This is a genomic window from Pseudoalteromonas sp. SWYJ118, assembly GCF_015864505.1.
GTDB classification, from domain to species: Bacteria; Pseudomonadota; Gammaproteobacteria; order Enterobacterales; family Alteromonadaceae; genus Pseudoalteromonas; species Pseudoalteromonas arctica.
Genome location: NZ_JADYXC010000003.1, coordinates 288,357 through 346,027, shown reverse-complemented (window position 1 = coordinate 346,027; position 57,671 = coordinate 288,357). Strand labels below are relative to the sequence as shown.

Annotated in this window: 54 protein-coding genes (1 of these 54 only partly in view); 27 read left to right on the top strand and 27 right to left on the bottom strand. The window is 39.3% G+C overall.

Annotated features, from left to right (window positions below):
• Nucleotides 1-142: 142 nt before the first annotated feature.
• Nucleotides 143-1,033, top strand: coding sequence for a tetratricopeptide repeat protein (locus tag I6F48_RS05925; RefSeq protein ID WP_007583526.1), 891 nt, complete (start codon nt 143-145; stop codon nt 1,031-1,033).
• A 437-nt stretch (nt 1,034-1,470) separates the two neighbouring features.
• Here the strand turns inward: I6F48_RS05925 and I6F48_RS05920 are convergent, their stop codons facing one another.
• The 3 genes from I6F48_RS05920 to I6F48_RS05910 form a co-directional block, all read right to left on the bottom strand.
• Nucleotides 1,471-1,689 (bottom strand): hypothetical protein, encoded by a 219-nt coding sequence (locus I6F48_RS05920; protein ID WP_197119035.1) that lies wholly within the window; start codon nt 1,687-1,689, stop codon nt 1,471-1,473.
• Between the two features lie 652 nt (nt 1,690-2,341).
• The gene (gene deoD / locus I6F48_RS05915; protein WP_002959109.1) at nt 2,342-3,046 is read right to left on the bottom strand and encodes a purine-nucleoside phosphorylase; all 705 of its coding nucleotides are present in this window, start codon (nt 3,044-3,046) and stop codon (nt 2,342-2,344) included.
• Entirely contained in the window at nt 3,046-4,278 is a 1,233-nt protein-coding gene (locus I6F48_RS05910; RefSeq protein WP_010555228.1) for a phosphopentomutase, read from the bottom strand. The genes deoD and I6F48_RS05910 overlap by 1 nt, the downstream gene beginning before the upstream one ends.
• 192 nt (nt 4,279-4,470) lie before the next feature.
• On the opposite strand from I6F48_RS05910, the gene udk reads away from it, so the two are divergent.
• The 3 genes from udk to I6F48_RS05895 all read left to right on the top strand — a co-directional run bounded on the left by udk (nt 4,471) and on the right by I6F48_RS05895 (nt 7,364).
• Complete coding sequence (gene udk / locus I6F48_RS05905) at nt 4,471-5,103, top strand: uridine kinase (RefSeq protein WP_007583533.1); 633 nt, start codon at nt 4,471-4,473, stop codon at nt 5,101-5,103.
• Between the two features lie 17 nt (nt 5,104-5,120).
• On the top strand, nt 5,121-6,347 hold the full coding sequence (locus tag I6F48_RS05900) for a NupC/NupG family nucleoside CNT transporter (RefSeq protein ID WP_007583535.1): 1,227 nt from the start codon (nt 5,121-5,123) through the stop codon (nt 6,345-6,347).
• A gap of 306 nt (nt 6,348-6,653) precedes the next feature.
• A complete protein-coding gene (locus tag I6F48_RS05895) occupies nt 6,654-7,364 on the top strand; it encodes a substrate-binding periplasmic protein (protein WP_197119034.1) in 711 nt (236 codons plus the stop codon).
• A gap of 839 nt (nt 7,365-8,203) precedes the next feature.
• On the opposite strand, the gene I6F48_RS05890 is transcribed toward I6F48_RS05895, so the two are convergent.
• The 11 genes from I6F48_RS05890 to I6F48_RS05840 form a co-directional block, all read right to left on the bottom strand.
• Complete coding sequence (locus tag I6F48_RS05890; RefSeq protein WP_002959120.1) at nt 8,204-8,413, bottom strand: cold-shock protein; 210 nt, start codon at nt 8,411-8,413, stop codon at nt 8,204-8,206.
• 235 nt (nt 8,414-8,648) lie between these two features.
• Entirely contained in the window at nt 8,649-9,365 is a 717-nt protein-coding gene (locus I6F48_RS05885) for a hypothetical protein (RefSeq protein ID WP_197119033.1), read from the bottom strand.
• Nucleotides 9,362-10,102 (bottom strand): iron transporter, encoded by a 741-nt coding sequence (locus tag I6F48_RS05880; RefSeq protein WP_166421345.1) that lies wholly within the window; start codon nt 10,100-10,102, stop codon nt 9,362-9,364. Before I6F48_RS05880 ends, I6F48_RS05885 begins: the two co-directional genes overlap by 4 nt.
• Complete coding sequence (locus tag I6F48_RS05875) at nt 10,089-10,442, bottom strand: cupredoxin domain-containing protein (RefSeq protein WP_197119032.1); 354 nt, start codon at nt 10,440-10,442, stop codon at nt 10,089-10,091. The genes I6F48_RS05880 and I6F48_RS05875 overlap by 14 nt, the downstream gene beginning before the upstream one ends.
• Complete coding sequence (locus I6F48_RS05870; RefSeq protein ID WP_197119031.1) at nt 10,435-11,748, bottom strand: ATP-binding protein; 1,314 nt, start codon at nt 11,746-11,748, stop codon at nt 10,435-10,437. Before I6F48_RS05870 ends, I6F48_RS05875 begins: the two co-directional genes overlap by 8 nt.
• Before the next feature lie 26 nt (nt 11,749-11,774).
• Nucleotides 11,775-12,434, bottom strand: coding sequence for a response regulator (locus tag I6F48_RS05865; RefSeq protein ID WP_024592427.1), 660 nt, complete (start codon nt 12,432-12,434; stop codon nt 11,775-11,777).
• Nucleotides 12,435-12,441: 7 nt separating this feature from the next.
• A complete protein-coding gene (locus tag I6F48_RS05860) occupies nt 12,442-13,089 on the bottom strand; it encodes a hypothetical protein (RefSeq protein ID WP_165740510.1) in 648 nt (215 codons plus the stop codon).
• Between the two features lie 23 nt (nt 13,090-13,112).
• Nucleotides 13,113-13,883 carry an SDR family oxidoreductase gene (locus tag I6F48_RS05855; RefSeq protein WP_165740509.1) on the bottom strand — a complete coding sequence of 257 codons (771 nt, stop codon included), beginning with the start codon at nt 13,881-13,883 and terminating at the stop codon, nt 13,113-13,115.
• On the bottom strand, nt 13,880-14,569 hold the full coding sequence (locus I6F48_RS05850; protein WP_165740508.1) for a TenA family transcriptional regulator: 690 nt from the start codon (nt 14,567-14,569) through the stop codon (nt 13,880-13,882). Before I6F48_RS05850 ends, I6F48_RS05855 begins: the two co-directional genes overlap by 4 nt.
• Nucleotides 14,562-16,031 carry an AMP-binding protein gene (locus tag I6F48_RS05845; RefSeq protein ID WP_165728807.1) on the bottom strand — a complete coding sequence of 490 codons (1,470 nt, stop codon included), beginning with the start codon at nt 16,029-16,031 and terminating at the stop codon, nt 14,562-14,564. The genes I6F48_RS05850 and I6F48_RS05845 overlap by 8 nt, the downstream gene beginning before the upstream one ends.
• Nucleotides 16,028-16,681 (bottom strand): thermostable hemolysin, encoded by a 654-nt coding sequence (locus I6F48_RS05840; protein WP_033026818.1) that lies wholly within the window; start codon nt 16,679-16,681, stop codon nt 16,028-16,030. The genes I6F48_RS05845 and I6F48_RS05840 overlap by 4 nt, the downstream gene beginning before the upstream one ends.
• A gap of 635 nt (nt 16,682-17,316) precedes the next feature.
• Here I6F48_RS05840 and I6F48_RS05835 point away from each other — a divergent pair.
• From I6F48_RS05835 to I6F48_RS05815, 5 genes are all read left to right on the top strand, one after another.
• The gene (locus tag I6F48_RS05835) at nt 17,317-17,940 is read left to right on the top strand and encodes a fused MFS/spermidine synthase (protein WP_007583564.1); all 624 of its coding nucleotides are present in this window, start codon (nt 17,317-17,319) and stop codon (nt 17,938-17,940) included.
• Nucleotides 17,933-18,817, top strand: a complete 885-nt coding sequence (locus tag I6F48_RS05830; protein WP_024592422.1) for a spermidine synthase — start codon at nt 17,933-17,935, stop codon at nt 18,815-18,817. The genes I6F48_RS05835 and I6F48_RS05830 overlap by 8 nt, the downstream gene beginning before the upstream one ends.
• A gap of 134 nt (nt 18,818-18,951) precedes the next feature.
• Nucleotides 18,952-19,419 (top strand): MarR family transcriptional regulator, encoded by a 468-nt coding sequence (locus I6F48_RS05825; RefSeq protein WP_007583567.1) that lies wholly within the window; start codon nt 18,952-18,954, stop codon nt 19,417-19,419.
• A gap of 8 nt (nt 19,420-19,427) precedes the next feature.
• Entirely contained in the window at nt 19,428-20,492 is a 1,065-nt protein-coding gene (locus tag I6F48_RS05820; RefSeq protein ID WP_121953524.1) for an HlyD family secretion protein, read from the top strand.
• Between the two features lie 10 nt (nt 20,493-20,502).
• The gene (locus I6F48_RS05815; protein WP_165740505.1) at nt 20,503-21,552 is read left to right on the top strand and encodes a DUF2955 domain-containing protein; all 1,050 of its coding nucleotides are present in this window, start codon (nt 20,503-20,505) and stop codon (nt 21,550-21,552) included.
• A 137-nt stretch (nt 21,553-21,689) separates the two neighbouring features.
• Here I6F48_RS05815 and I6F48_RS05810 read toward each other — a convergent pair whose 3' ends face one another.
• Nucleotides 21,690-22,847, bottom strand: a complete 1,158-nt coding sequence (locus I6F48_RS05810; protein ID WP_197119030.1) for a benzoate/H(+) symporter BenE family transporter — start codon at nt 22,845-22,847, stop codon at nt 21,690-21,692.
• A 379-nt stretch (nt 22,848-23,226) separates the two neighbouring features.
• Here I6F48_RS05810 and I6F48_RS05805 point away from each other — a divergent pair, with 379 nt between their 5' ends.
• Complete coding sequence (locus tag I6F48_RS05805) at nt 23,227-23,931, top strand: hypothetical protein (protein WP_165740796.1); 705 nt, start codon at nt 23,227-23,229, stop codon at nt 23,929-23,931.
• A 126-nt stretch (nt 23,932-24,057) separates the two neighbouring features.
• Entirely contained in the window at nt 24,058-24,801 is a 744-nt protein-coding gene (locus tag I6F48_RS05800; RefSeq protein WP_007583576.1) for a zinc-dependent metalloprotease family protein, read from the top strand.
• Nucleotides 24,802-24,892: 91 nt separating this feature from the next.
• On the opposite strand, the gene I6F48_RS05795 is transcribed toward I6F48_RS05800, so the two are convergent.
• A complete protein-coding gene (locus tag I6F48_RS05795; RefSeq protein ID WP_165728810.1) occupies nt 24,893-26,113 on the bottom strand; it encodes an alkaline phosphatase family protein in 1,221 nt (406 codons plus the stop codon).
• A 163-nt stretch (nt 26,114-26,276) separates the two neighbouring features.
• On the opposite strand from I6F48_RS05795, the gene dgt reads away from it, so the two are divergent.
• Together dgt and I6F48_RS05785 are read left to right on the top strand one after the other, a co-directional pair.
• Nucleotides 26,277-27,743: a dGTPase gene (dgt, locus tag I6F48_RS05790; RefSeq protein WP_007583580.1), complete on the top strand. Its 1,467-nt coding sequence runs from the start codon at nt 26,277-26,279 to the stop codon at nt 27,741-27,743.
• Nucleotides 27,744-27,815: 72 nt separating this feature from the next.
• Nucleotides 27,816-29,483 carry a cell surface protein gene (locus I6F48_RS05785; RefSeq protein WP_165740797.1) on the top strand — a complete coding sequence of 556 codons (1,668 nt, stop codon included), beginning with the start codon at nt 27,816-27,818 and terminating at the stop codon, nt 29,481-29,483.
• Between the two features lie 318 nt (nt 29,484-29,801).
• Here the strand turns inward: I6F48_RS05785 and I6F48_RS05780 are convergent, their stop codons facing one another.
• The 3 genes from I6F48_RS05780 to I6F48_RS05770 form a co-directional block, all read right to left on the bottom strand.
• Nucleotides 29,802-30,680, bottom strand: coding sequence for a bile acid:sodium symporter family protein (locus I6F48_RS05780; protein WP_101216036.1), 879 nt, complete (start codon nt 30,678-30,680; stop codon nt 29,802-29,804).
• Between the two features lie 257 nt (nt 30,681-30,937).
• A complete protein-coding gene (locus I6F48_RS05775; protein ID WP_165740798.1) occupies nt 30,938-31,519 on the bottom strand; it encodes a uracil-DNA glycosylase family protein in 582 nt (193 codons plus the stop codon).
• Between the two features lie 150 nt (nt 31,520-31,669).
• Nucleotides 31,670-32,026, bottom strand: coding sequence for a VOC family protein (locus tag I6F48_RS05770; protein WP_165740799.1), 357 nt, complete (start codon nt 32,024-32,026; stop codon nt 31,670-31,672).
• Nucleotides 32,027-32,369: 343 nt separating this feature from the next.
• Here I6F48_RS05770 and I6F48_RS05765 point away from each other — a divergent pair, with 343 nt between their 5' ends.
• Genes I6F48_RS05765 through I6F48_RS05755 form a run of 3 tightly spaced genes read left to right on the top strand, consistent with a single transcriptional unit; the run spans nt 32,370 to nt 34,641 of the window.
• Nucleotides 32,370-32,711 (top strand): hypothetical protein, encoded by a 342-nt coding sequence (locus tag I6F48_RS05765; RefSeq protein ID WP_165728812.1) that lies wholly within the window; start codon nt 32,370-32,372, stop codon nt 32,709-32,711.
• The gene (locus tag I6F48_RS05760) at nt 32,708-34,309 is read left to right on the top strand and encodes a PepSY-associated TM helix domain-containing protein (protein WP_165740800.1); all 1,602 of its coding nucleotides are present in this window, start codon (nt 32,708-32,710) and stop codon (nt 34,307-34,309) included. Before I6F48_RS05765 ends, I6F48_RS05760 begins: the two co-directional genes overlap by 4 nt.
• On the top strand, nt 34,306-34,641 hold the full coding sequence (locus tag I6F48_RS05755; protein ID WP_165728814.1) for a DUF3325 domain-containing protein: 336 nt from the start codon (nt 34,306-34,308) through the stop codon (nt 34,639-34,641). Before I6F48_RS05760 ends, I6F48_RS05755 begins: the two co-directional genes overlap by 4 nt.
• 535 nt (nt 34,642-35,176) lie before the next feature.
• Here the strand turns inward: I6F48_RS05755 and I6F48_RS05750 are convergent.
• Nucleotides 35,177-35,707 carry a lipocalin family protein gene (locus tag I6F48_RS05750; protein ID WP_197119029.1) on the bottom strand — a complete coding sequence of 177 codons (531 nt, stop codon included), beginning with the start codon at nt 35,705-35,707 and terminating at the stop codon, nt 35,177-35,179.
• Between the two features lie 130 nt (nt 35,708-35,837).
• Here I6F48_RS05750 and I6F48_RS05745 point away from each other — a divergent pair, with 130 nt between their 5' ends.
• The 4 genes from I6F48_RS05745 to I6F48_RS05730 all read left to right on the top strand — a co-directional run bounded on the left by I6F48_RS05745 (nt 35,838) and on the right by I6F48_RS05730 (nt 38,303).
• The gene (locus I6F48_RS05745; protein WP_165727905.1) at nt 35,838-36,293 is read left to right on the top strand and encodes a YaiI/YqxD family protein; all 456 of its coding nucleotides are present in this window, start codon (nt 35,838-35,840) and stop codon (nt 36,291-36,293) included.
• Nucleotide 36,294: 1 nt separating this feature from the next.
• Complete coding sequence (locus tag I6F48_RS05740; protein ID WP_197119028.1) at nt 36,295-36,855, top strand: DUF6942 family protein; 561 nt, start codon at nt 36,295-36,297, stop codon at nt 36,853-36,855.
• Between the two features lie 98 nt (nt 36,856-36,953).
• A complete protein-coding gene (locus I6F48_RS05735; RefSeq protein ID WP_231615183.1) occupies nt 36,954-37,511 on the top strand; it encodes a sugar O-acetyltransferase in 558 nt (185 codons plus the stop codon).
• A gap of 399 nt (nt 37,512-37,910) precedes the next feature.
• Nucleotides 37,911-38,303, top strand: coding sequence for an ACT domain-containing protein (locus tag I6F48_RS05730; RefSeq protein ID WP_197119027.1), 393 nt, complete (start codon nt 37,911-37,913; stop codon nt 38,301-38,303).
• Between the two features lie 147 nt (nt 38,304-38,450).
• On the opposite strand, the gene I6F48_RS05725 is transcribed toward I6F48_RS05730, so the two are convergent.
• Entirely contained in the window at nt 38,451-39,332 is an 882-nt protein-coding gene (locus tag I6F48_RS05725; protein WP_165741055.1) for a LysR family transcriptional regulator, read from the bottom strand.
• Nucleotides 39,333-39,483: 151 nt separating this feature from the next.
• On the opposite strand from I6F48_RS05725, the gene I6F48_RS05720 reads away from it, so the two are divergent.
• Nucleotides 39,484-40,089 carry a short chain dehydrogenase gene (locus tag I6F48_RS05720; protein WP_165727910.1) on the top strand — a complete coding sequence of 202 codons (606 nt, stop codon included), beginning with the start codon at nt 39,484-39,486 and terminating at the stop codon, nt 40,087-40,089.
• A gap of 99 nt (nt 40,090-40,188) precedes the next feature.
• Nucleotides 40,189-40,359 carry a hypothetical protein gene (locus tag I6F48_RS05715; RefSeq protein WP_165741056.1) on the top strand — a complete coding sequence of 57 codons (171 nt, stop codon included), beginning with the start codon at nt 40,189-40,191 and terminating at the stop codon, nt 40,357-40,359.
• Between the two features lie 9 nt (nt 40,360-40,368).
• Here the strand turns inward: I6F48_RS05715 and I6F48_RS05710 are convergent, their stop codons facing one another.
• From I6F48_RS05710 to I6F48_RS05695, 4 genes are all read right to left on the bottom strand, one after another.
• A complete protein-coding gene (locus I6F48_RS05710; RefSeq protein WP_165741057.1) occupies nt 40,369-41,025 on the bottom strand; it encodes a class I SAM-dependent methyltransferase in 657 nt (218 codons plus the stop codon).
• Nucleotides 41,026-41,043: 18 nt separating this feature from the next.
• Complete coding sequence (locus tag I6F48_RS05705) at nt 41,044-44,694, bottom strand: AAA family ATPase (RefSeq protein ID WP_197119026.1); 3,651 nt, start codon at nt 44,692-44,694, stop codon at nt 41,044-41,046.
• Nucleotides 44,691-45,938: an exonuclease SbcCD subunit D C-terminal domain-containing protein gene (locus I6F48_RS05700; RefSeq protein WP_197119025.1), complete on the bottom strand. Its 1,248-nt coding sequence runs from the start codon at nt 45,936-45,938 to the stop codon at nt 44,691-44,693. The genes I6F48_RS05705 and I6F48_RS05700 overlap by 4 nt, the downstream gene beginning before the upstream one ends.
• Before the next feature lie 78 nt (nt 45,939-46,016).
• The gene (locus I6F48_RS05695) at nt 46,017-46,253 is read right to left on the bottom strand and encodes a hypothetical protein (RefSeq protein WP_002959190.1); all 237 of its coding nucleotides are present in this window, start codon (nt 46,251-46,253) and stop codon (nt 46,017-46,019) included.
• Between the two features lie 579 nt (nt 46,254-46,832).
• Between I6F48_RS05695 and I6F48_RS05690 the strand changes: the two genes are divergently transcribed.
• The 4 genes from I6F48_RS05690 (at nt 46,833) to I6F48_RS05675 (ending at nt 51,585) form a co-directional block, all read left to right on the top strand.
• Entirely contained in the window at nt 46,833-49,280 is a 2,448-nt protein-coding gene (locus I6F48_RS05690) for a M1 family metallopeptidase (RefSeq protein ID WP_024592705.1), read from the top strand.
• Nucleotides 49,280-49,774 carry a DUF6702 family protein gene (locus I6F48_RS05685; protein ID WP_165741442.1) on the top strand — a complete coding sequence of 165 codons (495 nt, stop codon included), beginning with the start codon at nt 49,280-49,282 and terminating at the stop codon, nt 49,772-49,774. Before I6F48_RS05690 ends, I6F48_RS05685 begins: the two co-directional genes overlap by 1 nt.
• A 322-nt stretch (nt 49,775-50,096) precedes the next feature.
• A complete protein-coding gene (locus I6F48_RS05680; protein ID WP_165741440.1) occupies nt 50,097-50,714 on the top strand; it encodes an HAD family hydrolase in 618 nt (205 codons plus the stop codon).
• 145 nt (nt 50,715-50,859) lie between these two features.
• Nucleotides 50,860-51,585 carry a YebC/PmpR family DNA-binding transcriptional regulator gene (locus tag I6F48_RS05675; RefSeq protein ID WP_197119024.1) on the top strand — a complete coding sequence of 242 codons (726 nt, stop codon included), beginning with the start codon at nt 50,860-50,862 and terminating at the stop codon, nt 51,583-51,585.
• Between the two features lie 199 nt (nt 51,586-51,784).
• On the opposite strand, the gene I6F48_RS05670 is transcribed toward I6F48_RS05675, so the two are convergent.
• Nucleotides 51,785-53,974, bottom strand: a complete 2,190-nt coding sequence (locus tag I6F48_RS05670; protein ID WP_165741548.1) for a malate synthase G — start codon at nt 53,972-53,974, stop codon at nt 51,785-51,787.
• A gap of 241 nt (nt 53,975-54,215) precedes the next feature.
• On the opposite strand from I6F48_RS05670, the gene I6F48_RS05665 reads away from it, so the two are divergent.
• Nucleotides 54,216-55,817 (top strand): isocitrate lyase, encoded by a 1,602-nt coding sequence (locus I6F48_RS05665; protein WP_165741547.1) that lies wholly within the window; start codon nt 54,216-54,218, stop codon nt 55,815-55,817.
• An 816-nt stretch (nt 55,818-56,633) separates the two neighbouring features.
• Here I6F48_RS05665 and I6F48_RS05660 read toward each other — a convergent pair.
• A protein-coding gene (locus I6F48_RS05660; protein WP_197119023.1) for a S9 family peptidase crosses the window boundary here: on the bottom strand, nt 56,634-57,671 show its 3' portion. It continues 987 nt past the right edge of the window; 1,038 of the gene's 2,025 nt are visible here — the last part of the coding sequence; the start codon falls outside the window, past its right edge — the gene reads right to left on this strand; its stop codon occupies nt 56,634-56,636.

Here is a 57,671-nt window from a genome sequence, read left to right as displayed (position 1 = left end):
GCTCACTAGGCTAAAAAATTCTTACAACTATTACTCCTATCTAAATTAGGTCAATTTTAATCCTGAAAAGTCAACGCGCCCTAGTGCCATTCAGCCCTGCATGTTAAAGTTATTACAGTAATTAATTTAATTAGGCGTACCGATGCGTTATTACCTATCTACACTTTTTGTTTGTTTAACTTTTTTTTCGGGCATAGTAAATTCTGCTGAACAAAAACCAGCAGCCCCTACAGCACAACAAGAGCAACAAGCCCTCAAACAACTTAAAGAGTCTATGTTTAAACCGCTAATGGAGCGCTACATACTCGACGAGCTAAAAGCCGTAAGGCAAGATCAACAAAAACTCCGTGAGGATGTAACTAAGCAAGTTACTCATGCACAGCTTGATACTGCAGATCGCGCATTAACATACACTACCGATACTATTAATAATGTATTTTTTATAATTACCGCTACGGCTTCTATTTTGGTTTTAGTGGGCTGGAACTCACTACGCGATGTTAAAAACAAAGTAGAAGATATTGTAAATACACGTGTAAGTGTAATTACTGACGAGTATGAAGACCGATTAAAAATTCTTGAAGAAAAACTACGCGTTCGCTCAGAAGAAATACTCAGTAACCAAGAGCGCATATCGGTTACCAACGAGGTTCATTCGTTATGGATGCGCGCCAATTTAGAAAGTGATTTTGCTAATAAAATTGAAATATTTGATGAGATTTTAAAACGCAAACCAGAGGATGTTGAAGCCATTGCTTATAAGGCCGATGCGTTATTAGAAATAAATGAAACAGCACAAGCCATTGAGTTGTGTAATCAAGCCATTGATATAGATAGTGTCTATGGTTATGCCTATTGGCAACGAGCATGTGCTTATGCGCTAACACATAAGCATGCTGATGCATTAGCCGACATTAAAATGGCACTTGAATACTCTCCAAATTTACGTAATGAGCTATTACATGAGAGCGCATTTGCAAGCTTACATGACAACGACAGCTTTAATACGATAGTAGCTGGTGAAGTTGTTTAAGCACTCAGTATTTGGCCTGTATGATTAGGCGCAACATCATAAAAAAGGGCCTTGGCCCTTTTTTTGTTTTTAAAGGTTATGTTTGTTGGGTAATACCAACCTGCATAAATTTTTGATCAATTTAACGAATTAAATTGCACTATAACGTCGTTAAAAATTTTTTATTTAGAACAACTAGATACAAAAGTTTTTGCCTAGTTCTAGCTTAATTTTCTTAACGTTAAATAGACCCCATATATAAGCAGATTGGTATAATTAGAAGCTTTACTGCGCTCTACAAACTCTGCTCTACCGTAGAGTTAAGACCTAAAGTGATTAATTCACAAAGAGGTTTAGAGACGCTGCGCTTTTAGAGAAGAGCTTAGAAGTTAAAATAATCAGAAGTTGTGCTTCTAACATGAGCAACAAGTCATACTCTAAACTTGGTATAAACACTGCTATTCGCGCAAGTTACAAGCTTTTAAAGCAACGCTTGTACTTTTATAATGCCGAGTCAGCATTGGTTTTGCTCTTCTCATTTGCTCCTCTTTTTCTTCTCTGCGTGCATATTGTTTTTTAGGGCTGTTATACACAAATAGGTTTAGAGATACTGCGCTTTTAGAGAAGAGCTTAGAAGTTAAAATAATAAAAACAATCAGAAACTGTGCTTCTAACATGAGCAACAAGTCATACTCTAAACTTGGTATAAACACTGCTATTCGCGCAGGTTACAAGCATTTAAAGCAACGCTTGTACTTTTATAATGCCGAGTCAGCATTGGTTTTGCTCTTCTCATTTGCTCCTCTTTTTCTTCTCTGCGTGCATATTTTTTTTAGGGCTGTTATACACAAATAGGTTTAGAGATGCTGCGCTTTTAGAGTAGTTAGCTTAAGTAATTAGAAGCTGTGCTTCGCGCGCGAGCAAGCTTAGCGCCTACCTGAGAAACTTACACTCAGCAGTTTAATTTACCTGTAGACGCGCTGCTTGCAGGCGTTTAAAAACGCAGTTTTTAGATGGTTGAATTAATACCAACCCGCAATAATACTTAATCATTTTTAGGGGCTAAACGTGTCGCTACCTGCGTTAAAAAATTCTCATTTAGAACAACTAAATAGTGAATTTTTTGCCTAGCTATCAACACGTTTTTCCATCCTCAAAATAGATCACTTAATTAAGCGAATTGGTATAAGTAATTAGAAGCTGCTACCCATTTTCTTCAGGCATAAAAAAAGCCGCATAAAATGCGGCTTTGGAGGTTTAGTCTCACTTCACTTTGGGCGTGTCTCCAAAACTTAGTGAATACGTTACCAAGGAACTGTTATGTGTTATTTAAGCTATTGACTCTAATGCAATTTTAACCATTTCGTTAAACGTGCTTTGACGCTCATCAGCAGGTGTTGCTTCGCCAGTGATTACGTGGTCACTTACTGTAAATAATGCCATTGCGTTTGCGCCGTATTCAGCTGCAACGCCGTATAAGCCTGCTGTTTCCATATCTACTGCTAGCATGCCTAACTTGTCTAAGTCTTTATAGAACGAATCATCTGCTTGATAGAATGTGTCTGTCGTAAATACGTTACCTACTTTTGCTTTAATTCCTAGCTCTTTAGCAGCGTTTACGCCGTTTAAAAGTAGGTCAAAGTTAGCAATAGCAGCAAAATCGTAGCCACGTACGCGTGCACGGTTTACGTTTGAATCTGTGCTTGCACCTTGTGCAAAAATTACGTCACGAATTTTGATATCTGTGCCAATACCGCCACACGTACCAATACGTATAATATTTTTAACGCCAAAGCTTACAATTAGCTCACGTGCATAAATAGACATTGATGGAATGCCCATGCCTGAACCCATGATACTTACTGGCTTACCTTTGTAAGTACCAGTGAAACCGTACATGTTACGAACGCCTGTAACTTGTACTGCATCATCTAAAAAGTTTTCAGCAATATATTGCGCACGTAGCGGATCGCCTGGCATTAATACTGTTTCGGCGAAATCACCAACGTTTGCACTGATATGCGGAGTACTCATTAATTGTTTTCCTTTTTATTTGGCGTTTTTAGCTCATTTAAAAAGCTGTCGCCGTAATCAAGCGCAGATAAGCTAAACCACTGTGCCAGTGTTTGACCTATATCTGCAAAGCTGTTGCGTTCACCTAATGGTGTGTTACTCATACCTGGTTGGTATGCAATAACAGGTACGTATTCACGAGTGTGCTCAGAACCTGGAAAGGTTGGGTCACAGCCATGATCTGCAGTGATCATTAATACGTCATCTGCTTTTAACTGATTTAGTATAGTTGGTAAATAGTCATCAAATTCTTTTAATGCTTTTGCGTATCCTACTGGATTACGACGATGACCAAATTTTTCATCAAAATCAACTAGGTTAGTAAAGATTAAGCTACGATCTGGCGCGCTTTCCATTACTTCGCTGGTTTTTTCTAGCAAGTTCATAAGTCCAGGTGCTTTATGCTTTTGGGTTATGCCCTGATGCGCGTAAATATCTGAAATTTTACCAATACTAATTACTTCGCCGCCGTCTTTTGCTAGTACATCTAGCAATGTTGGTGCAGGCGGAAGTACTGAATAGTCACGACGATTACCCGTTCGAGCAAAGTCTTGGCTATTTGAACCCAAAAATGGCCGCGCAATCACTCGTCCTATATTCATTTCATCAAGTAGCGCCCGTGCGATTTCGCAAACTTGATAAAGCTTCTCTAGGCCGAATGACTCTTCATGCGCGGCTATTTGAAACACGCTATCAGCTGAGGTGTAACAGATTGGTTTACCTGTTTTTACGTGCTCTTCACCTAGCTGTTCTAAAATGGTAGTTCCTGATGCATGGCAATTGCCTAAAATACCAGGAATACCTGTACGAGCAATAAACTCGTCTATAAATTCTTGTGGGAAACTTGGCTGTGTTTTTGGGAAATATCCCCAATCAAATAACACCGGTACGCCTGCCATTTCCCAATGACCTGATGGCGTGTCTTTTCCGCTAGAGATTTCTTTAGCGTAACCCCATGCACCTTGAGGAGCTTGGCGGTCTGAAATTAAACACGGTTCGCCACCGGCAGCTTCGCATGCATCCACTAACCCAAGTTTTGATAGGTTAGGAAGCGACAGCGCACTGCCTGTTTCGTCGTAATATGCTTTTAGTAAGTGAGCGAATGTATTAGCCCCAAGATCGCCGAATTTATCTGCATCTGGTGCTGCACCGATTCCTAGGCTATCTGCCATTAAGATAATTGCTCTTGCCATTTTGACCTCACTTTGATTCTAGGCGGTTACTTTATCTGCTGATCGAATTTTTCGTACAGGACAAAAGTCCTGTTTCATAAAACCTAAACATTATAAATTTGCACCCTTGAGCGAAGCAAAAGAGATTAATCGTGTCTTTTTTGCTATTGTGATCTACCAACAATATATCTTTCTGTGTGGATGAGAACTTTAGTGACACGAACTACTATTATAGCCATTGCAGGCGCATCAGCGTCGGGCAAATCTCTTTTTAGCCAAACAATTTACAATGAATTGGTTAATGAGCTTGAACCAGGCGCTATCGCCATTATTGAAGAAGATGCTTATTACAAGGATCAGTCGCATTTGCCGATGGCTCATCGTACGCAAACAAATTACGACCATCCAGATGCATTTGAACACGCATTAATGCTTGAGCATTTAACGCAACTTCGTTGTGGTAACTCAGTAGAAGTACCAACGTATGATTATGCACAGCACACGCGTAGCGCAACCACACGCCGAGTGCCAGCTGCTAAAATACTCATTGTTGAAGGTATTTTACTATTGAGTGATAAAGCGCTTAATAAAGAATTTGATATTAAGGTGTTTATAGACACACCTTTAGATATTTGTTTAATGCGTCGTATGCAACGTGATATGGAGCAACGAGGCAGAACATTACAATCTGTTGTTGAGCAATATCAGGCAACTGTTAGACCGATGTTTTATCAATTCATTGAGCCTTCTAAACATAACGCTGATTTAGTTGTGACTCGAGGCGGCATGAACCGCGTTGCGATTGATATAATAAAAAGTAAAATTAAATATTTACTACAAGAATAACAACGGGAAACATTTGTATGACAACATTTATGAGCTTAGTAGGCATGTGTGTGCTACTAAGCATTGCCTTTGCTGCGTCAACTAATCGCAAGGCAATTAATTTAAGAACCGTTGGTATAGCATTTGCGATGCAAATTGTTATTGGTGGTTTTGTACTGTTTTTCGAAGCAGGTAAAAATGTGTTAACTAGCATGTCATCAGCCGTTTCATCGGTTATTGGTTATGCAAACGACGGTATTGGATTTTTATTTGGTCCACTTGCCTCACAAGACACATTAGGTTTTATTTTTGCGATTCAAGTTTTGCCGGTTATCGTGTTTTTCTCAGCACTTGTTGCTGTGTTATATCACCTTGGCATTATGGATTGGATAATTAGGATTTTAGGCGGCGGTTTACAAAAATTATTGAAGACCTCGCGCACAGAATCGCTTTCAGCAACTGCAAATATTTTTGTAGGCCAAACTGAAGCACCGTTAATAGTTAAGCCATTTATAGCAACGATGACAAAATCGGAATTGTTTGCAGTAATGGTAGGTGGCTTAGCCACTGTAGCAGGCTCTGTAATGGCCGGTTACGTAATTATTGGCGTAGATCTTAAGTATCTTATTGCTGCGAGCTTTATGGCTGCACCAGGTGGTTTCTTAATGGCCAAGATGATTGTGCCAGAAACTGAAACGCCTAGAGATAACTTAGCTGATTTAGATTTAGATGACGAAGATAAGCCTGTAAATGTAATTGATGCAGCTGCATCAGGTGCTGCAAACGGTATGCATTTAGCACTTAATGTAGGTGCAATGTTACTTGCTTTTGTAGCGCTAATTGCATTATTAAACGGTTTATTAGGCGGTATTGGCGGGTGGTTTGATTACCCAACATTAACGCTTCAAGAAATATTAGGTTATGTATTTGCTCCAGTTGCATGGTTACTAGGTGTGCCATGGGATGAAGCGATTATAGCCGGCAGCTTTATTGGTCAAAAGATAGTAGTAAACGAGTTTGTTGCTTACTTAGACTTTATAAATTATCGCGATACGTTAAGCGCGCACACACAAGCAATCGTTACTTTTGCTTTATGTGGGTTTGCTAACTTATCATCGATAGCCATTTTACTAGGTGGGTTAGGCGGTATGGCGCCTAGTCGGCGGAAGGATATCGCACGCTTAGGGCTCAGAGCAGTGTTAGCCGGATCTATGGCTAACCTTATGAGCGCAGCAATTGCTGGGTTTTTCCTCTCGCTAGCTTAGAAACTTATTGAGATGAACACCGGTGTTGCAAAACAAGAGGATAGCGCTTTAAGGGGTTAAAGCTCTATCTGACTTGAACGATACTTCACCAAGGGCCGCAAGGCCCTTTTATCGTTTTAGGCCTTAATTTTTAGCCTCATCTACTTCAAATCTCAAGCCACTTATCTATTTAGCCTCCTTTATAGTTATACATAACTCAAATAAACCAATATCTTAGTAACAAGTTCACATAAATAATTTTTGTGTTTTTCATATTTTCAGCCACACTTATTATTACTTAAGCTAACCGAATGACGATTCGCTATTGTGAAATATATTCTTTATTCTCTTTTTTTAATTTGCTCTGCGTATGTTCAAGCAAAGGAAGCCCTGCTTGTTGTTACAGAGTTAGCACCACCAAACCAAGTATTGATTAATGGCGAGGTAGCAGGTGAAGGTACTCAGTTTATTAGAGATATATTTGCTGAGGCTGATCTCACACCTAACATTCAAATGTATCCTTGGGCACGTGCTTATAAAATTGCAGATGAGTTAAAAAACACCTTTATATACAGCCTTGCACGCACTGTAGAGCGAGAAAATAAATTTTATTGGATAGGACCTGTCGGACGTTTTGAACTAGGCTTTATTGGCCTATCAGAGCGAGATGATCTTATTATAAACACTACTGAACAAGCAAAAGTGTATAAAATTGCAATGCAACGCAATGACTTTTCAACACAAACCCTCACGAAACTTGGATTTGAAGTTGTTTTAACCTCTGATATTCAAAAATCATACTCTTTACTATTAGCTAAAAAAGTAGATTTAATTGTAGACGATCCTTTATATATGCAGCAGATGAGCGACTACCTAAAGCTCAAACCAGCACACTTAAGGTTTATTTATAAAATAGATGAGCTAACAATTGATGCTTATTTAGCTGCGAATAAAAAAACAGATATGCGTTTAATTGAAGCACTGCAAGCTGCATTTTTAAAAATAAAGCAAAATAAAGGGCTGCCTTACGAAAGATAAATCATCAAAGATAAGTATGTTTATAGGCGGCAAAATCGTCTTTCATTTTTAACTTTTTATATTCTTCATAAAATTACTTTATGGCACGCACAACTACTTACTTATTAAATGCGATGCAATTACTAGCAAGCGCACAAAGATATAATTTTTGCAGCCTTTCAGCACCTTCCCCACTTTATAGTCAAAGGTTCCAGCTGATGCTTTATTGTCATTATGAGCCCGAAATTAGATCTATTTTTCTTTTTAAAAATAAATCCATATATTGTTTTCGCCCGCTTTAAAACCAATTTTATATACGCCTAGAACTGAATTTTTTTTCGGCTTAAAATTTAGACCGCATACTTAATGGAATTGGTATAACTTGCTTATTAGCTTTGAGCTTATAAAAGAAGGTTTTACTAGATGCTAGCGGCTGACCCCAATTAAATAGAGGGTCACGTTCGATGTTTTTAATTATTGAAACAATGCCAAAGTAAGGGGCTTTTAAACTAAGTTATAAGCACGCTTCCAAAGTAGCAATTTAAACTCGCAGGTTATATCAATAGCTGTGCAAATACCTTTTACAATATTGAGAGTACTACTAACAAGCTGGTCTTTGTCGTTTTGAATTTGTTGTTTTGAAATTATAAGGGAGAAATGTTCGGTATAAATTACAAGCTTAAACTCACTTGCATTAGCGCAATGAGAAGAATAGAAAAACGAATATTAGGAGGGCTAAATAATAGCAATATCATTTAGTTAATTTACATTGATAATGGGCGTTGCTTGGTTTGAGTCAAATTTCAGACACAAAAAAAGCACCTTAAGCGCTTTTTTTTCATTTCACTTAAAAAGTAAAATTATACAGCTGTGATGTTATCAGCTTGTGGACCTTTTTGACCTTGTGAAAGAGTAAACTCTACACGTTGGCCTTCAGCTAAAGTTTTGAAACCTTCGCTTTTGATTGCTGAGAAATGTGCGAAAACGTCTGGGCCATTTTCTTGCTCGATGAAACCAAAACCTTTAGACTCGTTAAACCACTTAACTGTACCTGATACGATGTTAGACATTGTAATATCCTGAAATAAAAATAAAAATATGCTCATAAGAGCGGGTGTAGCAAAAAATGAGATGGTACTTTAAAAACTTCAGGACGGTACTACAAGTATTACTTATATCGAAATGGAGATTTATAGCTTACATGCTTTCTTTCTAGCTGTGGCCCACTATATAGAGTTTAAATAATATGTCAAGTACCTATCTATAATCAGAATGATAAACAACCAAAACAGCTATCATTGGTTATTAAAATTCAAATTCTAATGCGAGCCTAAAACTATGGTTTTTTTCTGATTGGCTTATCTCAGTGATGAAACCCGCTTCCCATTTTAATTGCTTTTGCCCATCAAAGCGCTGTAAACCTATAAAGCCAGGCCCTATACCAATAAAGTCTTCACCTAGGTAAACCTCTATAGAAGGCTGGAAAGCAGAGCGATATCGATAGCGATATTGTGCTCTAAACTCACTTTCCCATTCGTTTTTAATGTCTTGCCCCCACTCATAAACCAAAAAAGCATTTAGCGTAAGACTTGTTTTTCCAAATTCTTTTTCGATCACAAAACCCGAGGTTGCCTCATACACATCTTCGTTATGTTTTTTTTCAAGCTCAAATAACGCGCCCCAATCAGCCCATAATTTACCTTGTTCAATTAATTGCCAACGTAGCTCAAGCTCATAAGCTTCTAATCCAAAGTCGCCGTTGTCGTCTCGCTCACCAACTAAATAGCCTTCTAGTGCCATTGTATCGTTAATAGCACCACCGCCACCCAAACGCTGCGCTAATATATTTCCACTATCTGTTTGGTGCGACACTAATCGCCATTCAAACTCACGCTCAAAAGGCAAAACATAGGGGTGATATACCTTATCAACAACAATACCGTCAGCATTCGCTTGGGTTGGAAGTAACAACACGCAAAAAACGGTAAAACTAAGCGCGAAATATAGGTTGAGTGCTTTCATACACGTTCCTTAGTTATTGAAGCCGGAATAACATAACAAAGTAATAAAAATAACACGCTGCTTGTACTATATATAAGTACACTCATTAAATCAGGAGTGGCCTCGTAACCAACAAGCGCACGCAGTACGCGCCCAAGTTCAGAATTTTCACTTAGCACATCACGTAAATCCCACACTGTTGATGTGTTTGTAATTAAATCTATTTGGCTTGCCAAATCCAGTGCAACTAATAACTTAGCCGCGCTGTTAAAAGCAAGCAAAGTAAAAAGCGGATACATACCAAAGCGGTACTTAATTGTATTCATTAAAAAGTACAGCAATACGCTAAAACTTAAGCAAATTCCACTGCCTAATAAAGTGCCAATAAATAAGCTTTGCCCTGCATCACTATTTTGCCAAAAACTGGTGAGGTAAATAATATAATGGCTTAAATACAATGTTACTGTACTGATAACTGCGATATAAAATGCCGCTGACTTTTGCTTTAGTGCAAATACCAACACAGCAATAAATATAGTAATACATAGCCCTATTTGTGAGTACTCTAACCCTTGGTGTTCAAACCACTGGCTCACCCACGATGCGCTTTGCATGTACAAAAACGACATTACCGCGCCAATTAACACAGCAGAGCATATTCGCAAAGAGCTCTGTTTTTTAACTACTTGTAATAGCACTAATAAAATAGCCACAGGTAGTAATTGATTAAGGCTCATGACTAAACTAGTTATTAGCATGCTGCCCCCCTTCATCGCTAACTATAACAACGCCCCTTGCTGTATTAGGCGAAAACTCACCAAAAAACTCGTAATGCCCTTTACTAAGCGGCCCTATATAAATAATGCTTTTACGATTTGGGTAGAGTACTTTTTCTCTGTTTAGATCAAAGCTATCAAACTCTTCTGGTGTGCTATCTTGGTTTTCTATTAATAGTTTTACTTTTTTATTCACGGGAATTGTAATTTGTGAGGGATAGAACAAGTGATCTTTTAAAATAATAAGGTACTCTTTACTCTCCGCGTTAAACGATAAAAACAGTAAACAACAAAGACATTGATTGAATAAACGTTTAGTCACTTTTTACTCCTGTAAAAGTAACCTTAACGGTTAACCCACCTAAATGACTATTCGCTAGATGAATCTTTGCGTCATAAATAGCAATAATGTGTTGAACAATCGCCATACCTAAACCCGCACCTTGCTCGCCTGATGGATGTTGATCGCCACCTACGCGATAAAAGCGATTAAATATTCGGTCTTTTTGCTCTTCAGTCATGCCCGCACCAGAATCATCAATTTGCCAACTATAGCTGTTATTACTTGATGCTAATTTAATTATAATTTGACCGTTACTAGGTGTGTATTTAATCGCATTACTGAGCAAGTTAGCGATGAGTGTGGTTAATGTAAACTCATCACCATTAATTACAAAACCATCACCTTCGAGGCTAATCGTTTGATTTTTTTCGTCTATTTTGTCGTATTGATCCGATACAACTTGCTGAGTAATCGCTAGCAATGACTGCTCGCTAAACTGCCTCTGCCATTGCTCAGGCTGGGTGCGCCCTAAAATTAGCATTTGTTCAACAATATTACTTAAGCGATTAATACCTTGCGACATTGCTTGTAATTCTTGATTATTTTGCGAGTTACTTTGTTTATTAGCTAAATTATGTACATTGATTTTTAAACTACTAAGCGGAGTACGTAACTCATGAGCTGCATCTGAGGCAAAAAATCGCTCTCGTAAGTAAGCGGTTTCTACGCGTTTAAATAAGTCGTTTAAACGATTAATAACCGGTTTAATTTCTTCGTCGGTTACTTGCCAGTTAATTGGCGTAAAGTCGTTTGCTTGGCGAGACGCCAACTGCTTAGATAATCGAGTAAGAGGGGCTAATGCGTATTTAACAAAAAAGCTTATAAAAATAGCAAGCAGGGGAACTGCCCATAACATAGGTAACATTGCAGATAAAATAACGGCTTCAGCTAATTCAAACCGCTTTGCTATAGGTTCAGCAATGATGACTTTACGAGTATTTTTGCTCATTACAAACACTCGCATACGCTGCCCTGCTACATTGGCAATTTGAAAGCCCTCGCTAAAACTAATTTGGTTATTTGTTAAACTCGATGAGCCACTAAGTAAACTATTATTTTGCCAAATTTGATACAACAACTGAGCACTATTATTGCTTACTTGTACTGTATTTGTGCTCAGTGTCAATGGTTGCTCAATTAAAACGCCAGCCACTATTTTAAGTTCATTATCAAGCAAGTTTTCACCGTGGTGCATGCTTTTTTGATAGCCTTTTACTAAAGCTAAAAAGCAAGTTAGCACCATCATTGAAAGTAAAATTAAGGTCAGACGTTTACGAATAGACATTTTCAACCTCGAAATATAAACACACTCTAACGCTTACCAACCACGTAGCCAATGCCACGTAAGGTTTTAATAAAATCGCTAGGGAATTTTTTACGAAGATGATGAATATGCACCTCTATGGCATTAGAGCCAACTTCTTCACCCCATTGGTAAAGTTTGTTTTCGAGTTGTTGTTTTGATTGCACCCTTCCCTGATTTTCCATCAGCGCTTTTAAAAGCATGTACTCTTTTCGCGGCAGTGTAAGTGATTGCCCACTTAGTGTAACTGTATGAGCAGATGTATCCATTACCACATCACCACAGCGTAATAAGCTTGATTGCGTTTGGTTAATGCGCCGACTTGCTACACGTAAACGGGCAAATAGCTCAGCGGGGTCAAACGGCTTTGCAAGGTAATCGTCAGCGCCCATGTCAAGCCCTTGGACTTTGTCATCAATACTGCCGCGAGCAGTTAAAATAACCACCGGTATTACTTTTTTTTGCGCTTTAATATGCTTTAAAACTTGCGAGCCATCGCCGTCAGGTAATCCTAAATCGAGAATAACAAGCTCAATTTCACCACTAGAAAGGCACTCTAAGGCATGCTTAACTGTGCCACTATGCTCTACACTGTAGCCCTCTTGACGCAAAGAGCGAATAAGCCCTTGCGCCACTAAATGATCATCCTCAACGAGTAATAAATGCATTATGTGTTTATCTTTTTAGTTTTTTATCTACTTTTACCAATAGCTGGCTTATTGCTTGTTGGCGATATTCATCTGCTTTTGCACGAGTATCACGAATGCCCGCAGCTTGTGCTACAAGTAGTCGTGCTTTAGCTTGTTTATAATCGCCTTCGTCATACAAATATTCACCGTATAAGTAATTAGTATCAATGCCTTCGAGATTAAAAGCGAGCGCTTGTTTAAATAATTTTTCAGCTTTGTCGTCATCACCAAAACCAATTGGCCAACCAGGTACTTTACTGTAAAGCGTTGCAAGGCTTGCGTAAGCTGAGCCATTTAATGCAGTGCCATCTATTGAGAGTGCATTTTCAAGTGACACTTTTGCCTCTTTTGCCAAACCAAGTGCACCCAAGCCCCCTTTTGCACCTGCAAAGCTAGCTAACACAATTCCATTCCAAATATGTGTTTGTGCTGAGCTTGGGTAGTTTTTAACAAATAACGCGCTTTGCTCACTTAGTTGCGTAAACGCGTCTATTTGCGCATCGTCTTCAAGTTCGTAGTTGGCAATTGCCCACTTTTGTTGAATTGAGGTTAAGTCTTGCGCTTCATCTGCCTGTACTGCGGTCGTAAATACAGCCGTTAATATTAAATATAATGCGAGTGTAAATTTATACATAATTTTGCCCTTGTATGTGTTTGTTAACTTAAAAAGCGTTTGATTTTAGGAAGTTGTTTTGCAATAGCGTTATCAACAACGCTTGGGAATGCGCCATTTATGCGTGCAAATAATTTTTCAGGAAAACCAATAAAGCGCCTTGTTTGGTTCGAACTTATAAGTGCTAATAACTCTTGAGCAACTAATTCTGGCGAGTCCATTTTATTACCGAGCTCTTTATTCATTGCCCGCGCTTTACTGCTATTAATAGAGGTATCTGTTGCTCTTGGTGCTAAATAGGTCACTTTAACGCCTGAACCATTCAACTCACGCGATAACGCTTCTGTAAAACCACGTAAACCAAATTTACTGGCGCAATAAAGTGTTTGAAACGGGTAACCAATACTGCCAAACGATGATCCCACGTTAACAATGGTGCCTTTGGTATATTGTAACTGCCCTAAAAATAGTTGGCATAATTTAATAGGTACCGACAAATTAGTAGTCAGCATATTATCTATTTGCTCATTACTTGTGTGCTCAAGGCTTTGCATCGTATTTACGCCAGCGTTATTAATAAGTAATTTAACGCCACCGAGTTGCTTGGCTTTTATGGCTAAGTTAATGCGTGTTGTATCGTCGGTTAAATCGCCAGTAAATGTTTCACTGTCTGGGCATTCACGGCTCAGTTTTTCAAGAGCTTGCGTATTACGCCCTACAAGCAGTAACGTCCACCCTTTTGCATATAGGGCTTTAGCAATTGCTTGCCCTATTCCGCCTGTTGCACCAGTTAGCACACATAAAGAGCTGCTCATGCCGATTTGCCTTGTGCACTTGCTTTAAAAAACGGTTCATCATCGAGTCCACGAAATATATCGCCGTATAAACGATAAAAGCGCTTTGCACCATGAAGTATGGCTTCTTGATCCGCCTCATCTGTTATTTGGTTCATCAGGTTTTCAAAAAACTTTACATGCTCTATATCAAGTGCGCCGTGAGAGGTTAAATAACTAAATGCTTTTTTAGGTAAGCCCACAGCATTAGCAATGTTTGAAGCCGCGCCATCAGCAAGCGCTATCGAAGTACCTTCAAGTACATGCACCATGCCAAAAAAGCTCAATGGATTTTTACGTGCAATGGAGTCGTACGCATACGACACCATCATCTCGGTAGCAAATTGTGGCTGACTGCACCGCACTGCTTCTTTATTAAAACCACAGGCTGCAATATCGTTAAGTATCCACTCTTGATGGCCTATTTCTTCTTCAATGTATTCTGCGACCGCTTCGCGCAGCCATTCTTGATCGTCAGTTAATCGTGCACCAACTGACATCATTAATGGCACGGTGTGCTTAACATGGTGATACGCTTGTGCTAAAAACGAGGCGTATTCTTCAAGTGATGCTTCGCCTTTAAAAACACGCTGAATAATAGGTGCTGCAAGCAGATAGTTTTGCTCTTGTTTAGTTTGCTCTTTAAGGGTGTTAAAAAAATCACTCATTAATTACTTCTCCAAGTCGGTAAAATTGCTCAAACACAGCATGATACTGCTTACTTATGGCATCTCGTTTTGGGCGATTATTTGTGGTTAATAATCCTTGTTGCACACTTAATGGGGCAGTTAAACGATGCCATTTTTGAATTCGTGCATAGTCGGGTAGTTGTTTATTAATTGCGTTAATGTATTGCGCTAACGCTGGGTTACTTAGCTTTGAATCGGCATAAATAATGGCGGTTAAAAAAGGTCGACCTTCACCAAACACAACCGCTTGTAAAATACCGCTTTGACTTAGTAATAGTGATTCAGGCCACTCGGCACTGATATTGCGCCCCATGCTGGTAATAATTAGGTTTTTTAAGCGGCCTTTAATAAATAAGGTATTTTGATGCTGATCGACCAGATCGCCGGTTGCATACCACTGGTTTTTGTCGTGAGGTTGATGATTTAAGTAACCTAAAAACAAATCGCCTTTTATAAAAAGCTGGCCATTTTCAATTTTGGTTTGAATATGAGGTAACACAGAGCCTGCACTGTGAAGGTTATCGTTTGTGGGCGTATTTAAACTAACTACAGATGCCGCCTCAGAAAGTCCATAACCTTGGTACACCGGTAAGTTTAAGCTACGCGCTTTAACTATTAGCATTTCGCTGACAAGCGCACCACCTACTGCAATAAACTGTAACGAACTAGGCGGTTGCCACCCTTGCTCTGCAAAAGCGACTAAGCATGCTAATAGTTCAGGCACTAAAATAAGCGTATTTGGCTTAACTTTATCAATAGCAGCTATAAGCTGTGCGGGCTGTTTTAATGTAGTTCCAACAAAGCCTAATTCATTTAATGGCATTAAATGTACTGTACCGCCACTTTTTAAAGGGGCATACACACCGGCTATATTTTCAAGCAATACAGCAAGCGGCAATAAACATAAATGAACAGGGTTTTTAATATTAATTTTATCGCACAGCGATTGCGCTACCTGCATTTGGCTCTTTGTAGATAAACACACGCCTTTTGGTTGCCCAGTCGATCCTGATGTAAACGTTACTTTTTGAGTTTCTGGAAAATAACTGACGGGTTTAGCTGCAACAATTTCGTAAATATATAATGTGTAACACTCAAATAAATTGATTGATGCGGTCGGCTCCCCAAATAAAGGGTTTAGCGTGTCGCTCATAAATACATTAGCGCCGCATTGCGCTAGTACATATTGAGTTTGTTGTTCACTAAAAAAGTGAGCAATTGGCACAGCCACTTTATTAGAAACCGCAGTAGCGGCATCAATAACAAGCCAAGCTGGCGTATTATCGAGCTTATAAGCGACACATTTGCCGTTAAAGCTTTGTAGTATTTTTACTACTTTTTGTATTTGCTGGTTAAACTCATCACCGTTAATTTCACGTGTTAGATCTTTATTATGGGCAATAATTAATGGCGATACTGAATGAGTATTATAGTAGTTCATACATTCACCAATGCGTTTACCAAAGAATTGATATTTGAGTGGTTTTGCTGCATCAAACTATAAAGCATTGGGGTATTTAATACTTGTTGGTGAGCTTGCTCTAGGCTCACAATGCATACTGTTGGTTGGTTGGCGTAATAGCTGCCCCACTTTAATGGGTTCTCAACTACAAAACTGCTCGCAAGTGCAATTTCGGTACACGTAACACCAAGTAAGCGCAATAAAGCACGCACTTTGTTGGTTGCACAAAACACTAAATGTTTTGCCCCCACACTTTGCAGAGCTTCGTTAACAATAATAAAATGTGCAAGTGTTGCTCTTCGATTTGTAGAGCAGAGATTACCAAGTTCAAAAATTTTATTGCGAGAAATACTTTCATCTAAAAAATCTTCAACGGGTGATGCTAAATATTGCTCAATAAACAATGGCGAAGTTGCTTGCCTTAGCCCTAACGTGCACTTTCCTTGCTCGGTAACGTATTGGCAAAGTAGTGGCATAAAAGAAGTAAGCTTAGCGTTATACGCAACTAAAAAACCTTCTTTCACTGTATTTTCGAGATTTTTTCGATGTACATCATCAATACGAGCACTAATAAACTGACTGTTATTTTGTGTTAAATCTAATGATGTAGAAGTGTGGGCTAATTGCATAAGCTCGCTCATTTAAACCTGTTTATATTTCAGGGTTTAAACTTAACGAGTGAAACTTAAAGAAAACTTAAGAAATTTAATTTAAATGAAAAAGCGTCTTAAGTATTAAATCGCGAGGGCCTAGGCAAGCTAAATAGATCAGAATTCAACTAACTAACAAATTGCTATAACAAAACTTCTTTTTTAAATTAAACTTAGGTTAATTATTACCCTAGGGCCTATTTATCTTTCGAGGTTAAATTTGCAGCAGCATGTTTGGTTTTTAGGCAAGGCAGAGCCTATGTAGTGTGGTTATTCCCCATTAATGGGCGATAACGCAGCATAAATACCAAACATGCGCTGCCCTCTGGGTTCTTTCTAGGGACGATTAACTCTTTGTTGCCTGCATGGATGTAGGTAAGGGGCGTGAGCAGGACGCGGAAGCTTTGCTCGGTTTTTACTTATTCTTACATGGATGTAAGCCAGTAGGGTAACGCAGGAGCAGTTACCGAGCCCACTAGGTTACAAACCTCGCGCCGCGATTAAATCGCCCCTAGATAGAACAATTTTTAATCCTGAAAGGTCAACAGGCCCTAGCAGCTTTGTATGCATCACGTTAGTATAGTGTTCTACTTAAGTTACATAACGATAATTACATGAGCATAAAAACAAACGCGTTAATTTACTTTTTAGCTTTTTGCAGCGGCTTTTGCATAATGGGCATTGAGCTTTTAGGTGGGAGGATTCTTGCCCCCTTTTTTGGCAGTAGCGTGCATATTTGGGGCAGTATAATTACTGTGTTTATGCTTAGTTTATCTTTTGGGTATTTACTTGGTGGTAAACTCAGCACTAAAAATGCATCCCTTACCAAATATGGTTTAATATTTTTAATTGCCAGCATTATGGTTGTTCCTATTACATTATTTTCGCAGCCTATAATGGAATTTATATTTACCCATATTGAAGATAGCCGCTACGGCTCACTCTTAGCGTCAACTGCTTTATTTTTTATACCTACCGTTATTTTAGGCATGATCTCGCCCTACTCTGTGCGCTTACTGGTAACAGATAGCGATAAAAGCGGCCAAGTTGCTGGGCGTTTATACTTTGTAAGTACGCTTGGCAGTGCCCTGGGTACTATTATTACCTCGTTTTACTTTGTGCTCGCGTTTGACGTAAATACAATTATTAGCGCCTTTGCTTTAACACTTGGGGCACTGGGTTTAGTCGCGATTGTTATTAATACCTTGGTTAATAATAAGGGGCTTGCTCATGCTTAAATATTTGCTACTGCCATTAATTGTGTTTTCAGGTTCTGCGTTTAGTAAGGTTATTCATGAAGAACGCTCGCTTTATCGCAATATTATTGTTGAAGAAACGAGCGACTTACGTTGCCTTAAATTTAATACTAAAAGTAGCCAAACAAGCCAAAGTTGCATGTATAAAAGCAATCCCGACAAACTTGTTTTTAATTACACAAAATTGACGTTTGCGAGCCTTTTAGTAACCGACAACCCTAAAAGTGTACTTATTATAGGATTAGGTGGCGGTACGCTTTCTAATGTTATTCATGAGCTATACCCCACTGCAAATATTCATAATGTTGAAATAGATCCTGCAGTAACTAAAGTTGCACGCGATTACTTTAACTTTATAGAAAACGACTTAGTGACATCAAGCGTGCAAGATGGCCGTATTTTTATAAAGCGCGCCGCTATTAAAAAGCAAAAGTACGATTGGATTATTTTGGATGCGTTTAACGGTGACTATATTCCGGAGCATTTGCTCACTAAAGAGTTTTTTGAAGAAGTACAAAGCGTATTAGCCGATGGTGGCGTTATTGCCGCAAATACGTTTTCAAGTAGTAAACTTTATGAGCATGAGTCGGCAACTTACCACGCTGTATTTGGCGACTTTATAAATGTAAGCCGCGAAAATCGCAGCAACCGTATTATTTTAGCGGGACTTAAATCAATACCGAGCGAAGCGCAAATTAACACGCGTGTTAATGCTCTCGCCCCTAAATTAGTAAAATACGGTGTAGATATAAAAGCGATTAGCCAACTTATGCACTTTACTAAAGACGGCCAAGATTGGCCTGCAGATACAAAAGTACTTACCGATCAATACTCCCCAGCTAATTTACTTAACTTTTAAAACTCCCTAAACCTCACCATTTTTTTACAGGTGAGGTTTAGCAAATATTTTGCCACTTCTCGCACTTACGCATATTTACTTAGCTTGCTAAGTAATGATAAAATAGTTAGCTTGCTAACTATGTTGGGATGGCTATGCCTACACAAAAACCTTTTCACGAGACGCTCGATTTAACCGTTATCGGTAATATGGGCCGAGTTCATCGCTTATGCCGCGAAGCAGTAACCATTGCTGTTGAGCCTTTGGGGCTTACTCAGTCGCGCTGGACTGCACTAATGCATATAAATATGCGTGGTGAGGGACTAACACAACTTGAACTTGCTAATAGCTTAGGGATAGAAATGCCTTCACTGACTCGCACGCTTAAGCAATTAGAGGAGCAATCGTTAATCGTTCGCCGTGTAGACAAACATGATAAGCGCAGTAAAAGACTCTATTTTACTGAGCAAAGTGATGCCATTTTACATTCATTGCAAGAGACCATTTCCGATATAAAAAATCAGTTATACAGCGGTTTATCTGTTGAGCAGCTAGATGCCATTGCATTTGGTTTGATCAAAATAGAGCAAAACGCCCTTAAATGTATTCAAGTTAATAAGTAAGGCTAAAAATGACACCGGATCAAAAGTTTGCACGCTATGTAAGGTTTTCTCTCATAGGGTTTATCTTAGTATTTATTTACTATTTAGTGGCCGATATGGTTTTACCTGTGACACCACAGGCACGTGTATACCACCCTGTTGTGCAAATATCACCGCAAATTAGTGGCCGAGTCACTAGTGTGCAAGTTAATAATAACCAACCAGTTAAAGCGGGCGATATATTATTTAGTATCGATGAAGGCCCATATAATTTAGCCAAAGAGCAAGCTCAACTCGCGCTTGATGATGCCAAATTACAAAATAAGCGTCTTGATACCAATGTTAAAGCCCTTGAAGCACAAATTAGTGCTGCAAATGCTAAGCAGCATGAGCAAAAGCTATTAAAAAGCAGAGGCGAAAAACTCTATACTCAAAAGTCTATATCGGAGCAAGAGCTTGAAAGCATTCGTGCTAACTTTGAAGCCAGTAAAGCAAATGTTGCGGCTCTAGAAGCGCAGTTAGCTGAAGCAGTTTTAGCTAGAGGTGACTCAGGTAATAAAAACTTAGCTATGCGTCATGCTGCTAACCAGTTAGCGCAGGCTGAGTTAAATTTATCCTACACGCAAGTACGTGCACTAAGTGACGGCGTAGTTGCTAACTTACAGTTATTAGACGGCGCGTATGCTGTTGCAGGTAGCCCATTATTAGCTATTGTCGCTAAAAAAGCCGATTTAGTTGCCGACTTTAGAGAAAAGTCACTCTCAAATATGAAGCAAGGCACTCAAGCGCGCGTAGTATTTGATAGCCGCCCAGGTGAAGTTTACGACGCAATACTAGAAACATTTGAAGCAGGTGTTAGCAACGGTCAACTTAGTGCAAATGGTTTACTAAGTACAACAGAAACCAGCAATCGTTGGGTACGCGATGCACAGCGTCAACGCATTCATTTAAAGCTCGTAAATCATCAAGACTTAATAGCAAACATGCCGAGCGGGTCACGTGCAACAGTACAATTATTACCAGAATCGACAATTGGGCAATGGTTTGGCTCTGCACAAATTAGGTTTATTAGCTGGTTACACTACATTTATTAATGGAGACTTTATGACTCAAATTGTTAGCCAAGGCCCACAATTAGACTCTAATGGCCTTCGCCAAGCACTACGCATTGCAGGTGGATGCACCCTTGGCTTTACTATTAGTAAATTAATGAACTGGCCAAATGGTATATTTTTTACCGTTTATCCTATGTTGATATTGGGCATGGTACCTACGTTAAGTCGTGGGCTTATAAATCAATTTATAGCATCTGCTGCATTTAGCGCGCTTATAGTGCTGATAATGCAGGGATTGTTTTCTCACTTACCAGTCGTTATGACATTATTAGTGTTTGGTGTTTTTTGCTTTTTATTTTACCAAATGAGTAGCGGTAGTGCCTTTTTATTTGGCGCTTTAGGCGTGATAAGCCTTTCTATTCAGCTGCATTTTTCGAGCTATGTTGATGAAGGAAGTAGTATTTATCCGTTAATTTTAACTAATGGTTTGGCTATATTTTTAACCGTTGTTATTGGAGCATTAATGCATGGCCTATTTCCTGATGTAACCGCAAGGCCCGGGCGAGTAATGCCAGCTAAAGCAAAAGAAAGTATTCGCCATGAGGTATTGTTATGCTCAACCGTGGCTACGCTCTCTTTTGTGGTTTTTCAGGTTCTTGATTTACAAGACTCAATATCTGCGCAGGCAGCTTCTGTGCTTATTTTGTTTTCATTATGCTGGAAAGCCGCAGGTATGGCTGGTTGGCAGCGAGCAATTGGAACGCTTATAGGGTGTAATGCAGCGTTACTATCGCAACTATTTTTGTATAGTCACTCTGATTTTTTACTTTTTCCGATGGCTATTTTATGGATACTTTCGTTTCTTTTTGCGCGTTTTCATATTTTAGGCGGAGGCATACCTGGTATTGGTTTTGGTGTGTTGACTACGTTTGGTATTTTATTTGGGAACTCACTCGGACCAGGCCAAGATCTTGTTTATAGCGCAATGTACCGGTTTAGCTCGGTATCGGTGGCTATAATATTAAGTTTGTGCATTGTGTATATTATGCACCATATACTTAATCGGTTTAGTGTAACTCGCCATCATACTTTTGATTAGGTAAATCTTGTTTTATAAAACTAAAGGCTGCAATTGCAGCCTTTTTTATAAGCTTAGTTAAGCTATTTTAATGATATAAATAAACTATAATTTTGTTTTAAATACTCACCAGCAGCTCTTTGTACACAATAAAGCTTTTAGTCTTTTTGGGTGATAAGGAGCGTAAGCACACCTGCTATAATCCCCCAAAAGGCAGACCCCACTGAAAGCAATGTTAAGTTAGATGCTGTTACTAAAAAAGTAACAATTGCGGCCTCCGTATATTTAGTACTGCTAAGGGCTTGCTGCAAACTATTAGCAATGGTGCCAAATAGCGCAATGCCCGCCAAAGCTAAAATAAGTGCCTGCGGTAAACTTGCTACCAACCCAACTAATGTAGCTGCGCACAGCGCCATTAAAATATAAAATGCGCCCGCAGCTATACTCGCCCAATAACGTTTATCATGATTTTTATCCGCTTCATCACTCATACAAATAGCAGCAGTAATAGCAGCTAAATTAATAGAGTAAACTCCAAATGGGGCTGTGAATATATTCACAAAACCAGTCACGTTTAAAGTAGCCGATATTGGCGCTTTATATTTATGCGCTTTTAAAACAGCAATACCCGGTAAATTTTGCGAGGTCATGGTAACTATATAAAGTGGTAAACCTATGCTAATGCATGCTTGCAAGTGAAAAACGGGGTCAATATAAGCAAATTCGCTCATTTTCCAGTGCAGTGCGCTGGTATCAATATGGCCCATTTGCCAAGCGAGTAGTACACCTATAATAAGCACACTTAACATAGCAAAGCGGGCAAAAAAGCGTTTACCAATAAAGTACATAACAACCATTAAGCCAATCACTAAAGGCATGTCGTTCATAAAATTAAACACATCAATACCAAAGGTAACAAGTACGCCGGCCAACATGGCGCACGCAAGCTCACTTGGAATACGGTTCATTATTTTTTCAAACCAGCCCGTCACCCCCGACAAAAAAACGAGCAATGCACTGAGCATAAACGCGCCAATAGCCTCGTTTAAGTTATACCCTTGTGCACTTGAAATCAGTAATGCAGCCCCCGTGATAGACCACGCAATTAAAACAGGCACTTTGTAATAGTACGACAAACCTATTGACGTTGTGCCCATCACTAAACCAAGCATTAAAATCCAACTAGCTACTAAATCAGGCGTGCCTCCAAGGGTTATCACCACCTGATAAATCAATGCAATGGAACTCGAAAAACCAATAATTACAGCCACAAGCCCTGCTGTAATTCGGTTAAGCAACTGATCAGACACCTTCATAAATCCCTCGTAATGCCATTTATGCAGCACACAACATACGTGCCCGATAAATGCATTGCAATTAGCGATTAGTTTACAAAGAGTGAAAAAAATTCACTTTTTATTTTTCATTGTAATTAACGTCAAAAAGTCACTTTTAACCATTGTATTTAACTAAACAAACAAGTACCCACAAACGCGCCAAAGGCCGCATAAACCCTACAAAAAATCAATACTAAAAAGAGTGAAAAACATACCAAAAATAAATATCCTTATATTTTATAAGGAATTATGAAATTTAGAATTAATTCTTTTCGGTTACATTTATTATCTTGATCTAATCCATTTAATAATATAAAACATAACAAACAGTTAACTAAAAACACCAAAAGAGAAACAAATGAAGAGATCTGTCGTCTTACTAATTGCTATACCATTATCGGCATTTGCAGTTTATGGGCTATTTTTTAATGCAGATGAAACGGGCGAACCTATCGCGCCTGTTGCTATTGATTTTGTTCCTATTGATTTACAAAAAACGCGCAATACACATCCCCCTGCACCTATTGATATGAGTAAAGATCCAATTACCGTTAAACCTATTATTACCCCTGACAACAGCTTACCGTTTGAAGAATTTGATGCCGTAAATCGCCTATCCGACAAAGCAAAGCAAGTGCTTATAAACGCAAAAGTTTTACCTACCGACTTACATAACGAGGCCTATATTGAGTTTGATTTAAATTCTTTACAGGCGTTAGAGACTGGCGAAAATTTTGATTTAGCTATTCCGCAAACAGCCGAAACATTCACCGCAGAAGTGACTAATGTGGTTGAGTCTGAAAATGGCGATAAGAGCATATTTGGCAAAATAGTGGGTGTTGATGGCCGCATGCATAATACCGTTTTAACGGTAGGTAAAGATGCCGTATATGGTCAATTTACTGCGCCTTCTGGCAATTATGTATTCGAAAGTAAAGGTAAGTACGGATGGATTGCAGCAAAACGCGATTTATATAAAAGCCACATAGAGCATGATGTAACCGCACCAAAACCCAAATCAGATAAAAGCATCGATATATTTGCACCAAAAATTGATGGCTAACCAATAATCAAAATATAAAAAACAACTAAAGCCGCACTATAGGGCAGCTTTAGTGTGTCTGCTTTTTATGAGATCAACCAAGTTAAAAACAAGTTCCAACCACAACAAGAGTAAGGAAATACAATAATGAAAAAAGTAATCACAACAACCGCACTGGCTGCGGCATTATGTGCAGCAAGTGTTGCACAAGCAGAAACAATCGATATCGGTATTTTATATACCGACCAATCAGCTGCTGCAACTAGCAATATTGACACTAAAATAAATCAACTAATTGCTTTTAGTAATCAGGTATATAGCCAAAATGGCGTTGATATAACACTACGCTTAGCTGGCAAACAAAACTTAGGTGACTATGCAGTAACGCCGTCTGAGGATTGGTTAGATTCGGTTACAAATAGCAGCTACGTAGATGGTTTACGCAGCGATTGGAAAGCCGACATGATTGCCGTATTAGGTACTGGTCAAAGTGCTGGCAATGGGCTTATTTCATGTGGTTTAGCATGGGTTGGCCAAGGCACTAATGGCAATCTATACAGCTCAATGAGCAGCCGTATGTACTCAATCACTGCAATTGATTGTGGTGCAACTACATTTGTACACGAACTTGGTCATAACCAAGGTTTAGCGCATTCACGCAAACAAGGTGATACGTCTGGCGGTGTATATGTAGATGGCATGGGTCACGGCGTACAAAACGAGTTTGCAAGTATAATGGCTTACCCGCACGTTTACGGTAGCGCTACTCAGTACGATTACTTCTCTAACCCTGGCTGGAGCGTAAACGGTATTGCATTTGGTATTACAAACCAAGCGCATGCAATTCGCACAGTTACTGCTACAAAAACAAGTATTGCTAACTTTAAATAAGCTGCCCAATAAAAAAGTGGGCTAAATAGCCCACTTTATAGTTTTAACATGTTCTTCCCTGCAGAGCGCTTACGCGCTCTTTTAGATTAAGCTAATGCACAACGATTTTTTGCTTAATTGCTGGCATTAATGTTTTACCATTGCCGTCTACTTTGTTTAACAATTTAAGTCCCATCACTTTTGCAAGTACTGGGTAAATATCAAGGTTATTTACTTCTTTAAGGCTTACACCTTGTTTAAATGCAGGGCCTACAGCAATAAATGATGCTGCCATATCCTCGGTATATGCATAACCGTGAGTCCCTAAATAGGTTGGTTTTTTACCATTGGTAAATACCGCTGGCGCTGTAGTTTGCACCACAATATCGCCTACGCGAGTGCCTTTATTGTAATGATACGCTGCTAATTGCTCGTCAGTTAATACTGTATAACGACCGTTTGACGCATCTCGTAAACGTGCTTTGTAACCTTCAATATCAGCGTTTTTAGCATCCGGTTGGGTATAAATAAGTAAACGTGGGCCAGTATTTTTAACTAAAAAGTTTTCATCTTGAGGCAGTGTGGTTACATCAATGCTTTTATCTGGATCTATACTCGCCATACCATGATCCGAGACAATAACTAAGTTTACCTCTTGCTCTAATTTACTTAAGCGAGTTTGTAATTGCCCCATTAATTCATCAAGCTGTTTAACTGCATCACGCGTTTGTGGTGCGTCTGGCCCAAATTCATGGCCCATGCTATCAACTAGCGAAAAGTAACTCGCAATAAAACGTGGGCGCTGTGCTTTTGGTAAGCTTAACCACTGAATAATTTGATCAACACGGCTTTGGTAATCGCTGTATTTAGAATAGTGATAAAAGTAATCTGGTGTCATGCCGTTAAATAATGCATCTGACTCAGGCCAAAAATAAGTAGCCGATTTAAGTCCCTGCATTTTGGCTAAATTCCAAAGCGGAATACCCTTTACCCATGTGCTATCGCCCAATGCTTTGCCCATGCTGTAACAGTCGTTTTTACGCGCTTTATCACAAAAGCTATTATCAACAATGCCATGGTTTACTGGCAGTAAGCCCGTAATAATAGAAATATGGTTAGGAAACGTTTTAGTTGGATAAACAGGTATTAGCTTTTGTGCGCGAACACCGCGCTCGGCCATTGCTTTTAAATTTGGCGCGCCGTGTTTTTCAATATAATCCCAACGCAGGCCATCAATTGATACAAGCACCACAGTTTGCTCTTTTGCAGCAAATGCGCTGTTCATTCCTAACATTAGGCAAATTGATACTGCCTTTAAAATCCACTGTTTCATTATAAACACCTATAAATGCACAACAATTACTCAAAAAATTATTTTAAAGCAAGTTGTTACTTTATGATACAAACTGATAGATTAAACCCTGTATATTAAAGACAAATGACTATGTGCTAAAAACTATGCCAGTCATCAATTGTAAAAAAGGACAAGTATAAAGATGACCATAGATTTTAGTAAAAAAATAACGCCAGCACGAATGTACCGCACAACCTCTAACTTACAGATGGCGCTAGAAAGCGACCGTGGCCGTATTATTAACAGTGCCGCTATTCGCAGGCTGCAGCAAAAAACACAAGTGTTTCCGCTTGAGCGTAACGCAGCTGTTCGTTCGCGCTTAACTCACTCGCTTGAGGTACAACAGGTTGGTCGTTTTATAGTGCAACGTATTTTTGCTAATTTAAGCTACCAACAGCAAAAAGATTACGGCTTAACCGACCTAGAACGCCCGCTAGAAAGCTTAGTAGAAATGGCCTGCCTAATGCACGACATAGGCAACCCACCGTTTGGGCATTTTGGCGAAGCGGCTATTAACCACTGGTTTAATAACAACCTAGCAAGCGTAACACCCGAGCGCTGTAAAGAACCAAACACCGGTATAGGTGTTGTTTTTAAACACCTTGCGCTTGATATTTGTAACTTTGAGGGCAACGCTCAAGGCATACGTATAATTCATTCTTTGCAAACGCTTAATTTAACCTACAGCCAAAGTGCTGGTATTTTAAAATACACTCGCCCTGCTGGGCTTGATGTAAAAGACATACCCCAAAATAAAAACTACTTAATGAAAAAAGTGGGTTACTACTACAGCGAAAAAAACTTTGTTGAAGCGCTACAAAAAGAGCTCACTATTGAGCCTTACTGCCGCCATCCTGCAAGTTACATAATGGAAGCCGCCGACGACATTTCGTATTGCCTAGCCGACATAGAAGACGCCGTAGAAAAAGACATAATAAGCACTGAGTTGCTGTGCGAAAAACTTAAAAGTAGTTACAAAAAAGTATTAATAAACCTGTTAATCGACGACGCTCAACATCAAAATTTTGTAGACAAAGCAGTAGACTACGCACTAGAGCGTGCACAAGCACAACCCTATAATTTTAATAGTGAATTTTTTATATACTTGCGGGTTGCATTGCTACATCCGCTAGTAAATCACGCCGCAAAACGCTTTATCGAAAATATAGAACCTATTTATCATGGCGATTTTAACCAAGCGCTTTTAGAAGATAGAAGCCATCTACATGCAGTAACTAAAACACTAAAGCAGGTAGCGCTTGAGCATGTATTTTCAAACAAAGAAGTCGAAAAATTAGAGCTACAAGGGTATCGCATAATTAATGGTTTGCTCGATTGCTATAAACCATTACTGCTACTAAACAAGGATGACTTTAAGCGTGCACTAAATGGCGATTCACGTTTATTAATAGAGTCGCGACTTGTTAAAAAGCTCTCTAAAAAGCACTTAAATAGTTACCAACACGCAATAGATGCGATGCAAGAAGAGCCCGATCACTTTGCGGCATACGAGTTTTATTATCGTTGTAGATTAATCCAAGATTATATAAGCGGTATGACCGACCAATTTGCTTACGATGAATATCGCAGCCTTATGGTTATTGATTAGTTGTATTACTCTGGATAATTTTTAATTTTGCGCTTAAAATCAAACTATTAATATTTAAGCGCGCATAACTTCATGATATCAAAACTAATTAGATTTACCCTTTGCTTTGCCTTATTTTATAGTGCGCAAAGTGCTGCATACAACGAAGCTATGTGCATTTTAATTAAACAAGAAATACAGCAAAATAGTAATAATAAAGCGAGTCAAAAATATCGTAAAGCTGCGCGTGATTACAAAAATAACTGTAATAAGCCAAAAGAAATTCAAGCACAACCTAAGCCCCAAATAATAGAGCCTGAACCGACTATTATTACTCAGCCACAACCTAAAATTGTTGAACCTGCCCCTGTAATTAAACCCACTGAAGAAGCTGTTAAAGAAAGCATCAACGAGCAAACCCTTAATTTAACTAATGATCAAAAACAACAAATAAACGATCAGCTAAATACCAACAGTAACGAAATAGTAATTGATGCAGAGCCAACAAAAGCAGCACCCGAGCAAGTAGTTACAGAGCAAAAAAACGAAGCTGTGATAGAGCAAGTAAAACCGGCAACGCCAGAGCAAAACGTTCAACCTACGCCTGAAAAGCCTGTACCTGTAAAACCAGCAGCAGTGTTAACTAAACCAGCGCCAGTAATTACGCCGCAACCTGTAGCGCAGAGCCCAAGCTCGTTACTTTTACCCACTTTAATACTTGTTATAGTGGTACTTATTGGCGCTATGATAGTCGTGCGCCTGCGCCGTGCAAAACAAAGCAAAGCGATGGCAGAACCGACTATAGCGGCTCCACCTAAAGTTAAATCAGAAAAAATTGCTACGTCAGCTAAACCTGAAATTAAAGCAACAAAGCCTGCACAAACAACAAAAGAGCCAAAGATTGAGCCTGTCGTCATTAACGAAGCAACTCAAAATAATAAAGCAGTTGAGAGCAGCGTAGCGACAAATGAAGAGTCAGTGGAACCTACTAACACAGCGCAAAATACTGATATTGAACATACAACAACGCAGATCTCAGATGAGCAAAACAACGTAGTTACTCCATCGCAAACAAGTGAAATTGAGTCTGCACAAATGGAGCCAGCAGATACTTTAGAGCAAACAAGTACCGCTACGTTTAACGAAGTAAAACAAAAACCTGAACCTAATACCGCCGAGTTTGAAGCCGCCGCCAAAACAACCTTAGAGCGCATTAAAAATGCCAGCAGCTTTAATGAGCCAGAGGTACGCGACTTTGACCCAGATGCAAAGCCTGAAAAAAAACAACGTAAGCACCATACAGCGCAAGTAACGGAATCTGCGCCAATAGAAGCTGAACATAACACTGTAGAGCCGGTTATTAGTACTCCCGAGCCAGTAACAGCGAGTGAGCCGGTTATAGATTTACACGCTCCAGAGCAAATATCTGACGCCCAATCGACTACGTATACAACCGAGCAAGACTTTAAAGAACCAGAGGTGCGTACATTTAACCCAGATGCACCATTACCTGGTGAAAAGCCGACGCCTAAAAAAGAAGACGCGATACCTGAGCAAGCACAAACAACACCGCTAGTTGATGAGCCAGTAATTGAGCCTAAAAAAGCGGACAGTAACAATCCATTTGCTAACTTATCGTTAGACTCAAGCTGGGATCCTGACTCGGCTGAAAAGCCCAAAATAGAAGAGAAAAAACGCGCGCCTAAATCGCAAGCATTAATAGATGCAGAAGAACGCGCTAAAAACATGCAAACCAAATAGTAAGTTTTAAAGTAGCGCCTCATATTTGAGGCGCAGTTTTAGTAACCAAATAATTAACTGCTTTTTTACCGTATTACTTACACTCTTATCCTATCCTAAAATGCGCCCTAGTAATTAGAAGCTTCACTCCTCGCGCAAACAAGCTCAGCGCCTAGTGCAATATTCAAGCTTAAGAGTCTTTTGTAAGCCTACAACTTGTTGACGCGATGGGTGCAGAGCATACATTTAACAGGTGGTATTTTTAGACTGGAGTTTACGGCTACGTTATCCGTAGCCTTAAATTAAAGTAACTTGGTCAACATGCCCTAATTAAAAGTCCTAGTTAACAGCCCTAGCGGTACGTTTATTTTTAAGCTTTAACCCGCCAATTAATAGCAGTGGCCCTATAAACATGGCAAGGCCATACACGCCACCGGTGACCGCGTATTCTGGTTTATTCAAAAAGCTAATAGCAATTAAAATAGCTAACGATGCATTTTGAATTCCAACCTCAATTGAAAGCGTCAGCGAATCAGTTAAATTTAATTTTGAACACTTAGCAATTAACCAACCAACAACCATTGAACCAATATTAAGTGCTATGCACGCCCAAAATACATCGTTAAATGAGCTAACTAATAAATCGCGCTCTTTTATTACTAGTGCTGCAATCATCATAAGCATAAAAAACAACGAGAAGCGTCTAAAAAACGGCTCTGCTTTAATGGCAAAATCACTTTTAAAGTGACGTAACCAAATGCCTATAGCAACTGGCACTAAGGTAATAAAAAATAGCCCTAATGAAGTAATTAAAATAGAGAAAGTAGCATCGTCTGCTGGGGCAAACTGGCTCATAGCAAAGCCAATAATAAACGGTGTGGTTATTATACTAATTGCGGTAGAGGCAGCGGTTAAACTTACCGAAAGCGCTAAATTAGCTTTAGCAAGCTGGCTTACTACATTTGACATAGTACCGCCTGGGCAGGCAGCTAATATCATTAAACCAATAGCTATAGGCGTTGGTAGGTTAAGTAAATAACACAGCCCTAATGCTAATAAAGGCATTGCTACAAGTTGGCCTATTAAACCCATAACAATGGCGAGCGGGCTTTTAAATAGACGAGTAAAATCGTTTGTTGTGAGCCCAAGACCCATACCAAACATAATAAGTGCAAGGGCGAGCGGAAGTATTACTTCAGTTAATATAGATGCATTCAAATTAGACAGCCTCGTTTGTTATTGTTTTTAATTGGAGTGTTAATTTTTAAGTTAACTGTATACCAATTCGCTTAATTAAGTGATCTATTTTGAGGATAGAAAAACGTGTTGATAGCTAGGCAAAAAATTCGCTATTTAGTTGTTCTAAATGAGAATTTTTTAACACAGGTAGCGACACGTTTAGCCCCGCAAAATGATTAAGTATTATTGCGGATTGGTATAACGCCCCTTTACAATAAATCCTAATGCTAGAAGCATTACTTATTTAAAATAGTAGCAATGCGTTTACCCAGTTCTGAAAGTACATCTTGCTCAAACCATGGATTCTTTTTAAGCCATATATTATTGCGCGGACTCGGATGTGGAAGCACTAAATAATTTGGCCAATACTCACGCCACGATTTTACTAACTCCGTAAGTGGCATTTTTTTAGTCTCCGGTAAATGATACGCCTGCGCGTATTTACCTAATACTATTGTCAGCTCAATATTTGGTAGTGCAGCCAATAATTGCTCGCGCCATGCTGGGGCACATTCTTTTCTCGGTGGTAAATCACCCGACTTCCCCCTACCCGGGTAGCAAAAGCCCATAGGTAAAATTGCTATATTATTAGCGTCGTAAAATTCATCACGTGTTAGCCCAAGCCATTCTCGTAGGCGGTTTCCGCTTGCATCGTTAAACGGCACGCCTGTTTCGTGAACTTTTATACCCGGTGCTTGGCCTGCGATTAAAATACGTGCGTTTGGGTTAAATTGTATTACAGGTCGAGCCCCTAAAGGTAAATGAGGATCACAGATCACGCATTTACTAACTTGGTCTATTAATTGGTGACTATTCATGTTTATTTGGCCTTAAATGCTTAATTTTCATCCTAAATGGCCATTTAGGATAAATGAGTTGGTAAAAAATCGGTTTATTTTATCTAAAATGGCGATTAGTTAGTAAAATCCTGATCTTTAAGCCTAAATGCCCTACAGCCCTTATAGTACCTAGTGTTCTTTCGCCCATACCGCAAATTCGTTACCACTTGGTTCTGTAAAGTGAAACCGACAACCGCCAGGAAACTCAAAAATAGGTTTTAATATTACTCCGCCAAATGTCTCTACTTTTTTAAAGGTTGCGTGTATGTCGTCGCTATAAAAAATAAGTAATGCTGCCCCATACTGAGTTAGTGATTTTAATGGAGCCTGAAAAATCCCACCATCTAACCCCTGCCCACTAAACGCCGTGTATTCTGGGCCGTAGTCAGTAAACTGCCAATTAAATACATGACTAAAAAAGGCCTTAGTTGCGGGTAAGTCGCATGCAGGAAACTCTACGTAATTTAGTTTTTCGTGATCGCTCATCGTTATTTCACTCTTTATTTTTACTCAGTTTATTAACCTTAAGCTTTACATGCAGCCTGTGCAATATCATTAAACAATAACAGATCAGTATTTTACTAAGTAATCTGAACTCTGGATAATAAATCTATCTCGAGCAGCTATTTTCAGCGCTAGAGAAAATAAATTTAAATATCACCATAATTCAATACGTATAAAACCTGTTAACCAAGGTTCAGGTTAAGTAAGAAGGATAATTTACTAAAAGTTAGCCGCCGTAAATGAGAATAGCTATCTTTTGTATTTGTAACATATATAATAGCGCCTTTGTTTTATCCTCAGCTTTAAATAAAGGGATTAATTAACTATGCAGGCACCTTTGCACAGTGCGCCATTCGATAAGGTTAACGTAATTGCGCTTATAGTAAAAAGCGTAAGCAGTTATCGAGTTTTGGTATTTTTACGTTTTTTTATTGCCATAATTGGTGGCTATGCCTTTACCTCTGCAAGTACTGCGTTATTAAGTTTTGTATTGCCAATAGCTAAGCAAGACGCTGTACTGTTTAGTGTTTCAATCAGCATTTTAATTTATGCCGTAGTATTTATTTATGCCTTTAGCGTTAAATCATTAAGAAAAATTTGGATCAGTATTTTACTAAGTACAGGTGCGTTTATCGGATTGCTTGTATTACTAAAGGGTTGGGTATGAAAGACAGCTTTTTCAGATCGATGACTTGGTTACACACTTGGGTAGGGTTACTCGTTTGTTGGTTATTATATTTAATATTTTTTGCAGGAACACTTAGCTTTTTTAGAGACGAAATAACGCTGTGGAATCAACCTGCCATACATAATGTACAAGCCCAAACACAGCGTATAGAAGCGCAAAAACAACAAATAATTACAGGGTTCGATTACTTAGCTAACCATGGAGCTAACTCATCAAGCTGGCGTATTACATTACCTGAGCCGCGTATTCCTTATTTAATTTATGGTTATGCAAAGCCAAAAGAGCCAGGCCAGCGCCGCAGCCAGTTTAAAAACACACAGTTAAACCCTAATACCATGAAAGAGCTTGAGCCCTTTGTAGATACTAAAGGTGGTAACTTTTTTTATCGGCTGCACTATGATTTACATTACATGGATGCAATAACCGCACGCTGGATTGTGTGCTTTGCTAGCTTTTTTATGCTAATTGCCATTATATCGGGTGTGGTTATTCACAAGCGTATTTTTAAAGATATGTTTAGTTTTAGACGTAATAAAGGTAGCCGTACGTGGTTAGATGCCCACAATTTAAGCTCTGTGCTTGCCCTGCCTTTTCATTTAATGATTACTTACACGGGCATGATTACGCTCATATTTATGTTGTTTCCCTACCCTGCGCAAACGTCTTACGATAACGGCATGCGTGGCTTTTTTAACGATGTAACCCCTCGCAACACCATGACCGATAAAGCCCAAGGCGAATCGTCAATGGTGCCGATTCAAAGCATTTTGGATCAGGTTTATACTAAGTGGCCTCATGCAGATATTACTCGCGTACAAGTTAACCAACCAAATATGGCAGCTTCAACAATTACCGTATTGGTAAGCGCAGGTAAAACACTGCGTGACCAAGCACCACGCTTAATATTTAGTGGTGCTACAGGGCAAATGGTTGCTAAAACTGATGACGAGCTAACTAGTAGCAAAGCGCTTTACGAATCACTTAATTCAATGCATACAGGGCGTTTAGCTACGTGGTTACTGCGTTGGTTATACGTATTAGGCGGTATTGCAGGCTGTGTAATGATTGGCTCTGGCTGTATTATGTGGGCTAAGCGAATTCGCGAGCGAACTAAAAATAACGTTAAACCTTCGTTTGGTTTAAAACTAGTTGAGGGGTTAAACCTAGCCACTATTATGGGACTACCACTGGCAACGTGTGCATTTTTTATTGCTAACAGACTACTTAGCCCAACTACCGCAGAGCGCGCCGATAAAGAAATACTCGCGTTCTTTTTAACATGGCTAGCGGTTGCTCTTTTAGCACTTATAAAGCGCGACACACTGCAATGGCGAGTTATGGCAGCTATAAATGCTGTTGCATGTTTAAGCGTACCGGTTATTAATGCACTTACAACTAACGGTAATATAGTTAGCTATTTGATGCACAAACAGTGGGCTTTATTTACTTTTGATGCACTGTTTTTGTTATTTAGTATATTATTTTTTATACAAACCGAAAAATTACGTACTGCTAAAAACAACTCAAAAATAATCAGCCCTAACCAATCTAATAATCTTAAAAGGCAAAAATCATGATTGATTTACTTGGTTTTAGTCTGTGTTTGTTTGGTTTTAATGGTTTTGCACTGGCTAAGTTTAATCATTTTAAAGATGTATTTAAAAAACGCCCTACAGAATTACAAAGTAAAAGCCTGCTATTTATTGCTTGGATCAGTATTTTACTAAGCTTAGTACTTTGCGTAGCAACTCAAAGTGGTTATGGCGCGTTACTATTTTGTGGGTTTATGAGCCTAAGTGTCTTAATTATAATGGTTTTTTATAACTTTTTAGTAGGCTACGTAAAGTGGTTTAGTGTTTTAAGCGCCTTATTAATTGTACTTAGCGGTCTATTTTTAGCGTTAAACTAGCCTTAGTTAGTAAAAACGTGATCCGTTACTTTCCCATAGATTAGGGCGTGTTGATCTTTGGTGGGTGAATTTGCAGCAGACTGTTTGGTATTTAGGCAAGGCAGAGCCTATGTAGTGTGGTTATTCCCCATAAATAGGCGATAACGCAGCATAAATACCAAACATGCGCTGCCCTTTGGGTTCTTTCTAGGGACGATTAACTCTTTGTTGCCTACATGGATGTAGGTAAGGGGCGTGAGCAGGACGCGGAAGCTTTGCTCGGTTTTTACTTAGCCCACTAGGTTACAAACCTCGCGCCGCGATTTAATCGCCCCTAGATTGAACAGATTTCAATCCACAAAGATCAACACGCCCTAGGCAAAAAAAATGGCAAGCTATATAGCTTGCCAACAATAGGGGATATTCAGTGTTCCTAATACTTACTGTCTCACTGTAAGTGCTAGCAATATAGCGTTTATATATTTAATTTACTTTACAGTTAGATGACGTTTTTATTACCACTTTAAAAGCGCATACAGCTAACTGTAAACCCCCTTTACATACTCTCTTGATTTACCCAAATTATTTCATCGGTAGCAAAGCCCAACTCTTTCGCTTTAGTTAAAAAGTGGTTTTTAAGCTCTTTGCTAACCGTTGGTGTACGCGATAAAAACCACAAGTAATCTTTGTTGTAACTGGTTATAAAAGCATATTGATAATCGGGTTGGTCAAGTTCAAAAATCACGTAAGCGCCATAAAATGGACCAAAAAACGAGACTTTAAAATGCCCTGTGTCGGTGCCCTCAACAAACTTGGCCAAGCCTTCGGCGTCATCCCATTTTTTATCATCCGTTAAATACCCTTTGTTAAGGATCTTTACTGTGCCGTCGTCGTTAATAGAATACGTAGCGGTAACTTGCTCCATACCTTCTTCGAATGAGTGATTGAGCCGCGCTATTTCAAACCATTTGCCTTTATATTTTTGTATATCAAAGTTTTTAACGGGTGTTATTCCCTCAGGAGGGCTGGTGCAAGCACTAAGAAAAAATAGCCCTGTAATAAGTAAACCGTATTTAATAGCCTTCATGTAAGCTCCTTTTTAAATTACATAAATAGTACGTATTATCTAAATATAGATGGATATAAAGTTTGCTAGCCGATTAAAAAATTTTGCTATAGGATCATATTAATTCTAAAGCAATAAAAATGACCATAGCATGAAAATTTGGGTAGATGCAGACGCGTGTCCTGTTGTTATAAAAGAAATACTTTTTAGAGCGGCAGAGCGTATGAAAATCGACACTATTTTAGTGGCTAATCACGCAATGCGTATTCCGCCGTCAAAATACATAAGCCGCGTTCAAGTATCGTCAGGCTTTGATGTAGCCGACGACGAAATAGTGAAACGTATTGAAAAAGGCGATTTAGTTATTACTGGCGATATACCGCTGGCGAGTGAAGTAATTGATAACGGTGGGCAGGCGCTCAACCCGCGTGGCGAGCTTTACACCACGGAGAATATTCGCTCAATACTTAACGTACGCGACTTTATGGATACCATGCGCTCAAGTGGTGTAGAAATGAGTGGCGGGCCGCCTCCACTTAGTCAAACCGACCGTCAAAATTTTGCTAATAATCTCGATCGTATTTTAGCGCAAAACAAGGCTAACTAACTTGAATACCCAATTAGTTGGCTTAGGCGATACCCAATTTAGCGTGGCAGTGTATGTAGCAAAAGCGCCGCCAATGCCGTTTTTTGAAACACTTCAATGCCTTGAACCGGTTATAAACGAGCAAATAAATACCATAAACCAGCACTGTGGTAATGGTTGGCGAAAAGTATTTAACGTATACGCCAAAGTATTGTTTTCTCTACCAAGCGAGCACTATTCATTTGCTAAACAAGCGCCTACTTGGCAGCAATATCGCGATGAGTTTTTGCTTCAAAAGAATAGTAAAACGGCCCTGTTATTTAGCGCGCCTAATATTACTATTACGTGTGCCCATAAATCTTCTAGCAATAAAAACCAGCTACACATAATTGCTGGGCGTACGCACGCTAAAAGCTTACTCCAACAAGGTAAGCTTAATGCGCAATTTAATTGGCTCGACGACGAGTTTGCAATAGATACAGCCAACAACATTATCGTATGCCCGTATTTTGATTACAGGCAGCTAAGTAATATAAAAATAGCTAGGCTTAGCGAGCTAGTTGCAAAACTAAAAAATAGTTAAAAGTAACTAAATGTACACGTACTAAACAAAGGTAGTGGTGCTTAGCTTAAAAGCTGAATCTGCCACTTATAAAAAATATATTATTTGGATTTTAAATTATGACAGAAAAAGAAAAAATGCTATCTGGTCAGTATTATGACCCAAGTGACCCTGAGCTTATTGAATTACGATTAAAAGCTAGCTTAAAAACGGAAACGCTAAACCAAACAAGTGTTATTCATTTGGATGAAAGAGCTCAAATTATACATGCGTTATTTGGCTCAACAGGAAAACAAGTTCATGTAGAGTCATCATTTAATTGTGATTATGGGTCAAATATTCATGTAGGTGAAAATTTTTATGCTAATTTTGGCTGCGTTATTTTAGACGCTGCGGAAGTTAATATTGGTAACAATTGTTTTATTGCGCCACAGGTTGGAATTTATACCGCTACACACCCTATAAACCCAGTTGATAGAAGAAGTGGGCTCGAATATGCAAAAACAATAACAATAGGAAATGATTGTTGGATTGGTGGTCATGCAGTCATAAATCCAGGCGTTACTTTAGGTAACAATGTAGTTGTTGCGTCGGGTGCTGTTGTTACAAAATCGTTTGGCGATAACGTTGTTATAGGTGGGAATCCTGCAAAAATAATAAAAATGATTGAAAGTTAATTTGCTCAACTTAAAAACTAAGCGACTCTTTAAACTTACTCCTTTTATAGTATTTAATACCAATTCCGTTAAGTATGTGATCTAAATTTTACGCCGAAAAAATAATTCAGTTCTAGGCGTAAATTGATGTAAATGGTTGTTCCCTTTGCGAAATTTACAACAAAGAAATGGGTTGTTTTAGCAAGTAAAATAGATCAGCTATTTATTGGAATGGTATAAGCTTAAACCAATCGCCAATAGAGCCTTAAAATTTGATCGGTGTTTGGGATATTGTCGAAAAAATAATAGTTAAACGAGATAGTAATTTAATTAAAAAACAGTTTGAAAATAGACTTACTTATTTGAATTGAATTGAATCTGCCAATTGAATTGAATTGAATTAGGTTAATAGGAGCGACCATGGCTGGAATTTTAGAGTTAAACCAATTATTAAAATCAATGCAGCCAGAGCTTAAGCAAGGCGAGTATATTTTTTGTTGCTTGGCAGGAAAGCTCGCTGATTATATTCATTTAGAGCCACTTGCTACTTATGTAGAAGAAGAAGGGCTAACTCTTATATTAAAAGCTGAAACCGCCGATAAAGCCGGTATTACCTTTGAGAGTAAATATAATTTAATTACTCTTAACGTGCATTCAAGCCTTGAAGCAGTAGGGTTAACCGCTGCGGTATCTGCAAAGCTCACTGAGCATGGTATTAGTGCTAATGTGGTAGCTGCGTTTTATCACGACCACATTTTCGTACAAACAGATAAAGCACAAGCCGCTATGAAAGCACTTGGCGAGATTGGTTAGGATTGCTGGCATAGCAACATGCTGAGTGATGTTGATATTAGAGCGACGGGTGGCGCTTCACTTAATCGATCTACGTTTCATAATGCTCTTGTCTTAAAAGCTTTATTAAAACCGCTTTATTTTTTATTACAAATAATAACTCTCAAATCACTCAACCACCAACTTTGATACTACCCATTTATGAAGCGGGTTTTTATTGTAGCGCGGATGCCATGCGGCTATTACGTCAAACGGCGCGGGTAACTGTAGCAGCTCTATTTTTACTAGCTCTGAGCTTACTGCGCGTGAGGGTAAAAATGCGATAGAGTCGGTTGTTTCTAGGTACATCGGCACAATAGAAAAACACGGTGCCGACACCACTACGTTACGCGTTAAATCAAAGCTTTTAAACCAATCGTCAATAGACCCTTTAAAATTTGGACGCGAAGGCGAGGCAATAATACTTGGATAACTGGCGATTTCAGCAAGGCTTGGCTTAGTTCCTGCTATTGATGAATTCGGCGAGGTAACACAAATATGTTGCTCCTCAAACAATTTAATAATGGGATAAGTACTTGGGATATAGTCAGGAAATGCAATAGCAAGGTTTACTTTGCCGCTTTCCATTAAATCGTGCAGGCTGTCTATCTCGAAGTCTCTTATTATAAGCTTTAAATTTGGCGCTTGTGCCCGGAGTACTTTAACTAATGCTGGTAAAACGACTTGCTGTGCGTAGTCGGTAGCGGCTATTACAAACTCATCATTAACTGTTTTTGGGTCAAATATTTTAGGTGCTAATAATGCCTGAAAGTCGTTTAGGAGTTTGTCTATGTCTACCGACAACTCCTCTGCATAAGGTGTAGGCACAAAGCCAGTGGTTTTTCTCAAAAACAGCTGGTCGTCAAACACATCGCGTAACTTTTTTAGTTGCTCACTCACTGCTTGTTGGGTTAAGCCCAATTTACTCGCTGCTTTTGAGGCGTTCTTCTCGCGAATGAGCGCTTGGAAAATACGCAATTGTTTTATATCTAATCGGTCTAACTTGCTCATGCCGCTGCCAGTGTTATTTAGTAATAATATTTAACTTATCACATAACCAAATTATCTTGTATCTCTTACATAAAAGGGTTGTTTCTAATTGTTAAAATACTCCCTTACTATGCTCCTACACACTAAAGTGAACAAATGATTGGAGCAAACAATGAAAACAGTAATTTTAATAGGCGCACTAGGTAAAATGGGTCAAGCGGCATTAACCGGTTTATCTAAGCATAAAGTAATTACAGCGGGTCGTTCGGGCGATGTGGATCATATTGTTGATATTACCAGCGAGCAATCAATTACTGAACTGTACGAAAAAGTAGGCCATTTTGATGCCGTAGTTAATACCGTAGGTTTATGTGAGTACGAAACGTTTGCAGATATGAGCGAAGCCCAGTGGATGAGCACTATTATGAGCAAAATGATGGGGCAAATTAACCTTGTACGCATTGGTCAAAAGTACATTGCCGATAGCGGTTCATTTACGCTAATTAGCGGTATTTTAAACGTTAAACCTATTCCGTTTGCGATTGCTGATGCAACAACCAGCGGTGCAATAGATACGTTTGCAAAATGCGTATCACTTGAAATGCCACGTGGCACACGTATTAATGTGGTTAACCCTACCGTACTTGAAGAAGCATGGGACGTATACGGCGAGATGATGCCAGGTTTTCAACCAGTACCAGGCAAGCTTGTAGGTAAAGCGTTTGAGCGTTCGGTTGATGGCTTTATTACTGGCGAAGTTATTTTTGTAGATGCATAACTACCCGCCATATTGGTGAGAGATGCTAGCAAACTAATAAGCGCTTTGTATTTACAGTAACTGCAATGCGCTTTAAAACATATTTTAATAGGTGATGAAATGAAAAAATTAATACCCGTATTTGCTATATTATTGGCTGCAGGTTGTGCCAACGTAGCCCCAAGCTCGCAATATGCTAGCGAGCCAGGTGCCAACTCTAATAAAGAATGTAAAACAATACCGCGCCATAAGCACACAGTTCAGTGGTGTAAGCCACATTCTTCTAAATAGATCGATAAATTAAACTACATACCCACTAAAACCTAGCGCTTTAAAATACAGCTTTGGAATACCAAATTTGCACTCATTTAGCAGCTCGCTAAAGCGCATTCTATCGAGTGGGTAAAACTCATTTTCTAAATCGTGTCCCATTTGTGTTTTACCGGTTTCGGTTAAACCTAATTGCGCACACGTCGTAAGTTGGGCTTCGCGCTCAAACGTCGTTTCGGGGCGCATTAAATCAGCAATATAAAGGAGTGCATCTTTTTTAAGATTGCCCTTCATTGCTTTTAATAGCTGCTTTTTATCGCCATTGTCTTGTACAAAATGCATGACTAATAAACATAAAATGGCATCAGCTTTAACTGATAATTTATCAACAGGGCCATTGTGAATCGTTACGCGACTAGTTATGCCTTGTTCATCAAATTGCTGCTGTGCGATAGCAAGCATATCGGCTGATGTATCTTGCGCAGTAAATTGCCATGTTGGGTTTAATGCAGCCAGTGCGAGCACTTCTTTACCAGTGCCTGCCCCTACTACTAAAATATGTGCATTGTCGCTTAGCGTTGCTTGTAGCTGTGCGTTAGTTAGTTGGTGTAATAACTCATAACCTGGAACTAAACGAGTAATGCGGCTATCGTATTGTGTTGCTTGTTCGCCTGTAAATGTTGGCATTTTTAAACTCCCTAATAGCTATATAACTTCAACTGTGGAATATCCACCTGGCTTTTTGGCTACATGCACTTGAGTGGCTACGCGCTCGCTCATTTGTGTTACGTGCGATATAACGCCTACTTTTCTACCTTGTGCTTGTAATGAATCAAGAGCGTCCATTGCAATGCTGAGGGTTTCGCTGTCTAACGTACCAAACCCTTCGTCAATAAACAAAGAATTGATTTGTACTTTGTTTGACGAAAGCGATGCTAAACCAAGTGCAAGCGCCAGTGATACTAAAAATGACTCCCCGCCCGAGAGCGTATTAACAGAGCGTTGCTCGTCGGCCATGTCGCGGTCAATAATCGCAATGTCGAGCGTTTGTGCTATTGCCGTTAATTCGTAGCGCTTGTTGAGTGTTTTTAAATGGCTGTTGGCATAGTGCAGTAATATTTTTAATGTTTGTGTTTGCGCTAAGTTACGCATGGTTTTACCCGTTGCATCGCCTAGTACTTTATTAAGCAAGTGCCACTGTTCAACCTGCGTTTTAAGCGTTGTTAGTTCGGCTTGCTTACCTTCAAGCGCCTTTGTATTTTGGTTATGCTGCTCAATGGCAGTATTAGTCGCTAGTAATGAACTTTGCAGCTGCGTTTGTTGCTCGTTTAAGCTACTTAATTGGGTATTTAAAGCCTCTGCACTTTGCGTTGGTTTATCGCTACTGTTGTGTTTTTCAAGCGTAAGTTGCTGCTGTTTTAATGCGGCATTTGCATCGGTTAGCGCTTGAGTTAACTGCTCGTGCTGATTTAAATGCGCTTTAATCGTCTCGCTACTAAGTGTTAGTAAAATTTTGACCTGTTCGTGCGTCGCATTGCTAAATTGCGCTTTAAAGTCGCTAAACCACTCGTTATAACGTGCCTCAAGCGTTGCTAGCTCTTGACTGTTTTCAAGCAAGCGTTGCTCTGCGTTTTTAAGTGTTATAGCGTGCTCGTCTCGCTGCTTAATAGCATCATCATGCGCTTTTTGACTTGCTTGAACCAGCAATTGCTTTTGCTCTTGCTCACTTGTGAGCTTTGCTTGGTAGTCGTCTGCGCTTATTTGCTCGTTATTAAATAATGCTAAGCGCTCAGTTTGCACAGTGCTTAATAGCGCTTTAGCTTTTATGAGCTCTTCATTGAGTGTTTTTAACGATTGTTCGTTGTTACTTATAAGCGGGGTAAGCTGCTTTATTTGCTCATTAGCTGTGTGTTGGCGTTTTTGGCTTTGCTCGAGTTGCGTTTGAGTTTGCTGGTACTGCGTAACCTGCTCGTGCAACTGGGTAAGCTCAAGCGTATTGCCTTGTAGTTGCTGCCAAAAATCACTGTTTTCAAATTGACTATTAAGCGTTGTATCCAGCTCGTTAATTTGCGCATTTAGTTCGCTATGCTTACTCGTTATTTGGTTTTGCTGATGTGTAAGCTCAAGCTGTTTATTACTAAGTTGCTGCTGTGCTTGCTGCTCTGCTTTAAGTGCTGCTTGTAGCTCATTTACTTTAGTTTGCAGTGTACGCTGGCGTTTTTGTTGCTCAAAATACTGCGCTTTTTGCTCCGTTAACCGCTTATAAGTGACTTCAAGCTGATCGGCCGTTAAGTCGTTAAGCTCGGTACGTGCACCTTGCATGGTATTTTTAATATCAAGCTGTTTAGCTTTTGCCGTTTGTATTACTTGCTCAAGTTGTCCGTGTTCAGCAGCTAATACAGCATGTTGAGTTTGATGCTTATGCAGCTCGCTTTGTGCATTCTCAAATTGCTTTTTGGCGGTATTAAAAGCATTTTCAAAATCAGTAATTAAGTTATTTAATTGCTGATTTTGATTTACCGCGTACGGGTGCTCCGTTGCACCGCACACTAAACAAGGCTCATTAGGGCGAAGCTCAGTACGTAAATGCTCAACGTTTTCGCTGGCTCTTAAGCGCGCTTGGTTAAGTGCGTACTCGCTGCCTTTTAGCGCTTGCTCACTGGTTATTAAATGTTGATTAAGTAAAGCATGAGCTTGCTGGCTTTCATTTAACTGCTGGTTGAGCACTTGTTGGCGTTGCGTGCTTTGTTTTAGTTCTGTATTAAATTGCCCATAACGCTCGCGTTGCTCTTTTAAGTAATCAATACTCTTTAGCTGCGCGTCGCAATGCTCTGCATTAAATTCAGTCAGCTGATTATCTAATACCTGTAATGCCGATTGCTCATTATTAAGTAACGCCTCGCACTGCTGCACTTTATTATTTTGCGTATTTAAAAGCTCACTCTGATTTGTAAGCTCGCTATTAAGAGTTTGGCTTTGCGTAACGTTTGCGGCTAATTGCTGTTGTGCACTTAAGTAAGTAGTAAAGCTTTGTTTATAATAGCTCCAATCTTTTGCTAAAACGTGCAGCTGTGCATGCTCATTAAGCCATTGCTGACTTTTAGCTGAGTCGGTATTAGCAAGTTCAAGCTCATTATTGCTTTGTTTGAGCTGTTGTTTGAGCTCATCAAGCTGCGTTTGCTCTTTAGCTATTTGTGACTCAGTACCTCTTATACTTTGGCTTTGCAAAGCAATATTGCTGTCGAGCTCGCGCGCTTTAGCGATAACGGGCGCTGCATTTTGTTTTTTCTCATTTGCGTTATTAAGCTGCTCGGTATGTTTAATAAGCGCGGTATTACACTCGTTAATTACCGCTAAATGGTCAACACTTTTAAGCGCTGTAATTTGCTCATCTTGAACCGTATTTTGATCAGTTAAAACAGTAAAGCGGCTGCGGTTGTCTTTTATTTCAAGCGCCTGTTTGGCTTGTTTAGCTTGCTCACTTTGCTCAACGATACTTTCAAGCGCTGAGCTTGCTTGTTGCTGTGTTTGCTGTGCATGCAGTAAACTTTGCTCAAGCACTGTAGCTTGCTGATACCAGCTAAGTGCTTTTTCTGCTTTGGTCAGCTCTTTTTTAGTGTATTCGGTTTGCGCTTTTAAATCGGCTAGCTTAGTTTTTTGTAATTCAAGTTCTTCTGGTGTTAATAGAGTATAGCTTTCAAGGCCTGCTTTAAGCGTTTCAAGCTTTGCTACTTGCTCTTTATGACGCTCAAAAATACGCACGCCAATACGGCTAAACTTATCGGTGCCTGTTAAGCACTCTAAAAGTTGCGCTCGCTCATCGCCAGTGGCTTTTAAAAATGCAGCAAACTCGTGTTGCGCTAATAACACCGCACGCGAAAACTGCTCAAAGTTAAGCCCTATTTTGCTCTCAACTTCTTTTATTGTGTGGCTTTTGTCTGCTATTAGGGTTTCGTCTGGCAGGGTAACTAATGTGTGCTCGGCTACTTTAAGTTTGCCAGTTACCTTTTTATGGGTGCGTGAAATAGTATAACGCGCACGATAAAGCTGTTTATCTTGCCCTAAAAAGTCGACCTCAGCGTAGCCTTCCCAGGTACCTCTGCGCAGTAAGTTTCGCGCATCATTAAGCTTAATGCTGTCGCCGTTAAACTCTATTAAATTACCTTTGTCGCCACGTAAGCGTGCTGTTTTTGTATAAAGCGCTAAACATATCGCATCTAAAAAGGTACTTTTACCTGCGCCGGTATCGCCTGTTATCGCAAATAAGCCCGCGTCTTTTAATGGGGCTTTAGTAAAGTCTATTTCAGCGTCAACTATTGAAGCTAAATTATGAATACGAACTGCGGTTATTTTCATAGTTGTTCTTGCTCCGTTAGCTCGTTTATCACGTCACTTAAAAGTGCTTTTAGCTCATCGGGTACGCTTTGCCCTGCCATGTCTTTATCATTTGCGAATGCTTGTTCTAATAAATTAAGCGGGTTGAGCATTTCAACTTCGCTTAAATCTTCAAATACGGTGTTGTCGTCATTGTTAGCTAATTGCTCACGTACGCGTTCAATACCACAAAATTTAATATGCTTACCTTCAAGCGCTTGTTCTATTTGCTCTCTGAAGGTGGTGTCGATATCGCTCGATTTAAGCTTTACACGTAAATAAGGCGCTACTGTATTTTGTGATGTGTCGAGTGCTTTAATTTTCTCGCACAGTTCGCTTAATGGTACGCACTCCCCTTTTGGTAAAACAATTACATCGGCAGATCGCGGAATGTAAAGGGGGTTTACAGTTGTACTAATCTGTTGTTTTTCATCAGTAATAAATTCAACAACATTTACTTGGTGCGTGTAGTTACGCTCTGAAAACGACATTGGAATGGGTGTGCCGCTGTAGCGAATAACATCGCTTTTAGCAACTTGTTGCGCTTTGTGTAAATGCCCAAGTGCCACATAGTTAGCTTGTTTACCAAATACATTAGCTGAAATAGACTCTTCACCGCCTATTACTAAGTTACGCTCAGAATCACTTGATATATCTCCGCCTTTAGCGTGTAAATGCCCCATAACTATTAATGGTGAGTTTTGCTCATTTATATTAACAGCTTGCTCTAAGGCAAGTTCGTAAGCTTTTGCAACGCCTTGAGCATAACTAGGGCCGCTTTCGGTTTGGCTAAGTGAACTTATATCGCTTGCGCGTAAAAATGGCATAGCGACGATTACAGCGCGTTTACCATTAGTATTTATGGTAATAACAGTTTCATCGGGTGTAGCGATATCAAAGCGCCCTACTACGTGAGTATCAAACTGTGCAAGTAATGGCTGAGCCGCCAAAATACGATTTGCAGAGTCGTGGTTACCCGCAATAATCACTACGTGTAATAGTGGGCATGCTTTTTTGGCGTCTTTAATAAATTGGTAAAGCTGATTTTCGGCGCTAGCGCTTGGTGTCGCTGTATGATAAATGTCGCCAGCAACTAAAAGTAAATCTATTTGTTGTTCAACAAGAGTGGCTAATAACCATGTAAAAAAAGCTTGATGTTCAACACGGCGATCGTGTTCGTAAAATTGTTGGCCAAGGTGCCAATCTGAGGTGTGGAGGACTTTCATGTCGCGCTCTTAATAAAACCGTAAGAGCGCCAATATACCCAAGGCTGTTAAAGATGCAAGCCTAAGGCATGCATTACGTTAGGTTAAACTGTACCAAGCTGAAAAAACAACCGGTAATGCTAAAAGTGCCATTAATAATGGAATTTTTAACGTTTTAGTTTGTTTTGCGTGTAGCGCCTTTAATGCATTAGTTTCGTTGCACGCTGCTACTTTATCGATATAAAAATAACCCGAATCGAGATACTGCTTACAGTTATTCTCACTTGCTGGAATCGCAATTAGTTCTTGTTGTTTTTTTAGGATGTAAAAATCCATAAGCCCACCGCATTTCTTGCTAGTAATCGATATTAATTTGAGGATAAATGTGACGAATTTATTTGCCTCAAATAAAAAGGTTGGCGATTTTAAATATAAACAGCACTAAAGATCAACCTAAAATTACACTATTTGTCATTTATCGTACAAATAGCGAATATTAATGAAGTTCGGCAATATTTGAGCCAATTATTTACTCGTTTCACTGTGTTTTTGTTCAGTAGAAAGGGCTTTTAGGCCATTTTACTTGTTGCGAATTAGTAATACTTATACGTAGGATTAATGGTTTACCTGGTAATGCCAAAGCAATACTTTTTTAGCAATATATATAAAATGAATGATATTTTTTTAAGTTCTGGGACTTTGTATTTAACCGATCAAAACCATTATTAAAACCCAATTTTGTAAACCCCCTTTACAGTTTTTATCTATTCGTATTTTGTTACAAAATAATTGTATTTTTCAATCTAAAAAACTAAGTGAGCATCACCCTAAAAATACGGTACTTGGTCGCTAATTTATTGAAGCTAACCGGTATATTTGTCAAAGTACGCTCACAAAATTATATTAGGACTAACAATGAAAAAAATAGGTCTTACGCTAAGTGCTTTTGTATTGCCGTTCGCAATATCGAGTGCAGCTATGGCGTCTTCGGTTGAGCAAACAAAAGGTTCTTTTGTTGATAAATTTCGTCAATTAGACGAAGCACTTCCTACACCCAATGTTTATCGTAGTGCCGCTGGCGAACCAGGTGAAAAATACTGGCAGCAACGTGTAAATTACGATATTGATGTGAAGCTAGATGAAAAAAAGCACCGCATTACTGGTAGTCAAAGCATTGAATATAAAAATAACTCACCACATACGCTTAAATATTTATGGTTACAGTTAGATCAAAATATTTTTAAAAGCGATTCTATTGCCGAAACAACAAAAACATTTAAAAGCACTTTAGAAAGCCTACCAGCTCAAAAGCCCGCTAAATTAAGTTTAGGTGAATTACGTCGCCAGCAATTTATGAGCGACAACGAACTGGGTTATACAATCAGTGGCGTAAAAGATGACGATGGTAAAGAACTACGCGTAACTGTAGTTGATACCTTAATGCGCATCGATTTAAACGAGCCATTAAAACCAGGTAAAGAAGTAGAATTTAGCATGAACTTTGCCTTCAACATTGTTGAAGAAGATGCAGTGGGTGCACGTTCTGGTTACGAGCACTTTGAAGAAGACGGCAACGACATATTCTTAATTGCTCAGTGGTTTCCTCGTTTAGCGGCTTATACCGATTACGAAGCATGGACAAACAAGCCGTTTTTAGGCTCAGGTGAGTTTACGCTTGAGTTTGGTGATTACGATGTTGAGATTACTGTTCCGGCAGATCACATTGTATCGGCAACAGGTAAACTTGATAACGCGAGCAAAGTACTTACGAGTACTCAGCGTAAACGTTTAAAGCAAGCCGAAACATCTAAGCGTCCTGTGTTTATTGTTAACGCAGAAGAAGCGCTAGAAAACGAAAAAGAAGGCACCGACAAAACTAAAACGTGGCACTTTAAAGCGCAAAACGTACGTGACTTTGCTTGGGCGTCGTCTCGTAAGTTTATGTGGGATGCAAAGGGTTATCAGCAAGGTGGTGACGTTCAACCTTTAGTTATGGCAATGTCGTTCTTCCCTAAAGAAGGTGGTGACTTATGGGAGAAGTACTCAACTGAAGCGGTAGTACACACAATGGAAGTGTACTCTAAGTATTCTTTTGACTACCCATACCCAACTGCGCAATCGGTAAATGGCCCTGTTGGCGGTATGGAATACCCAATGATTACCTTTAACGGCCCGCGTACTAAGTTACAAGATGATGGTACACGTACTTATTCTCAAGCTGAAAAGCGCTTTTTACTTGGCGTAGTTATTCATGAAGTGGGTCATATTTACTTTCCAATGATTGTTAACTCAGATGAGCGCCAATGGACGTGGATGGATGAAGGCTTAAATAGCTTTTTAGATGGCGTTGCTGGTCGTGAATGGGATCCTACTATTCCTTGGGGTGTTGAGCCTCGCGATATAGTGAGCTACATGAAGTCTGAAAACCAAGTACCTGTTATGACTCAGTCAGACAGTGTATTACGCTTAGGTCCTAATGCTTATACTAAACCTGCAGCAGCCCTTAATATTTTACGTGAAGTAATTTTAGGCCGTGACTTATTCGACTTTGCATTTAAAGAGTATGCTCAGCGCTGGAAATACAAGCGCCCTACTCCAGCTGATTTTTTCCGTACAATGGAAGAAGCCTCTGGTGTTGATTTAGATTGGTTTTGGCGTGGCTGGTTTTACACCACAGACCATGTAGATATCTCTTTAGATAAAGTATATCAACTACGTTTAGACACTAAAAACCCTGATATTGATTACAGCCGTTTACGTGATATTGAAGCAGACAAACCTACTTCATTATTTGTTGAGCGTAACCGCGCACAAGGTAAAAAAACATGGGTTGAGAAAAACTCTGATGTTACCGATTTTTATGACGAAAACGACCGTTTTACTGTAACCAATAAAGAACGTAACTCGTACAATAAGTTTTTAAAAGGCTTAGAGCCGTGGGAGCGTAAAACGCTTGAGCGTGCTTTAGAAGAAGATAAAAACTATTACGTTATGGAATTTTCAAACCTTGGTGGTTTGGTAATGCCTATTTTATTAGAGCTAACATATGAAGATGGCACTAAAGAAGAGCGCTATATTCCTGCTGAAATTTGGCGTCGTAATTATAAAAACGTTCAGAAGCTGATTGTTACCGATAAAAACAAACCGCTTGTATCAGTTACTGTCGATCCAGGCTGGGAAACAGCTGACGTAGATGTTGAAAACAATAACTACCCTCGTCGTATTATTCCTTCACGTATTGAAGTATTTAAAAAGGAAAAGAGTAAAGCTAAAGTAAGTCGCGATATCATGCAAGATATTAAAACTGAGCTTAAAACTGATGAGAAGAAAGACGAAAAGGATGACGGTGAGGAGCAGCAATAATGCGCTTTTTGCTTATTATTGTTTGCCTTTTAGTTGCTGCGCCAAGTATGGCGCATCAACTAAAGTCGTCAGTTACAACCGTGCTTTTTAATAAACGAACGCATAATGTTGAATTAATGCATCGCTTTTATTTACATGATACCGAACACGCCGTAGGAACATTGTTTAAAGGCAAAATTGATATTATTAGTAATAAAGCCGACCAACAACGTTTTGCTAAGTATGTTGAATCGCATGTTGCTCTACAAACATTAAGTGGTGAGCCTTTAGCGCTTAACTTTGTGGGAGCACAAGTTGATGGTAAGTTTTTTTGGGTTTACCAAGAAGCACCAATTCCTGAAAATATTGAAGGAATTAAAATGAGTAATGGCGCACTTCGTGATTTATGGCCATCTCAGGTAAATATGGTAAACGTTGAGGGCAAAGGTAAGATTAAAACTTTAAACTTTGCTCAAGATGATACTTGGCTCGAAGCCCGCTTTGAGCAAAATTAATATTTAAAACTTCCCCAACCGACGCGCACAGCAGTTGTTTATGTGCGCGTTTTCTTCATACGTTTAAACTGCGTTCATGTTTGATCTGTTATTTGTAAATTTACGTAAAATTTATGAGTTCAATTTGTATATTTACCTTTTTTTGCGCATGATATATCAAGCACTTAAATTACTTTGTTATCAATAGATTGATAATGGTGCGTATTAATATTTAAATATAGTTAGTTTCATTTATCCCTTTGTATTTACCGGCCTAGGGCATAAGCAGTAGAGAATTTTATGTTTAAATTTCATTTAGTAATAACTAAATTCAGGGAATGATATGACTACTCAGGTTGAGGCTATTTTTGGAGTGATTTTTGATTTAGATGGAACATTGGTTTCATCAGAATTAGATTTTGCATTAATAAAGGCCCAAATAGGTTGCCCTTGCGAGCAAGACTTACTTGATTACATTGCTCAGTTGCCCTCACCGTATATGCGTGAAGAGGCAATGAATATAGTTCACCAACACGAATTAATAGATGCACAACATGCCAGTATATTACCTGGTGTGAGTGAAGCTATTCATGCTTTAAAGTCTAAAAATATTCCGATGGCGATTGTTACTCGCAATTTTGATAAAGCAGCGGCAATTAAATTACAAAATAATCCACTTCCTATCAGCACGGTTTTAACGCGAAGTGATGCACCAGCAAAACCCGACCCGAGCGCTTTAAATGCCATTGCTACACTTTGGAACATTAACGCCAGAAATTTACTTTATGTAGGCGATTACCTTTACGATATTCAAGCTGCGCATAATGCAAACATGCGAGCATGTTTATATGCTCCTGAGTCAACGCCAGCCTATGCAGACCAAGCTGATTACGTTTTACATGACTTTGTTGAATTAGTGACATTGGTTGAAAGTTATTCTAAAAAAATAGAATTATGTTAAATAGCGTGCTATTAAATTTATTCTGAAATAAGTATGTAGTTATAAAAGTTTTTATTAATCAAGTTTTGCCCATTGCGGAGCTAGCCCAATACGTTTTGAATTGGTAAAATACCGCAAAACGTAACGTATTCATTAGGGGCACAAAATGGGCAGAGCATTTGTAGTTCGTCAAAGTTCTATGATCAAAACAGCCAATGCAAAAACAAAAGTAAACTCAAAGTATGGTAAAGAGATTTACGTTGCAGCAAAAAGTGGTGATCCCGATCCCGAAGTAAATCAAACACTACGCCGTCTAATCGAAAAAGCTAAAAAAGACCAAGTACCCGCACACGTTATTGAAAAAGCAATTGAAAAAGCAGCCGGTGGCGCAGGGGAAGATTACTCTGTTGCCCGTTACGAAGGCTATGGTCCTGGTAATTGCATGGTTATAGTTGACTGTTTAACTGATAATCCGAACCGTACAATTAAAGATGTACGCTTACCGTTTACTAAAACAGACTCAAAAATTGGTACTCCTGGCTGCGTAGCACATATGTTTGATCATTATGCGGTACTTGGCTTTGCGGGTGATGACGACGAAATAGTATTAGAAGCATTAATGATGGCTGATATTGATGTTAGCGATGTTGAAGCCGAGGACGGTAAAGTGTCGGTATTTGCACCGCCAACAGAATACTTTAAAGCTAAAACAGCCCTTGAAGACGCATTTGAAGGCATTAACTTTGAAGTAGACGAAATTACGTTTATTCCTCAAGTTAATATTGAAATTGAAGACGAAGAAGTTATTGCTAACTTTGATAAGTTTATAAATATGCTTGAAGATTGTGACGATGTACAAAATATTTATCACAATGCCATTGTAAAAAATTAGATTTAATTAGCTAAAGCTTTAAAAAGCGTGTTTTGTGTATGCAAAACACGCTTTTTTACGTTTGAATAAATGTTAGATATTCATGTGTATTATCTATATACCTTTAAAATGCCATATAAGCGCTGCTTTTTTAATTCCAGACGATAAAAAACCAGCTTAAAAGCTGGTTTAGTACTTAATCTGAACTTTGCTTAAGCGGTTAAAGCGTATTCGTTTTTTGTACTTTATATTTTATACGGTAGCTATGTAGTAGTGGTTCAGTGTAACCACTAGGTTGTGTTACGCCCTCTAAAACTAATGCAGTAGCGGCTTGATAGGCAATGCTGTTATTAAGGGTTTCTTCGTTTGTTGCCATGGGTGTATATGCAGTGTCGTGCTCGTTTTGACCATCAACTACTTTGGCCATTTTAGCCATTGTTGATTTTATTTGCGCCTGTGAACACACGCCATTTAGCAACCAATTAGCCATATGCTGGCTTGAAATACGCAGTGTTGCTCTGTCTTCCATTAGCCCGATATGGTTAATGTCGGGTACTTTTGAGCAGCCAACGCCTTGATCAATCCAACGTACAACGTAGCCTAAAATGCCTTGTGCGTTGTTTTCAAGCTCGCTTTGAATATCTTCTTTTGAAAGCGTTTTAGGGTCTGCCATTAGCGGCGGTGTAAGCAGGTCATTAAGGCTAGCAATAGTACGTTTAGCAATACTTTGCTGCTCGGTAAATACGTTTACATCGTGATAATGCATTGCGTGCAGAGTAGCGGCTGTAGGGGAGGGCACCCATGCTGTATTAGCGCCTGATTTAGGATGTGCTAGTTTTTGCTCCATCATTAATGCCATTTTATCTGGCATTGGCCACATGCCTTTACCAATTTGTGCTTTATGACTTAAGCCACAAGCAAGGCCAATATCGACATTGCGATCCTCATATGCGCTTATCCATGATTGCTGTTTAATCTGTGCTTTTGGAAGTACAACACCCGCTTGCATAGAGGTATGAATTTCATCGCCGGTTCTATCTAAAAATCCGGTGTTGATAAATACCACACGCTCTTTAGCTGCATGAATACAGGCTTTTAGGTTTACAGATGTACGGCGTTCTTCATCCATAATACCCATTTTAAGGGTGTTTTTAGGTAAGCTTAGCGCTTCCTCTACTAGGCTAAATAAAGTGTTAGTAAACGCCACTTCTTCAGGGCCGTGCATTTTTGGTTTTACTATATTAATACTTTGCGCGCTGGTATTTTTTATACCTGTTTTTTTGTTTAGGTCGTGCAGGGCAGCGGTGGCTGTAAACATCGCATCCATAATGCCTTCAAATACCGGTTGATTGTACACATCGGTAATAGCAGGGTTCGTCATTAAATGGCCAACGTTTCTAACAAACATCATGCTGCGGCCTTTTAAAGTAACGGTGCCGCCGTCAAGTGCGGTGTATATTTTATCACTTTGTAGGGTACGCTCTACGGTTTTATCGCCTTTTTTAAACGATTCAACTAAGTTACCTTGCATCAAACCAAGCCAATTTTTATAAACCTGTACTTTATCTTCTGCATCTACTGCAGCTACTGAATCTTCACAGTCCATAATGGTGGTGAGTGCGGCCTCTAACACTACATCTTTTAAGCCTGCTTTATCTGCTTGGCCAATAATGTGGTGGTGATCGATATGTAGCTCTATGTGTAAATCATTGTTTTTTAATAATACTACAGTAGGATTTTGCGCTTCACCTTGATAGCCAATAAGCTGAGATGGGTCGGCTAATGTGGTTTGAGAGCTATCACGTAACGTAATTAAAAGTGCGCCATCTACTACTGAATAATTAGTGCTTTCTATGTGCGAGCCATTAGTCAGCGGCAATGCTTTATCTAAAAACTGACGAGCGTAGGCCATGACTTTAAAACCACGTACTGGGTTGTAAGTAGTGCCTTTTTCGGCGCCATCGTCTTCGCTTAACACATCAGTGCCGTATAAAGCGTCGTATAACGAACCCCAACGTGCGTTAGCAGCATTAAGTGCAAAGCGTGCGTTACTTACAGGCACAACCAACTGAGGCCCTGCTGTAAGCGCTACCTCGGGTTCTACATTTTGAGTTTCAATCTCAAAGTTGGCAGGCTCTTTTACTAAATAACCAATATCTTGCAAAAAGGCTTGGTACTTAACGCTATCCCACGCTTTATTAGCAAGATGGTAGTCGTCTATTTGCTTTTGAAGCAGCTCTCGCTTTTCAAGCAATGCTGTGTTTGTAGGGGTAAGTGTTTGCACTATATGTGCAAAGTTTTGCCAAAACTGCTGCTCACTCAAATGCGTGCCAGGGAGTAATTGGTTTTTAACGAAATCAGCAAGTTGTGTGTCTACGCTGAGTCCTGAATGTGTGAGAGTGTGGGACATAATTGCCTTCCTTAAACGGTCGCGATGTTGTTGTGTGCTTGTGCGTTAAGGCAACAATAACTCAAAAAAGCAATGTTGAGTGCTTTTTAGCCATTCACAAAATGTATAGCCGCAATAATAACTATAAATTTACTAAATCTAAAAAATGAGCCTAATGTTGAATCAAGCGAAACGGAGCACACACTCCTAGCCACTCTCACAACATTAAAATAATTTACACACTCGTTCGAAGGATTTTATTATGACAACATATCAACGCGAAACAGACACTCTTTCTACTCTTTGCCAATCTCAAGGCAGCCCATGGAAAGCTATTAACCCTGAATACGCAAGCCGTATGCGTTTACAAAACCGCTTTCGTACTGGGATTGAAATTGCGCAATACACAGCAGACGTAATGCGTGAAGATATGGCTGCATATGACGCAGACACAAGCCAGTACACACAGTCTTTGGGGTGTTGGCATGGTTTTACTGCCCAACAAATGATGATGGCTATTAAGCGCCACCAAAAAACAACTAAACGCAGCTATGTGTACTTAAGTGGCTGGATGGTTGCAGCGCTTCGCTCTGCATTTGGCCCGCTGCCAGATCAAAGCATGCACGAAAAAACGTCGGTTCCTGCATTAATTGAAGAAATTTATACGTTTTTAAAGCAAGCTGATGCACGCGAACTTGACCACTTATTTAATGACCTAGATGCAGCAAAAGCGAATGGCGGTGACGTTCAAGCGGTTATTGATAAAATAGACAACTTTGAAACCCATGTTGTGCCAATTATTGCTGATATTGACGCTGGTTTTGGTAACGAAGAAGCAACTTATTTACTCGCTAAAAAAATGATTGAAGCCGGTGCGTGTGCCATTCAAATAGAAAACCAAGTGTCTGACGCTAAGCAATGTGGTCACCAAGCGGGTAAAGTTACAGTACCGCACGAAGACTTTTTAGCAAAAATCAATGCAGTACGTTACGCTTTTTTAGAACTCGGTATTGATAACGGTATTATTGTGGCACGCACAGATTCATTAGGTGCCAGCCTTACTCAAAAAGTACCTGTGTCGCAAACACCTGGTGATTTAGCAAGCCAGTACAATGCATTTTTAGAAACCACGCCAATTAACGGTGTTGATGACTTAAATGAAGGCGACACGGCAATGAAAATTAATGGCCAGTTATGTAAACCAACTCGCCTAGATAACGGTTTATTTCAATTCCGCGAAGGCACTGAAAAAGACCGCGTAGTTCTAGATTGTATTACGAGCTTGCAGTCGGGCGCTGATTTACTGTGGATTGAAACAGAAAAACCACATGTTAAACAAATCGCAGAGCTGGTAAATCGTGTAAAAGAACACGTGCCAAATGCAAAACTGGTATACAACAACTCGCCTTCGTTTAACTGGACGCTTAAGTTCCGTGAGCAAGTATATCAAGAATGGCAAGAAGCTGGCCGTGACTTAAGTGCTTACCCAAGCCTTGGCGACAACAAAGGCTTAATGGCTCCAGAAATGGATGCAACAGAGCTTGCTCAAGCAGCCGATTTACTAGTGCAAAACTTCCAACGCGATGGCGCACGTGAAGCCGGTATTTTCCATCACTTAATTACTCTGCCTACGTACCATACAGCTGCGCTAAGCACTGATATTTTATCAGAAGGTTACTTTGGCGACATGGGTATGCTGGCGTACGTACGTGATGTACAGCGCCAAGAGATTCGCCGTGAGCAGGCTTCTGTTAAGCACCAAGATTTAGCGGGTTCTAACATGGGCGATACACACAAAGAATACTTCTCTGGTGATAATGCGCTAAAAGCCGGTGGTGAAGATAACACCATGAACCAATTTTAATTCCTAACTAGATAGTGTTACTCAAGGGCCAATAGGCCCTTTTTTATTGCTTTAAGTAAAGTTAGAACATTGAAGCACAATTACAGATCAGACTTTAACTAGGGCGTGTTGATCTTTGTGGATTGAAATTTGTTCAATCTAGGGGCGATTAAATCGCGGCGCGAGGTTTGTAACCTAGTGGGCTAAGTAAAAACCGAGCAACAAAGAGTTTATCGTCCCTAGAAAGAACCCAAAGGGCAGCGCATGTTTGGTATTTATGCTACGTTATCGCCTATTCATGGGGAATAACCACACTACATAAGCTCCGTCTTGCCTAAAAACCAAACATACTGCTGCAAATTAACCCACCAAAGTTCAACACGCCCTTGCCAAATCATGTTGGATCACTATTTAACTACCTGAGTGAATTTACAGATCAGAGTTTAACTAACCTTTCATAAAACAGCATATTTGGGGTGATTTTGCTGTAAAAAGCGTTTACAACAACTTTAAAAGGCAGGTAAGTGACTGATTTTTGTTTTAATAAGCAAACTTAGCGAATTTATAAACCGATTTTTTACTAACTTCTCTGTGCTATAAAACAAAATTTTACTAACTGATAGGCTATAAACAGTGACTCAAACCGATTTTTTACCAACTCAAGTTACAAAAAATGCTATAAACCGAAATTTTACTAACTGAAGTTTTAGCTAAGTCCGATATTTAACTGCCACAGAAGTGTAAAGGGGGTTTACAGTTTGAATACTAAGGCGGTAAACATAAAAGCCACTTATTTGAAGTGGCTTTTATTTGAGCTATAAATTTATTACCCAGAGTTTATTTAGTGTGTTTATCAAACCACCATTGAATATAAGCTACTTTAGTCATTAAGTTTGATGGGCGAGCTGTAATACCATGCGATGCATTAGGAATGCGCACCATTGCAGTATCAACGCCTTGTAGTTTTAATGCCTGATAAAACTGCTCAGTTTCTGATATTGGTGTACGGTAGTCAGATTCGCCAGTGAGCAACATAGTAGGAGTTTTAACGTTTCCAACATAACTAATAGGCGAGCGCTTCATGTAATGCTCAATGTGATCCCACGGTTTACCCGGAAACCAGTAATCAGCAAAAAACGGGTAAAAATCGGCAGTTAGTACAAAGCTGATCCAATTAATAACAGGCTTAGCAACTACAGCCGCAGCAAAGCGATCTGTATGACCTACAATCCAAGCTGTTAATACACCACCGCCAGAGCCACCGGTTACAAACAATTTAGACTCGTCAATAAAGCCTTTCGCTATTAGCGCATCAACGCCAGTCATTAAATCATCAAAATCGTTACTTGGATAATTATGATGAATAGTTTGTGCAAACTCTTTACCGTATGAATCACTACCACGTGGGTTCATGTATAAAACTACATTTCCTTTGGCTGCAAACAGCTGAATTTCAGCGCTAAAGTGCGGGCCATAATTAGCTACTGGACCGCCATGTATTTCTAGTATTAGCGGATATTTTTTGCTGCTGTCAAATTCTGGTGGGTAAGCAATCCAACCTTGGATTGGTAGCTCATCGTGGCTTGATTTAATCCAAATTTCTTCCACTTTAGCCAAAGTTTTATCAGCCAGAGCATCACTATTAAGGGTAGTTAAACGCTGCGCTTTACCGCGTTTAATTGTTGCTATATCAGCAGGGCGCTGAGTATCGGCAAGGGTAAAGGCTACTTCGCCATCTTCGCTTACATCAAAGTCACCACCAGAATAAGGGCGTCCAAAGGCAACACTGCCAATTTGAGTTGTTATTATTTTACGCTTGCCGCTGCGTGGTTGATAGGCGAGGGCGGTTTGACCTTTATCTGCATAGCTAAAGTA

Coding starts and splice junctions, on each gene's coding strand:
- I6F48_RS05860 (WP_165740510.1), bottom strand. CDS start 13,089: ATGTATAAATTTACACTCGCATTATATTTAATATTAACGGCTGTATTT.
- I6F48_RS05810 (WP_197119030.1), bottom strand. CDS start 22,847: ATGAAGGTGTCTGATCAGTTGCTTAACCGAATTACAGCAGGGCTTGTG.
- deoD (WP_002959109.1), bottom strand. CDS start 3,046: ATGAGTACTCCGCATATCAGTGCAAACGTTGGTGATTTCGCCGAAACA.
- I6F48_RS05720 (WP_165727910.1), top strand. CDS start 39,484: ATGAAAACAGTAATTTTAATAGGCGCACTAGGTAAAATGGGTCAAGCG.
- I6F48_RS05835 (WP_007583564.1), top strand. CDS start 17,317: ATGAGCATAAAAACAAACGCGTTAATTTACTTTTTAGCTTTTTGCAGC.
- I6F48_RS05690 (WP_024592705.1), top strand. CDS start 46,833: ATGAAAAAAATAGGTCTTACGCTAAGTGCTTTTGTATTGCCGTTCGCA.
- I6F48_RS05785 (WP_165740797.1), top strand. CDS start 27,816: ATGATATCAAAACTAATTAGATTTACCCTTTGCTTTGCCTTATTTTAT.
- I6F48_RS05745 (WP_165727905.1), top strand. CDS start 35,838: ATGAAAATTTGGGTAGATGCAGACGCGTGTCCTGTTGTTATAAAAGAA.
- I6F48_RS05770 (WP_165740799.1), bottom strand. CDS start 32,026: ATGAGCGATCACGAAAAACTAAATTACGTAGAGTTTCCTGCATGCGAC.
- I6F48_RS05920 (WP_197119035.1), bottom strand. CDS start 1,689: ATGTTAGAAGCACAGTTTCTGATTGTTTTTATTATTTTAACTTCTAAG.
- I6F48_RS05925 (WP_007583526.1), top strand. CDS start 143: ATGCGTTATTACCTATCTACACTTTTTGTTTGTTTAACTTTTTTTTCG.
- I6F48_RS05845 (WP_165728807.1), bottom strand. CDS start 16,031: ATGAACTACTATAATACTCATTCAGTATCGCCATTAATTATTGCCCAT.
- I6F48_RS05670 (WP_165741548.1), bottom strand. CDS start 53,974: ATGTCCCACACTCTCACACATTCAGGACTCAGCGTAGACACACAACTT.
- I6F48_RS05885 (WP_197119033.1), bottom strand. CDS start 9,365: ATGAAAGCACTCAACCTATATTTCGCGCTTAGTTTTACCGTTTTTTGC.
- I6F48_RS05700 (WP_197119025.1), bottom strand. CDS start 45,938: ATGAAAGTCCTCCACACCTCAGATTGGCACCTTGGCCAACAATTTTAC.
- I6F48_RS05825 (WP_007583567.1), top strand. CDS start 18,952: ATGCCTACACAAAAACCTTTTCACGAGACGCTCGATTTAACCGTTATC.
- I6F48_RS05680 (WP_165741440.1), top strand. CDS start 50,097: ATGACTACTCAGGTTGAGGCTATTTTTGGAGTGATTTTTGATTTAGAT.
- I6F48_RS05900 (WP_007583535.1), top strand. CDS start 5,121: ATGACAACATTTATGAGCTTAGTAGGCATGTGTGTGCTACTAAGCATT.
- I6F48_RS05795 (WP_165728810.1), bottom strand. CDS start 26,113: ATGAAACAGTGGATTTTAAAGGCAGTATCAATTTGCCTAATGTTAGGA.
- I6F48_RS05855 (WP_165740509.1), bottom strand. CDS start 13,883: ATGAGCAGCTCTTTATGTGTGCTAACTGGTGCAACAGGCGGAATAGGG.
- dgt (WP_007583580.1), top strand. CDS start 26,277: ATGACCATAGATTTTAGTAAAAAAATAACGCCAGCACGAATGTACCGC.
- I6F48_RS05665 (WP_165741547.1), top strand. CDS start 54,216: ATGACAACATATCAACGCGAAACAGACACTCTTTCTACTCTTTGCCAA.
- I6F48_RS05755 (WP_165728814.1), top strand. CDS start 34,306: ATGATTGATTTACTTGGTTTTAGTCTGTGTTTGTTTGGTTTTAATGGT.
- I6F48_RS05800 (WP_007583576.1), top strand. CDS start 24,058: ATGAAAAAAGTAATCACAACAACCGCACTGGCTGCGGCATTATGTGCA.
- I6F48_RS05765 (WP_165728812.1), top strand. CDS start 32,370: ATGCAGGCACCTTTGCACAGTGCGCCATTCGATAAGGTTAACGTAATT.
- I6F48_RS05870 (WP_197119031.1), bottom strand. CDS start 11,748: ATGTCTATTCGTAAACGTCTGACCTTAATTTTACTTTCAATGATGGTG.
- I6F48_RS05840 (WP_033026818.1), bottom strand. CDS start 16,681: ATGCAATTAGCCCACACTTCTACATCATTAGATTTAACACAAAATAAC.
- I6F48_RS05890 (WP_002959120.1), bottom strand. CDS start 8,413: ATGTCTAACATCGTATCAGGTACAGTTAAGTGGTTTAACGAGTCTAAA.
- I6F48_RS05675 (WP_197119024.1), top strand. CDS start 50,860: ATGGGCAGAGCATTTGTAGTTCGTCAAAGTTCTATGATCAAAACAGCC.
- I6F48_RS05695 (WP_002959190.1), bottom strand. CDS start 46,253: ATGGATTTTTACATCCTAAAAAAACAACAAGAACTAATTGCGATTCCA.
- I6F48_RS05725 (WP_165741055.1), bottom strand. CDS start 39,332: ATGAGCAAGTTAGACCGATTAGATATAAAACAATTGCGTATTTTCCAA.
- I6F48_RS05805 (WP_165740796.1), top strand. CDS start 23,227: ATGAAGAGATCTGTCGTCTTACTAATTGCTATACCATTATCGGCATTT.
- I6F48_RS05820 (WP_121953524.1), top strand. CDS start 19,428: ATGACACCGGATCAAAAGTTTGCACGCTATGTAAGGTTTTCTCTCATA.
- I6F48_RS05710 (WP_165741057.1), bottom strand. CDS start 41,025: ATGCCAACATTTACAGGCGAACAAGCAACACAATACGATAGCCGCATT.
- I6F48_RS05685 (WP_165741442.1), top strand. CDS start 49,280: ATGCGCTTTTTGCTTATTATTGTTTGCCTTTTAGTTGCTGCGCCAAGT.
- I6F48_RS05865 (WP_024592427.1), bottom strand. CDS start 12,434: ATGCATTTATTACTCGTTGAGGATGATCATTTAGTGGCGCAAGGGCTT.
- I6F48_RS05730 (WP_197119027.1), top strand. CDS start 37,911: ATGGCTGGAATTTTAGAGTTAAACCAATTATTAAAATCAATGCAGCCA.
- I6F48_RS05910 (WP_010555228.1), bottom strand. CDS start 4,278: ATGGCAAGAGCAATTATCTTAATGGCAGATAGCCTAGGAATCGGTGCA.
- I6F48_RS05705 (WP_197119026.1), bottom strand. CDS start 44,694: ATGAAAATAACCGCAGTTCGTATTCATAATTTAGCTTCAATAGTTGAC.
- I6F48_RS05735 (WP_231615183.1), top strand. CDS start 36,954: ATGACAGAAAAAGAAAAAATGCTATCTGGTCAGTATTATGACCCAAGT.
- I6F48_RS05880 (WP_166421345.1), bottom strand. CDS start 10,102: ATGCTAATAACTAGTTTAGTCATGAGCCTTAATCAATTACTACCTGTG.
- I6F48_RS05815 (WP_165740505.1), top strand. CDS start 20,503: ATGACTCAAATTGTTAGCCAAGGCCCACAATTAGACTCTAATGGCCTT.
- I6F48_RS05850 (WP_165740508.1), bottom strand. CDS start 14,569: ATGAGTGATTTTTTTAACACCCTTAAAGAGCAAACTAAACAAGAGCAA.
- I6F48_RS05830 (WP_024592422.1), top strand. CDS start 17,933: ATGCTTAAATATTTGCTACTGCCATTAATTGTGTTTTCAGGTTCTGCG.
- I6F48_RS05715 (WP_165741056.1), top strand. CDS start 40,189: ATGAAAAAATTAATACCCGTATTTGCTATATTATTGGCTGCAGGTTGT.
- I6F48_RS05775 (WP_165740798.1), bottom strand. CDS start 31,519: ATGAATAGTCACCAATTAATAGACCAAGTTAGTAAATGCGTGATCTGT.
- I6F48_RS05750 (WP_197119029.1), bottom strand. CDS start 35,707: ATGAAGGCTATTAAATACGGTTTACTTATTACAGGGCTATTTTTTCTT.
- I6F48_RS05760 (WP_165740800.1), top strand. CDS start 32,708: ATGAAAGACAGCTTTTTCAGATCGATGACTTGGTTACACACTTGGGTA.